This is a genomic window from Eximiradius sp. (assembly GCA_937127445.1).
Classification (GTDB): domain Bacteria; phylum Bacteroidota; class Ignavibacteria; order Kapaibacteriales; family UBA2268; genus JAKIZO01.
The window spans coordinates 1-57671 of record CAKZLY010000007.1 but is presented as its reverse complement, the minus strand read 5'-3'; the positions used below and the strand labels follow the sequence as shown (position 1 = coordinate 57671).

Genomic DNA, 57671 nt, shown 5'->3' with positions numbered 1-57671 from the left:
TGTATATAATTCATAAGAAATTGATTTTTCGTTCTTAACAGCAAATTTCACTGTTGCAAATTCATTCGCTGGATTTGGATAAATCGAAACTATCCCACAGCCATCATTTTCATAAGGAACATCAAGAATTGTTTTCTTTACTGCCCAGGCTGATTGATATACGCGTTTCGAATTCACATCTTGCACCCAAAGAACAACGGCCAAATCTTCATATTCTTCTACTGTTGAATTTGATGGAAATTCATAAGTATAATACAATTTCTGAATAGCATCTTTATTTAGCTGAGTTATAGCTGTTCCGCTTGCATTTGGTAACATCTTTTTCATTACATAATGGAATTCAGTTTCTCCGTTTGTAGCTCTGTTGTTATAAGTTTTCATTTCAATAACTGCAATATGTGCAACGATATTCGAACCAACAAATGGTTGCAATGGCTTAATATCCGCTTCTACTGTAACAGTTCTTCCATCAACTTTGTATTCTGGGTTAATAATTTCAAAGAATCCAGGCTGCTCAATCAAGTTGTTCATACCTACTGCTGATAAATTTTCCTGAGTAAAGGAATATGGTTCTCCGTTAGCAAATGCAGAAGGTACTCCATTTACTCCATAATATGTGCGGCGAACGCCACCTTCGGCCGTATAGTACGGGTCGCCATTTCCGGGCCAATTCATCTGATATTTTACAATTGCCACTTTGTCTTCAAACTGTGCAAGCAAAGGATTTAGATACTTATTAACGCTTGCACAAGGTGCGCAAGTAGAGCTTGTAAATTCCTCGAATAATGGGAAAATATTACTTGCTATTGTATTGTTCCAAACATAAACATCAATTGTTGTGGTATCATTCGCTGGATTTACATCATTTTTACTGTTCCCATTAATATTCGACACCCACAATTTTATAGTTCTATAACCTAATTTTGATGGTACCCATTGGAAAGGAAGAATGAACCTTTGATATGAGTAGTAAGGAATTGATTTACTCAGGTTCATTGTAACGGAAACTACTTCTTCGCCATCTGGCTGGAAATTTGCTACAAATGAATAAATACTATCAACTCCCACTGAACCTACGTAGAACGGTATAGAAATACCATTTTCTGGCACTTTAACGTATTTCTTCAAGTCGATCAACACTGCCGAAAGGTCGTATGCAAAAGGTTGCCATACAATAATGTCGTCTAAGCCAAGCAGATACTTATCATTCGAATTGTTGCGGAAAGCAATGTAGATGTCTTGATTTTGGTAACCCAATTTGGATAAATTCACAAAGCGTCTATTTAAAGAACCATTCGGCTCTGCTTGAATTGAAAAGATTTTTGTTGTAAAACTTGAAATCTCATTATCTGTTGTTGAAATATATACTTCATAACCATCTGGATAAGAAGAGTTAAAAGCAATTGCGCTCCATTCAAGATAAGCATTTTCTCCAATTGTAATTTTAGGCGAAATGAGCCAATCATCTGCTCGTCCAGCTGGATTATAGTATGAAGTGCTCAATGCCATATATTGATCTGGATTGCTTGATACTTTTCCAACTACCCAGGACATTTTGTTATTTTGTAAAGTTATGCCAATGCTATTTAATGCTTGGAGCATTTCTGAATGTACTGTTTTCCCATCAACATCTACTGTTTTCCAGTTGCCTATCCCATTTGCAAAATCTTCTTGGAAAAAAATTCCCTGCTCAGCCTTTGAGGAATTTAAAACTCCAATTAAAAACAATGCAAAAATTGTAATTAAGTTTTTGAATAATTTCATAATACACCTTTAATAATGAGTAATAGAAACTTTGTTTGTTAAAATTAATTAAAAAATGTTAAGAAAAAAAGAACATTTTCACAATCGATTGGTATTTCTTCTGGAAATATTCGCATTGTTATAAAATTGATCTTTATTATAAAATAAAAAAGCTACCTTAGTTGTAAGGCAGCCCTTTAATCTAATTTGTTACTTACTTTATTTCGAATTTTTCAGGCATTGCCATCAACACTTTTTCATTCTTCGACATTTCTATTAATTGATAATTATAAATTAATTCCTTTCTTAGCTGTTCTGGTAATATTGTCCACATTGAAATTAAATCTTGATATGAGATTTTCAATTCACGAGATAGTGATTTTAAATTTACGGTTTGATCTTCTTGCTTTTCAATACCAAATAATTTAAGTATTGATGAGAGTTCGTCCTGTGGACGAGGATAAATGTCGAGCAATACTTTTTTATTTGCTTCAACTCCTATTCGTTTTTTAGCAAAGTCAATAGCTTCAAGTAAACCGCCTTCTATGTCAACAAGCCCTTTTTCGAGAGCATCTTTTCCACTCCATACTCTGCCTTTGGCTAAACTACGCATTTCATCGAATGATTTGTTGCGTCTTTCTGCTGCTTTCGAAACAAATCTGTAATATACATTTCTCGAAAGACTTTCTAATTGTAATTTATCTTGGTTACTCATCGGTAAAAATGGAGAAAGAAAATTCGATGCTGGCGATGTTGAAATTGTATCCACTGAAATATCCAGTTTCCCAACAAGCTTGTTAAAGTTTGTAAGCAAGAATATCACCCCAACCGAACCTGTAATTGTTTGAGGTTGAGCAAAAATTGTATCGCAAGCCATTGCTATATAATATCCGCCCGATGCCGCAACATTTCCCATTGAAGCATATACTGGTTTAATTTTTCTTGTTTTTATAATTTCATTATATATCTCATCCGATGCTATTACCGAACCTCCCGGGCTATCAATTCTAATAATTATCGCCTTCACTTTTTTATTCTCACGAGCTTTTTTCAAGTAGTTAATAAATTCGCTCGAACGTACACTCGCTTCATTGCTCCACCCTTCTTCCGGCTGATGATTAATTGCACCAACTGCATAAATAATTGCAATTTGTTTGTTTATATCTGCCATTTTTTCTTTCGGGACATTCTCTTCGCTTGCTGCATACCTATTAATGTTTATCAAATTTAATTTTTTATCCTTGCTCTTCTCTCCAAACACTTTTTTCTTGATAATGTTTTTTACTTCTTCTTCGAATGCTATTTCATCAATAAATCCGTATTTTTGCAACTCATCAGCAGTATAAAGGCCATTTTTCAGAGCTTCCAACACTTTTTCTTTACTTATTTTCCTATACTTTACCACCTCGTTGATAAAATTATCATTAATCTGGTCAAGTAATACTCTTAATTGATAACGTGCAGAGTCGCTAAATTTTGTGCGGCTTAAGTTTTCACCAGCCGACTTAAAATCTTCGTATTGCTGCACATACACATCAACTCCAATTTTATCCAGTGCGTTCTTAAAAAACAGGGATGTTGCACCAAATCCGTTCATTTCGAGCAAACCCTCGCGTAACATAAATATTTTGTCTGATGGCAAGGCATTATAGTAATTTCTTTCTGTTCCTGTTTCTATGTATGAATAGATAAATTTTCCACTTGATTTAAATTCTTCTAAGATTTTCTGAAACTCCTCTGCTTTTGCACCCGATAACCCACTTTCACCTTTGACTAAATATAATATTCCTTTAATTTTAGAGTCATCTTTTGCTCTTCGAACTGACGTAAGTAATTCAATAAAATCAATTTGTTGCTTGATACCTGAAAACAAGGAAAATGGGTCGCTTGGTGTATATTCTGGATTATTACTAAGCCGAATTACAAGAACGCTATTGTCTTTTACTTCAACTTGTTCTTTTTCGAATGCCGATCCTATCACCCCAACAATAGTTGCGAAAATTCCAAAGCCAACTACTAATATTATACCTATTACAAGTAGAACAATCCACCAATTTGAACGACGTTTTTGACGCCCATAATATGGCGGATACGGATAATTCCCTTGATTTGGTAATTGTGTTTGAGACATAAATACTCCAAAAATGTTAATTCGTTGTTCTTTTATACGTATAAATTATGAAATTTGTTTCTAATAGAATTAATTTTTTAGATGCTATTTCTAAATTCATTAATTTTGCATTTATTTATAGTCTCGGTGAAAAAATGCAAATTGGAATTATTGGATTGCCCTATTCAGGAAAAACCACTCTATTTCAAACTATTACCCAAACGCAAATTGATCAGTTCTCATTCAGAAAAGAAACAAATCAAGCAATTGTAAAAGTGCCCGATAGTCGTCTCGATAAACTTACCTCAATTTTCAATCCCAAAAAGAAAGTAAATGCTACAATTGAATTTGTCGACCTTGTAGGTGTGCAGAAAACTGATAAAACCAGCTCTATGTTTAATAGCCAGTTCATCTCAAAAGTTCGAACAAATGATGCTTTTCTACACGTTGTGCGTGCCTTCGACGACCCTGCTGTGCCTCATCCAAATTTGAGCATAGACGTCGAGCGCGATATTCGCCTGATCGAAGATGAATTTTTCCTAAACGATATGGCATTTCTTGAATCCAGATTTGAAAAACTCGAAAAAGATATGATGAAACAAAAAAATAAAGATGAAGTAAAAAAAGAACTTGAAATAATGAAAAAATGGCATTCTACTTTGGAAAGTGGTTTGCCTCTGAGAGAAATTGAACTTACCGATGATGATTTAAAATATATCAAAAACTACCAGCCTCTTACTGCTAAACCTCTTATGATTGCAGTTAATTTTTCCGAAAATGAAATTAAAAATTCCGACAGTATTATTTCGAAGATTCGTAATACATTCAAAGGAAATAAAATTCGTATTGAACCATTTTTTGCGAAAATTGAACTTGAACTGTCCTCTTTATCCGACGATGAAAGAGCAATTTTTATGGAAGAATACGGACTTACTGAATCCCCATTAGAAAAAATGATTCGTAACGCTTATGAATTACTTGGACTGCAAAGTTTCTTCACTGTTGGTGAGGACGAATGCCGAGCTTGGACAATTAAAAAAGGTTATACTGCTCAAGAAGCTGCTGGAGTAATTCATACTGATTTCTACAATAAGTTTATTCGTGCCGAAGTTGTTAGCTACGAAGACTTTATTCGCGAAGGTTCATTTGCTAAATGTAAGGAAAAAGGCTTATTCCGCCTCGAAGGTAAGGAATATATCGTTCAGGATGGTGATATTATTAATGTTAGACACGGTTAGTTGCTATCAATATGAAAAACCCCCTGATATTATTGAAATATCAGGGGGGTTGTTGAAATTATCTAACCATTAATCAATATCAATATGCACATTCCAGCCATGAACATCTTCCAACTCACCGTATTGAATACCAGTTATTGTATCATACATCTTTTGAGCTATCGGACCAATTTCCATATTATTTATTATCATTGACTTATCATTGTATTGAATAAGTCCAACAGGAGAAATTACAGCAGCAGTGCCAGTTCCAAATACTTCTTGAAGCTTGCCTGTTTCGTATGCTTCTATTAATTCATCGATAGTAATTTGACGTTCAGACACTTTCATTCCCCATTCACGTGCAAGAGTCAATACGCTATCGCGAGTTACACCTGCTAAAATTGTTCCTTGTTCTAATGATGGCGTTATTAATTCATCGTTTATTACAAACATAATATTCATTGCACCAACTTCATCAATAAAATGACGTGTAACTCCATCAAGCCACAATACTTGTGAAAATCCATTCTTCTTGGCAAGTGTTCCTGCTAATATTGATGCTGCATAATTTGCAGCTGTCTTTGCTGAACCTAATCCACCGCGAACAGCACGCACATACTCGCTCGATACAAGTATTTTAACAGGATTTAGCCCTTCCGGATAATATGATGCAACTGGTGATGTCATAATTATTAAACGATATGTAGAAGATGCATGCACACCTAAAAAGTTCCCAGTTCCAAACTCTACTGGCCTAATATACAACGATTGACCACGTTTTTGGGGCACCCAGTTAATATCAATTTTTACAAGCTCTTTAATTGCTTCTACAAATGTCTTTTCATCGAATGGTGGAATGCAAACCCTTGAACCCGAGTGATTTAAACGAGCTGCATTTTTGTCTGGACGAAATATATTTATACCACCTTTTACATCTCGAAATGCTTTCAAGCCTTCGAAAATTGACTGACCATAATGCAATGTGCACATAGCTGGTTCTATTGGCATAGGCCCATATGGAATAATCTTTCCCTCGTCCCATTTCCCATCCTCATAGTCCGAAACAAAAATATGGTCAGAAAAAAATACTCCAAAACCTAAATTATCCCAGTCTACATTGTTAATTCTTGTCGTTGTTGCTTTTTCAATCTTGAAATTTCCCATATCAAACCTCAATAAAATCAATAATATCTAATAATTAAAATTTATATGTTGTATTTATGTCTCTTGGAATGTCTTTCAATCTTTCAACAGTTGAACGTATTTCATCATTTACCTTGCCATATTTTTCAATTATTTCACCTGCTTTATTGTAATCACCTTGTGCTTGTGTTGTTAATATCAAGTTAGCAAGTCCCGCAACTCCATCGAAAAACTTTTGCTCGTCGTAGCTAAATGTGCCATCTTGATTTCTCACAATTGCACCTTTTTCTCGTAAATAATTCAACTGAATTAAGTTTGCTTGCCCGTGAGCAGAGTTCGTCCCGAAACGCAATGAACGGTATAAACCTGCAATATAAGTAACTATTGCTTTCCTTATGTACTCGTTATCTAATTTCCCAAGCTTCAGCAATGTTTGGTGATTATACATACTCAAAATATCTGCTTTAGTTTCTTCTATCGCAGAATATCTCTCTTTTAATGCTTTGCGAACAGTTAATTCTTTACTTCCATACACAAAACCACGCCCTAATGTGTGTGAAACTTCGTGTAAAGTAACAAAGCTTGTAAATGCCTTGCTATCAACATATTTTCTGAATTCTGGTGAAATAATTTCATTAGCAATTGGCACTACTATTGTCTTGAATTTTGCTTCCATCATATTTTTGAACATCGACTTTTTGCCGCCCTTTGTCTCGTGTACCCTCGGATCGTTTGGCAATGCTGCTGCAATAGTTTTTGTCCCTTTTTGGCAATCGCCACCAAAATACACTACATTTACAATCTGCAAAATTTCCTTTTCAGTTTTTACTGGTTCAATATACTTTTTGTCGTAAGGCAGGTTGTTCTGAAAGTCTGGTATATGCTTCTGGAACATTTCAAGTTCTTTCGAAGCTTCAATGTCTTTGACCATTACCACTGCTTCATATGCAGTTTTATAATTATAGAGTGCATCTTGATAATTCTCAATTGGACCAATAATAACGTCGATATTGCTGTTTTCAATATCCATCCAAGCCATATCGCTTTCATAATAATCATCTGTGCGAATTGCTTTCGCTCTCAAAAGTAAATAATTCTTCAAAGTAGCATTGTCCGCTAATTCTGCAGCTTCTTCAAGAAGCTTTGCTAATTTTTCAGTCTCTGGATAATATTGATGATATGGGATTGCCTTTAATCCACCGTTTTCTCTAACTATTACATTATATTGGCTTTCAAAAGCTTCCTTATCTTGTGGATTATTTTTTATATGGTTCTCAAATTCCTCTTTTGTCATATCTTCTGGATAGAAACCGCCACAAGGTGGTCTTTTCTCAGGTCCTATACCCACAAAACGTACGTTTTCATTCAACACATCATATGGCCCATAGTTTATATTTACATATTCAAGATAAATCTTTGCCTCTTCTGTGTTGAGCTTGATTAAAGAATCTCTTACTGCTATTGCATCGTGTGAAGATTGCTTCCAGAAAATTGCATCACATAATTTGCCTGCCTCAATTAACTTTTCAAGCAATGCCTGTTCTCTTTGCGACAAATGAGAAACATCTGCTGTTATCTCAATTTTTGCAAACTGCTCGCTCAATTGCTTTATCTTTTTTGCTTGTTCGGATAGTTCTGGCTGGGGTCCCATCTTTTTCTCGCACGAAGTAATTAAAATGGTTATTATGACTAACAAAAAACTTTTTAAATATTTCATTTTTCACCTATAAATAATTCAAAATTTTACTGAAAAATTATTCAAAGTTAAAATAATTTTATTATTTTACAAATCGAATTTGTCAAATCAATTGAGTTTGGCAAGATGAATTCAATCAGCGTTCTTCTTGTTGATGATGACGAAGATAGCCGTGAAGTAATGAAAGATTTCCTAAAAGGAATTATGCAGTTCGAAGTCGAGGCTTTTCCAAATGGGGAAGAGGCTCTTCGTGCTTTCAACGATGGTAAATTCGATTTAATCCTCGCCGATATTAAAATGCCTAAAATGAACGGTATTGAACTGCTCAAAAATGTTCGTCAATCAGAGAAAGGGAAAAACTGTCCGTTTATTCTTATGACTGCTTTCGCCGATGTTAAAACTGCTATAGACGCACTTAAATACCACGCAACCGATTATCTCATTAAACCTGTTGATATATCTCAATTAAACGAAATAATTGGTAAACTGTTTGGCAATAATAATGAAAATCAATCAGATAAAATTGAAAATAATAGCAACCAAATTGGCAATTTTATTTACGTCCCAAAAATCGGGAAAATAGGTGTTTTCTCTGAAAGTTTCAGACAAGCAATCAAATTTGCTAACATCTATCATGAAGATAGAAGCGTTAATGTGCTTATCGAAGGTGAAAGTGGAACTGGAAAGGAAATTATCGCTAACCTCATTCATGGTATAGACAATACAAAGCCGCTTGTTACGATTAATTGCTCTGCGATTTCCCAAAATTTGTTCGAAAGTGAGCTTTTTGGATATGTTGGAGGTGCTTTCACTGGTGCTCGCTCCTCTGGTCTTGCTGGCAAATTTGAATTAGCCAACGGAGGTACTCTATTTTTGGACGAAATTGGCGAAATGCCACTCGAAATGCAACCTAAGCTTCTTCGCTCTATTCAAGAACGTGAAATTTATCGTATTGGTGGGCAAAAGCCTATAAGTATTGATGTTCGCATTATCTGTGCAACAAACCGTAATTTAGATGAATTGGTCAGTCAAGGAAAATTCCGAGCTGACCTTTATCATAGAATTAAAGTTGGTTATATTCAACTCAAACCTCTAAATCAGCAAAAAGAAGCAATCATACCATTAGCTAAAATGTTTTTAGAAGAATTTTCTCTCAAACGCAGTAAACATTTTCAAAAAATTTCACCCGCTGCAATTGATTTGCTGCTCAATTATGAATGGGAAGGCAATGTGCGCGAACTTGCCAATGCTATCGATAGAGCAGTTCTTCATAATAACGATACTGAACTTACAGTTCGTCATTTAAGTTTTCTTGATGAGAACTACTATTTAAATTCTTCATTTGTGCTCACCCCAACCGCAGATTTCCAGCTTCCAGAAGATGGGCTTAATCTTGAAGAACTCGAACGTGAAATCGTTCGCCGAACACTAAAAAAATTTAGAGGCAACAAAACAAAAACTGCTGAATTTCTGGGGCTTACGCGTAGTGCTTTAAGAAGTAGAATGTAGCATTTTAACTATTCTTTTGATTTGAGCCAACATTTTAATCTCGATAGTTAAATAAAAACGCTATTTGTGCGTTAAAAACACTTGCAAAAACATACTTTTTAAAGAGTTTTGAGGATAATTGTGAAAAAAAATGAAATTTCAGAAAGCCAATTAGTAAATCGAATTACAGAAATTATCAAACAGAAGAAAGGCAAAATTAATCCCTACGAAATTGCTTTAGAAACAGGCTATTCCATTGATGATATAAACGATACTCTTAAACGATTGCTCGAAATCTATGAGTCCAAAATTCAGGCAGATTTGCAAACAGGTTCGGTCGAGTTCGTTTTTACCTACCCCCTTGTCAAACGTGGTAAAAAAACTTTCAAAGAAGTTTTAGCTGTTATTGCTGATAAATCCTACCAAATTTTCAAGAAAATCTATAAAATTTCTATTGGTGTTATTCTGATTGTCTATACAATCATTTTTGCATTGCTTGTCTTAGCTGCAATGGTGGCTGCTTCCTCGGGCGATAGAGATCGTCGTAGCAACATTAACCTTGGATTTATTGTTGACATAATATATGCTATTATCCGTGGTATGCAAATTTCTTATATTACAAGTGAAATGGCTGGCTATTATGAAGATAGCTCGGGGTTATACTACAGGAGCCAGAGAAGAGAACCTAAAAAAAGTTTTATAAATTCAGTTTACGACTTCGTTTTTGGTCCTGAACGTGTTAAAACCGACGACTTATCAGATGCTCGCGAAGTAATGGCATATTTGCAAAAAGTTTCAAATGGCAGACTTACAGCTGGTTCTATATCGCTTTTGTCGGGCGTTTCTATGGATTTGGCTGAAAGCAAATTAGCTGAATATGTCGGGAAATTCAAAGGCGATTTGTATATCAATAGCGATGGTTCAGTCTATGCTGAATTCCCTAACTTACAAAAAGTTAGCAAAGAACTTCTTGAAGGAAAAATTATTTACTATTTTGATGAAATCGAAGAACCATATGTCCTCAATGGAAATACCACGGGAAAAAATATCGCTATATTCTTTATGAACTTATTTAATTTATTCGTTTCTTTTGCAGTATTAAACGCCCATATTGATAGTATTGCTATTCTTATATCTTTAGGTGTATTCCCGTTCGCTTTCTCTCTCTTGTTTTTCTTGATACCTCTTATTAGAATTCCGGTTAATTACGCATTAAATAAAAAACGAGAGAAAAATATTATTCGAAAAAAATTATTCCGTGCTATTCTCAAAATCAACAAACCTGCGACTGAAAATGAAATATTAAATGATGCTCGACTTGACAAAAACGAATCAGAAGAAGCTAAGAGTATATTAAACGATATGCTTATCGATTATCGCGGTGAAATCGAAATGAACGAAAATGGCGTGGTTCTCTATAAATTCGATAAACTTTTGCAAGATATTAATTTAGTTCTGAATAAAAGTTAAAAATATATTTTGAATATTTAAATTTTTAATTAAATTAGTAACAATACTGTTCATTGTTTATATCTTCAAAATAGGAACATTTTATGAGATTAATTTTTTTAGGGCCTCCTGGTTCTGGAAAAGGAACGCAATCGCAGAATATTTGCAAAGACTACGGAATTAAGCAAATTTCCACGGGTGATATTTTGCGGAAAAATGTTAAAGACCAAACTGATCTTGGCAAAATTGCTGCTGAATATATGAACAAAGGTGAACTTGTTCCAGATAAAATTATGATAGATATTATTGCAAGTGAGCTCAAAAAAACTGACTATATCAAAGGCTTTTTGCTTGATGGTTTTCCAAGAACTATTCCACAAGCCGAAGCGCTTGACGGGATGATGTCTAAAATGGGGCTCAAACTTAATTGCGTTCTTGTTCTTGAAGTGCCACACGAGGAAATTATTCAGAGAATTAGTCTTCGCCGTGTTGACAAAAAAACAGGTAAAATTTACCACCTTTTGTTTAATCCACCTCTTCCGGAAGAAAACGTTGAATTATACCAGCGAGAAGATGATAAAGAGGAAACAATTCGCAGAAGACTTATGGTTTACGAATCTCAGACTAAACCACTGATAAAGTATTATTCCTCTATGGGACTAGCATTTAAAATCAATGGTGTAGGCGATTTCAAAGAAGTGTATGAACGCATTGTAAAAGTTCTTGATAGTAGGTTAGAAATATAACTTTTTTATTATTTTCCCTAATAATAACGTTGGAGTTGACTATGTCAATTCCAATGTTATTTTATTGCATATCTGATGAATATCTTCCAATTTCATATTAACAATTTTGGGGAAACCTATTTCTTTGAGCAGAATATAATCTATTGTGTTTTTTCTTCTTTTTTTATCTAAACTAATTTCGTGAGATAATTTACAAATTTCTAACTTTGGCTTGTAATATAGATATTTACCAAGTGTTTTATAAATTCTGTTATAAACGTCTTCATTTAGTTCATTCATTTCTATAGATATTTTCATTGCTATTAGCATACCCAAAATCACGGACTGTCCGTGGGGTAATTGATATTGACGTTCTATTACGTGTCCGAATGTATGACCAAAGTTCAGAAGATGCCTTATTCCTCTATCTTCTTCGTCGCGAATTACTATTTCAGATTTTTTCCGTAATGATTCGAACATAATATTATAATTTATATTTTTCCTATCTGTTAAATCAGTATTTTCCAACACATCAAAAAATTTTTCATCAGTAATTATTGCAATTTTTATTAGTTCTCCAATACCCGAAAGATAATCTCGGTCGCTTAATGTATCCAAAAAAGATATGTCGATAACGACAAATTCTGGATGCTTGAATGTCCCAACTAAATTCTTAATTTTATTAAAATTTATGGCAGTTTTACCACCTATGCTTGCGTCAACCATCGATAACAACGTCGTTGGCACAAACGAGTGGCGCAATCCCCTCATATATACACTTGCAACAAACCCTGCTAAATCACAAACGGAACCTCCGCCAACTCCAATTAATGCTGTATCTCTATCTGCTTTGTATTTTAATAATTGATTAATGACATTAACAACAATTTCAAGATTTTTGCATTTTTCACCTTCGGGAACAACAACTGTATTGCACTGCTCAAATTTATTTCTATAAAGGGAATATACTTTTTCATCTGTTAGCAGCACTACATTTGTATTTGGATAAATTTGAGCAACATCGTCGAATGGCTCGAAAAAAATAGTAGATTTCTGACTTTTAAAATATATCTCAATTAAGCGTTTCATCAATTATCACCTTTAAATCTTTGGGAAATATTGCTTGAAAACCATCAATCAAGGCTTCTTCTGGATTATAGTGTGTTTCCACCATAAGCCCATCAGCACCAGCAGCAAGTGCAGCCCTTGCAATTGGAATAACGTATCTTGAAACACCCGTCGAATGAGATGGATCGAAAATTACCGGCATATCTGTTCGCTCTTTCAAATCCATAATTGTTCCAATATCAGGTGTGAACCTCAGTTTTGAGTCAATTTGTTCGAACGTCCTTATACCACGCAAGCATAATATTACATTTGGATTGCCTTCCTGCCTTATATATTCAGCGGCATTGACGAATTCTTCAATTGTAGCAGCAAATCCTCTCTTTAATATTACAGGTTTCCCATCCTGCGAGGATAACTTCCCTACTTGCTTTAAAAAACCATAACTTGACATACTTCTGCTACCAATTTGAATAATATCAATTTTCTCATAATTCCTTTCCAGCTGCTCACTATCTAAAATTTCGGTTACAGTATACATCTGGTATTTACAAGCAGCATCAAGCAAATAATCCAGTCCTTCGTCACCAAGTCCCTGAAAACTATTTGGGCGTGTTCGCGGTTTGAACGCTCCACCACGCAGTAATTTTACACCAATTCCTGACAATTCCTCAGCAATTGTAAATATTTGCTCCCGCGATTCTACTACGCAAGGTCCTGCAATAATAATAGGTCTTAATTTTAGCAGTTCTATTGCTGTTAAATTTTGGTGTTCGTTTTTGAAGCTTTCTTTGGAGATAGAAAAAATTGTTTTGTATAATCTCTCGATTGTATATTTAGAAATTTTATCTCCAAATTCCTTGTGTAACCTGTCAATAATATCGTTCTCTCTTTTGAAATCATCAGCGTTAAGCTGGTTATTTACCTTTAAACTCAATATTTCTTTTGCCGTTTTCAGTCTTTCGGCAAAAATACTTATTAATTGCCTATCAAATTCATCGATTTTTGCTCTCAGTTCGTTTATCTTATCCATACTATTCAACTAAATTTAAAAAAAGATAAACGAACAAAGTAGAAAAATATGATTTTGTTTTTAGAAAAGATGATGAAACAATGCAGAAATTCTTTCTATTGGCTCTAACTTAACAGAAAATTTCCTCAAAATTTTGCTTGTGCTTCCCATAGGAAAAAATACTCTTTCAAAACCAAGCTTATCAGCTTCGGCTATTCTTTGTTCAATCGAAGTAACTGAACGAACCTCTCCTGTCAGACCAATTTCACCAATAAACACTGTTTTTGTATCTATTGCAATGTCTTTGAACGAACTTACCAGTGCAATTGCCACAGCTAAATCAGCTGACGCATCATTTAAATATACTCCACCCGCAATATTGACAAACACATCATTATGGCTGAATGGAATACCTAATCTTTTTTCCAGTACTGCAAGTATCATTTGCAATCGGCGATTATCAAACCCATTTAATACACGCTGTGGCATACCGTAGCTTGTAGGTGTTACAAGCGACTGCACTTCAAGCAAAATAGGACGACTCCCTTCCATTATCGAGGCAATTGTTATCCCAGATGCGAGGTCATTTCGTCCTGTAAGAAATACTTCCGACGGATTGCTTACCTCTATTAGCCCATTTTCGCTCATCTCAAAAATGCCAATTTCATTTGTAGAACCATAGCGATTTTTTAATGCTCGCAAAATCCTGTACGAATATGTTTTTTCACCCTCGAACTGAATTACTGTATCTACAAGATGTTCCAATATTTTCGGCCCTGCAATGGCACCATCTTTATTTACGTGTCCAATTAATAAAATCGCTTTGTTGTATTTTTTGGCAACTTGTTGCAAATGAGCTGCACATTCCCTTACCTGAGTAATCGAACCTGGCGTCGCATCTATCAATTCTGAAAATATAGACTGAATCGAATCAATAACGATAACATTCGTATCAGATAATTTAATCGCATTAACAATTGTTTCTAAATTCGTTTCTGCAAGAATAGCTAATTCTTCATAAATATCTTTAATTCGCAGAGCTCTATATTTAATTTGTTGCAATGATTCTTCTCCTGTTATATAAAGCGGATTTTGTCCTGCTATGCCAAAACACATTTGCAACATAAGTGTGCTTTTGCCTATTCCGGGGTCGCCACCTACAAGCACAATTGAGCCCGGAACTATTCCTCCACCCAGCACTCTATCAAGTTCTTTAATAGTTGTGTGTATGCGATATTGCTTATCTGTTGAAATTTCACTTAATTTCACAACAGACGCCAAATTAATAGACTTGCCGGTGCTACCTTTGCGGACACCGGCATCGTCTATTGTTTCATCGAATGAATTCCAAGCATTGCAATTAGGGCATTTGCCAAGCCATCGCGGCGATTTATAACTACACTCTCTGCAAATATAAACTACTTTTTTTTTCATCAAAACTTATAATTAATCTTTGCTGTTGCTATTCGCGGTATGAAAGTTCCGCCAAATATTTGATAATGCTTTTTGTTTAACAAATTATAAACGTTTATACCAAGACTTAAATTGTTTGTTAATTCATATCCAGCATTCAAATTCAAAATTGTGTAGCTTGGCACTTTACCCTGAAACGTCCCTGCAAGCCAATCGAATTTGTGAGAATAATATACATCCAATGTTACATCATATGAATTCGGTTGGATGTAATTTAAAGATAGATTTGCTTTATGTGGTGCTGTATTCGGTAGCAAAGGCTGGGCTGATTTATTTTCAACTACGTCATACCCAAAGTAACTGTAATCAATCTTTGCACTTAAATTATTGGTTATTTTGTAAAATGCAGTTATTTCTACACCATATTCATCAACTTTGCCTATATTTGTGTTGGATACAATAAACGTAGGCTGACCATTGAATATTGATAATCTTGCTCTATCTCTTGCAGAAAGCTCAGAATATATAATATTTTTTACTAATTCAGCATACTGACTTAAACTATCTGGTAATTGAGGTACCCATTTTTGAATATTTGGATTGACCCCAGGCAGAAAATTTGTAATAAAATCTGTAAGTCTATTATAAAATAAATCTACTGAGACATAGAAATTATCCGAAATTGTATTTTTATATCCAAATTCAAACGAAGTGATTTTCTCTACTTCGAGTTTGTCGTTCCCAACTGCAAACGCACGTGTTGGACTTAAATTTAAGTTTATTTCTGGACGCGACCCACTCAATATTGCTATACTATCTGCAATTATCTTCTCAATATTTTTGAAGTTGACAGGTGCATTTGTTTTAGTTGAAAATGCTGGTGCATCAGGTGTTAAGCGATATAATTCAGAATAATTAGGTCTTTGGAAACCTTTATTTATCGACACTCTAAATTGGTTGCCTGCTATTGGCGAATATACAACTGAAAATCTTGGTGAAAAATATGATGGATGAATACTTGCATAATCGTATCTTGCTGAACCCACAAATTTCAAATTTTCTTGTGCCTGCCATTCAATCTGTGAATACACACCTGTGAAATCGGCATCTACATTATTAGGTATGCTTGTCCCGTATGTTCTAATGTATTGAAGTTGTTCGGTTACACCCCAAATAAAATGTAAATTGTTTCTCAAATAAAAATTGTGCTGCACATCAAACATTACATCTTTCGAATTATCTAATAGCGGTGCATTTGGCACAAGCAACCACATCGTGTCGGGTGTAAATCTACTCATATAATGAGAATGAATATTTATTCGTTCCGAGTTATATACCAACCGAAAATATGGACGTTCTGTTTCTTTAACAAACGTTCTTCCAAGTCCAAATACAAATGCTTCATTACCATTGTGAGAGTAGCCAAATTCACCCGTGATTGATTTAGTATCGTCAAAATAATAATCCAAACGCAAAGCCCCATAATTCGAATAAGTGTTTCTATCCTCAGGACGAAGAGCTCGCTTCTCTAACGGCAGTCCAGAATATTCTAAAAATCTCACGGAATCGCGTCGGTTCGCAAAATTCAACGTATGCGAACGCCCCGCGTTTACTTTGAAAAATAGATTATCGAAGCCTCCCGCGTAACGCAAGTCAAATTTATACGTGTTGTAGTCTCCGCCCAAAATAGAAATTTTGCCACCTTGATTGTAACGAGGTGACTGACTTTTCAAAAGCAATACTCCATTATAAGCATTCGCTCCATATAGTGCTGCCGATGGCCCTCTTACAAATTCAACGCTTTCGAATTCTTCCATCGGAACAGAAAAAGAGTTCCATTCCAATGCACCTAGCAGTGGCATCGCGACATCGCGCCCATCTTGCAACACTAAAACTCTACGATTTAATCCAGAATTGAAACCACGTGCATTTACAATAAAATCATTTGCTCCATTTCGCAAAACATCTATCCCGGCATTTCCTGCAACTGAATAAGCTACTTGTCCCTGGCGGGATTTCCTTTCCAATTCCTCGCTGAAAACCACAGATACTGCAGATGGCGAATACATTATCTTTTCGGCTCTTCGAGATGCGCCATATACCACAACTTCACCTAAATTGTAATTTTTCGATAATATCTCGATGTTGAGAAGTATCTCGTTTTCATTCCCTACTTTTACTTTTTTTGTGAGTTGGCTGCCTGTTGGAGAAGTGAAAACAATTCGGTATTCTCCGCTTTTGGGTATATTAATTTGATAATCGCCCTGACTGTCTGTCGATGTTTTTATTAATCCATCGCTTGTTTCGATAGTTACATTTTCTATAGGTTGCTTTGTGTCGAAATTTACAACTTTGCCTTTTATCAATGTTTCAGATTTCGCAATTAAAATTGTTGCAAATAAAATAATTATTGCGAATAAAGCATTTTTCATTTTTTGTCCCCTTAATATTAAACTAAAATCATACAAAAATAGATTTATTAAGCAATCATTGCTAATATTCAATGAATAAAACTTATATTTTATGAATTCATCACAATTATTTATTAACTTTGTAACATTTCTACTATTGAAACGTCTTTATTTTATTGAAGTATATTAGTAAGATATTATACAATATGTTTAATGTAAATATAAAACTTATTCTTTTATCGATAATATTAGTATTATCAACCAATTTATTCGTGCTTTCACAGGAAAAAAGTGCATTCAAAATTGCACGTGTCAAATATTCCGGTGGGGGAGACTGGTACAACGACCAATCCGCAGAGATAAATTTGCTTAAATTTATTCGTGAAAATACTAACATAAACGTTGAACCTACTTTCTTTTACGTTGACTTAGCTAATGACAATTTGTTTCTTTATCCTGTGATGTTTATCACTGGTCACGGTAACGTTAATTTTACAGAGCGAGAAGTAAAAAATTTACGGTCATATTTAGAAAATGGTGGTTTTCTCTATATTGATGATGATTACGGTTTAGACGAACATATTCGCAGAGAAATGAAAAAAGTGTTTCCCGATAAAGATTTTGTCGAACTGCCTTTTAATCATAAAATATATAACTGTCATTTTGTTTTTCCAAACGGTCTTCCCAAAATTCACGAACACGATAATAAAGCTTCGCAAGGATTTGGTATGTTCCATAATGGACGGATGTGTGTTTTCTATACTTATGAATCCAATCCAGGAGACGGCTGGGCTGACCCAGAAGTTCATAACAACCCGCCTGAAAAAAGGGAGGCTGCCTTGAAAATTGGTACTAATATTATTGTTTATGCACTAACTAATTAATTGATATGAAAAAAGATACATATAAAGCGATAATTCAGAAACTTCGCATTACTCGCAGAAAAGAAAGCTTCATCATCCTATTTTCAGGGCTTTTCAATGCCCTCACTTTTATCATTTCGGTTCTTTTTGGGGTTACCTTAATTGAATTTTTTGCCCAGGGAGATGTTTTCTTCCGTGGCATTTTGTTTGGTTTTATAGTCTTTTCATCAATAATGCTATTGTCCTTCTTTTTGAAAGATGGCTTAGCCCGGTTTCTGTTACCAAAAAGTCGTCCTCCACTGCACCTAATAGCGCTTAGGGTTGGCGATCAATACCCAGATGTTAAAGATAGATTAAGCAATGCAGTTCAGATTTATCAGGAACGTAATAAGCCCAATGGTATGTCTGCCGAACTCATCGAAGCAGCCTTCGACCAAATTACTTCCTATTCGAAAGACAAAGATTACAACGTAATTTTAGATACAAAAAAACTCAAAAATTCTATTATTAGCTTCACTATTTCTTTGATGATTTTCTTATTGTCATTCTTTATCTTTCAATCCTCATTTGGTTTTGCTTTCGAACGTGTTATTAACTGGAATAAGTCTTATCTGCCACCTCCACCATTTAGTTTGACATTAGTCAATGAGCAGCAAATAATTCTCCGTGGAAAACCTGCTCAAATAGTATTTAAAGCCACCGGAAAAGCACCTGAAACTATTAAATTACTTATTAAAGAAGAAAAACAAAAGAATTATGATGAGTACATCCTTCGTCTTGATACGGGAGACATCTATATTTACTCTATTACTGCTGTTAAATCTAATCTTCAATTTTATGCTTCTGCTGAATGGCTGACAACCAACATCATTACAAAATTAGGCTCGATTAAAGTTGTTGATTTGCCCCAAATTCGTTCTTTAAGTGGTAGGGTTGTCTATCCAGCTTATACAGGTCTCGCTCCAAAAGATTTCGATGAGCAAAATGCTGATATCTCTGCTCTTAACGGTTCTTCCGTAAATATCTCTGTGCTTTCCAACAAACAAATCAAATCTGCTCAGTTAGTAATTGAAAAAAATCGGTTTAACGATAGAGATACAATCGCTTATTTCGACACAACTTTCGTTCCAATGTCAGTTAAAGATAACATAGCAACAGGGAGATTTATCTGCAATTTTAACGGTTTCTATCATATTAAAATTATCGACACCGATGGCCAAACTAATCACGAACCTATTCGCTATTCTGTGGTCTCTGGAAAAGATGAATATCCAACAATCTCTCTCCAATCTCCAACTATGAATGTGGAACTCGATAAAAATGCTATTCTTCCTATAAGAATTGCAATTAGCGATGATTATGGCTTTAGTTCTGTCAAATTGCATTATAAACTAATCGAATCAAAATATTCATCGCCCGAAAAAAATTACAAGCAGATTTCAATTCCATTGTCCGCAAGCAACTCCACAATTCAGGATTTGCCATATGTCTGGGACTTGAAAAAAGTCAATATTACTCCCGAAGATAAATACGAATTCTTTGTTGAAGTTTTCGATAACGACATAGTCAATGGTCCCAAATCTGCACGTACTCAAACGATTACCGTAAGGCTCCCTTCTGCTGAAGAATTAATGAAACGCAACGATTTTGTTCACGAAAAAGTCGAAAAAGAACTACAAAAAATTGCTAAGGAATCTGATAATTTAAAAAAAGAAATGGAAGCAATTAACCGTGAATTGCTGAAAAAAGACAAAAAAGAACTTACCTGGGAAGAAAAGAAAAAAGTCGAAGATATACTGAAAAAACAATCAGAATTACAAAAGAAAGTTGAAAATTTATCGCAAGAATTGTTTCAAACAACTGATAAACTCCAACAAAATAATTTGTTGTCGCCCGAAACTTTGCAAAAATATCTTGAACTCCAAAAATTAATGCAAGAAGTTCGCTCGCCCGAACTCGAACGTTTGCAACGCCAGATGGAAAATGCTCTCCAGAATATGACTCCCGAGCAATTACAAAAAGCTATGCAGTCAATTCAATTTGATGAGGAAAAATTCCGACGCAGTATAGAACGCACTATGAAAATTCTTAAACGTGTTCAAGCTGAACAAAAAGCCGATGCTATTGCAAAACGTGCCGAGGAACTTAAAAATCAACAAAATCAACTTGAAAATCAACTGAAAAATACTAATCCAAACGACGAGGACAAAAGAAAAGAACTTGCTCGCAAACAACAGGAACTTCTCAACGAGCTCAAATCTATCAATAAAGAACTCGACGAACTCCGTAATCTTATGAAAGAAATCGGCGAAAACGAAATGCCTTTAAGCGAACTTAACGAAGCCGCTGATGAACTCAATTATGAAGAAACTTCGCAGGATATGCAGGAAGCATCTTCTTCAATAGAAAAAGGTGATTTCAAAAAGTCTGCTTCGAAACAGCAAACAGCCTCTCAAAAAATTAAAAATTTCTCCCAGAAAATGAATGAATTAAAAGATAAAATGAATGATAAAGTTAGTCGCGAAGCTCAACGAAAAATGCAAAAAGCACTTCAAGATTTGCTCACAACATCTAATAAACAAGAAAAATTGAAAGATAAGACTCAAAAAGCAGATTTTAACTCTACCAAAATTCCCGAATATGCCAAAGAGCAAGCTGATTTATTTGAAAGTGTTTCCAATGTGGCCAATTCTATGGCTCAACTTGCTGAAAAATCATTCGCAGTTACACCACAAATGGGCAATGAAATGACAAATGCTCTGATACAGATGCGGGCAACTGTCGAATATCTTGCTAATCGTCAAATGTCTCAGGCTGCGAAATCACAAATTGAAGCTATGAAATCGCTGAACTCTACAATCGGACAAATGCAATCTATGCTTAGCCAAATGCAAAACAAGCAAAGTTCTTGCGACGCTGGTGGCGGTATGGGACAGGGACAAAGCAAAAGTGGTGGTCAGGGGATGGCTTTCCAGCAACGCTTACAACAATTAGCTGCCGAACAGCAAGCAATTAATCAAGCAATGCAGCAACTCGGCGAAGGAAACAACCCCGGAAGCCTTTCCCAGGAACAACGAGCTCAAATGGCACGTCTTGCTGACCGCCAAGGTAAAGCGCAAAAATCTCTTCAAGAACTTGCAGAAGAACAAAGAAATACTCCCGATGGAAATAAATTAGCTTTAGGTGATTTAAATAGAATCGCTCGTGAAATGGAAGAAGTTGCTCGCGATATTCAAAGCGGAAATGTTTCTCCCGAAACACGTCGCAAACAAGAAAGAATTCTTTCGCGTCTGCTCGATGCTACTAAATCTATTTATGATAGGGACTTCGAAGAACGCCGTCAAGGGCACACCGCTCAGGACATCTTCCGTGATAGTCCTAATTCTGCCGATTTCGAGCAATTTATCCGTCAGAACCAATACATCCAGGAAATGATAAATAATGCTCGTCGCACTTATACAAAAGATTATGAGCAACTTATAAGAAAATACTTTGAAAACTTAAAAGAAATTAAAAACTAATTACCTATAACTGAGTGTATTCTCTCTATTATCTCTCTTGTATTTTCTTTCGAAAACAAGAGAGATAATTGTTTATTTATCCCAAATTGTATATAATCTATTTGATAGCTTTCTATTTTCTTTATTAGTTTAGCTAATAATTCTTTGTCAAGCAAAATATTATTCCCAACTAAGCAAATCAAATCTCCTTTGATTGCTTCGACTTGAAAATCTGTATATGTTGCTATTATATTATTAATTTGCTGATTTTCCAATTTTGCAAACAATACAAATGAGGTTTCTGATTGCGAAGAAGATAAGATCTTTATATTCCTTCTGATTAAATAATTCAATATATCGACTATTTGCAAATTATTGTTTCGTTTTGCATCAAGATGGAAATGCAGTTTTGTAACTTCGCTCAATACACTTATCGAATGCAATTTGGGTTCTGAGGCTTGGTTGTTTTCTTTGATTATTGTTCCTTGTTCCAGTGGTGAAAAAGTGTTTAATACTTTGATAGGAATACCTGCTTCGATAGCTGGTTTTATAGTGTCGGGGTGCAGAACTTTTGCTCCATAAAATGAAAGCTCGCGAATTTCATCAATTGTCATTTCATCTAGTGTAATTGCTTGCTCGACAAGCCTCGGGTCTGCCGATTTTATCCCGGAAACATCTGTCCATATTTGAATTTCCTTTGCATCAAGAGCTAGCCCATAAATCGATGCACTAAAATCCGAACCACCCCTTCCTAATGTAGTTGTTCTACATTCTAAATCTGAGCCTATGAACCCCTGTGCTATTATCGTATCGTGTGCATCAAATTGTGGTTTCAACTCTTTTTGAACTTTCGATTGTATAATTGGGTAATTAGGTTCTGCTTCGCCGAATTTACTATTTGTTATTATATAATTTTCTGAGTTAATTAAAGCAGCATTAATCTTATTTTCAAGCAATATATAATAAAAAACTGTAGTTGATAATTTCTCTCCAAATGACACATAATAATCGAGCATCTTTGGTGTTAACTCTTGTAATAAAAAGATTCCTTCGCTATACTCTCTGATTTGTCTGATAAGCTTCCCAATCTCATCCATTGCGTTCCATCTTAGTTCAGTTTTTATTGCGTTTTCAATAATTTGCTTATGATGTTCAGAAATGATATTAATAATTTCAATCGATTTCGCAAGACTTTGCAAAGATAAGTTGGCCGCTTCAATTAATAAGTCGGTTACACCTTTGCAAGCAGATAAAACAACCAATTTTTTACACTTTTGTGAAGAAATTATTTGATATACATTTAGCATTGCGGAAGCATTTGCTACTGAGCTCCCGCCAAATTTCATTACAATGATATTACTCATAAATTATAGCGGAACCAAGATTGTTACTTTCGAAGGTATCATTTCTGTGCTTTCGAGTTGTTTTATATTTTTTATCGTAGCCTCATCAAGGATTGTTTCATTTTTCACTACAAGCATACTGTTTTTAGTAAATAAAGTCTGTCCCATCATCATTCCAGGTTCGAGCTGTGAGACAAAAACACTTTTTTCTCGCATTTTTTGTCCACTCGAGGTTTCAATTGCTTCGATTGGTTCATCAACTTCTTCTTTTGCTTCCTCTTTTGAGTTCCTTTTTGGTTGAATTAAATCAGCAATAGAATCATCAATATTTACAATGCGCAGTTCTCCTTGTTCTGGAACTAATGTTGGTATTGATTTTTTTCTTATTATATCTTGAAAATGGTGAAAGAGATCATAATCGAACCACGTTGCATGACGATATAGTGATTTTATTGCTTCTTCGTGTCTTTTTTTTGTGCGTTCCGGTCCTTGCAGTACATATCCTACTTCATAAAAATGAGATAATTCGTGTAGTTGCATTCTATAAACATTATTATGGTAGAAGTTTACTATTGAAATTATCTGAGATTCATAAGATACAGCCGGTCCCGAAAGCATCGCAGGGAAACCACTTCCATCATGGTGTTCCCATATATTTGCGATAATATCTGCATATTTTTTTATTTTTTTTACTTTTACAACTGTGTCAAGAGCAGTTCTGAAATATTTCAAATACTCCATTTTCTTATCGTCAGCCAAATCGTGAGGGTCTGTTAATATGAAATTAATTGGCATCCCGTTCAATATGCTGGAATGAAGTAAAGATGCTAAAACAATGTTATTTATTCTCTCTTTTGATAATCCCAATTCTTCTGCAAATAGTTTTGCTGTAACTGCTACAAATTTAGTGTGGTTCGTAAAGTAAAATCTTTCGGCGTAACTTGCTATTCCTGAAATTGCTTGTATTGTTTGATTAAGTATTTCTGTATTTTCGCTAATAGAACGCTGAAGCTCTTCATTCTTTTCTTTCAGCTGTTCGATTGTTTTCTTCAGTTCGATTGCTTGTTTTTTTACTTTTTTGCTTTTGTTGTAGTTATCAAATGCAATTTTTATCGATTGAACCAATGCTAATTCATCAGCTGGCTTTATCAAATACATATAGGCGTGTGCCTGGTTTATAGCTGGTATTATATCTTTGGGGGTTGTATATCCTGTAAGTATTACCCGCGTTGCGTCCGGAACCATGCTCATACTCTTTTCTAAAAATTCTGCTCCACTCATCCCGGGCATCCTTTGGTCGGATAATATTACCTCTGCTTTAAAGCCATTCTTCAATATTTCCAAAGCTTCTTCGCCACTTTCTGCTATCCTTACATCATAATACTTGGAAAACATTATACTCAGTATTTTTAAAAATGCTGTTTCGTCGTCAACTATTAATAATTTTCCCTTGTTTTCCATATCTCTTATACACCAAATTCAGTATTTATTCTTTTAATTTAATAATTATTATCTATTTTAGAAAGTTTATTTTCGGCTATTCTGTAATTAATGTAAGATGATATTGCCTCTGCTGTTAGCAATGACGATTTGTTTATCTTTATTCTCAACTCAGCGTTCTCATCAATAAATGGAAGATCAATTAAGTTTCTAAGTGATTTTATACGAATAATTAAAAAGAATCTTTTATAAAACTTTTTCTTTATCTCTGTATTGATAATTTCAGAGTAATTTATTTTTACTCTCTTAATGTTCGATTTTAACACTCCAATTATGCTATCCTTGACAAAATACTCTATCGTGAGAGAGTTCTCATCTATAAGTAAATTCCCGTGACATTCAGCAAATCCGTGATACATATCCTTATAAGTAAAATTCAATATTTCATCTGGAACAATCATTCTTTTGCCAGAATATTTAACCTAATTTACTAATTATCTTAATTACTAACCTGGTTAATTTAGGCTCGGCAACTTGTGCGGCTTTGATTATTTCATCCAAAGATACAGGTTTTAGTGCATCAGGGTAGCATTCATCTGTTACAATAGAAAATCCAAGCACTTTTATTCCCATTTGATTGGCAACAATGCATTCAGGAATGGTGCTCATTCCAATCAAATCCGCCCCAATCAACCGTAAAAAGCGATATTCGGCACGCGTTTCCAGGCTTGGGCCGCTCATTGCAGCATATACCCCTTTGTGTAGTCTTATCCCTAATTCCAGTGCTAATTCTTCTGCCAATTTAATCATTTGTTTGCTGTATGGTTCGCTCATGTCAACAAAGCGAACCCCAAATCTTGGGTCGTATTCACCAATTAGTGGATTATCGCCTATCAAATTAATGTGGTCATCAATTACAACAATACTTGTTATTGGAATATAAGGGTTCAATGAACCACAAGCATTAGTTATTATCAATCTTTCTACACCCAAATATTTCATTACTCTAACTGGAAACGTTATTTGTTCCATCGAGTAGCCTTCGTAATAATGAAAACGTCCTTGCATTGCAACGACTTCTTTGCCCTCCAGCTTCCCAAAAATTAATTTTCCTTTATGGCTTTCCACCGTAGAAGTAGGGAAGTGGGGTATATCTATATAATCAAAAACTCTATTGATTTGAATTTTAGTGGCTAATTCGCCCAAGCCTGTGCCTAATATTATCCCTGTTTTCGGGGTTATTTCTAATCTTTGCTTTAAGTAGCTAATGCTTTCTTGAACTTTGTCAAATAATTGTTGTTTTTTCTCCATATTATATTTCTCATTTTTGAACATTACTTATACTTTCTTGCAATTGTAATTATTGATAACCCAAATGGGAAAATAATCTTCCCTAACAAATATTTTTCTAATAAAAATACGCCTTTAAATAGTTTATTTACTAATGGTGGAACATTTTCAACTGGTTCATTGTTCTTTTTCTCCGCACCAGTGAGCTTATCCACGTATCTTTTCAGCACTGCAGGAACAAAAAGCAATGTATTAAAGTAAGAAGAATATACAATATTGAACCCTGCTTGTCTAAGTAAGTTATTAAAATCGAACCTGTTATATCGGCGATAGTGCTGGTGAATTTCATCGTGTCGGCTCCAAAGCGACTGATATGCTGGAACAGTTGTAATAAACCACGCCCCATTTGGTAATTTATCATACACTTGCTTCACTATTTCAAGATCATTTTCAATATGCTCTATTACGTCCAGCATGATTGCTGCTTTTATTGGAAATTGCTCGAAATCAAATTCTTCCACAGTCGATTGAAAAATATACTTCAACCCACGCTTCTGACAATATTCAATAGCCAAATTCGAGGTGTCCAGGCAAACTGGATTATACAAATGCGATATTTTTTCTGAAAAACCACCAGTCCCGCAGCCAATATCTAACACGTAGCTTCCTTGTGGTATGTCGGTTTTTTGTAATATTAGCGTTTTTACTATTTCATTTCTGGCAACAAACCACCAATATTTATTCTCTAATTTATAATTTATATGATATACTATTGCTTCCATTTATATTACTTTTTCAGCTTGTTTCACTTTTTCTCAAAATAAAAATATGAAAAATTTATGAACATTTATTATATTAAATTTCTGATACTATATATTTTATAATTTTTTGATGGTGCTTTATGACTAAACTTGAAAATTTTGCTTTAAGTAATCCTATTTCTGTTATTTTAGGTAAGGAACCAAAAGATTTTACTCGTGATGATTTAGTTAGAATTATTAAAGAAAAAGAGTTAGAACGCATTACATTCCATTATACCGGTATTGATGGAAAAATTAAAGAGCTTAGAATTCCAATTTGTAGCACACGGCAGGCTGAGATGATACTTACCGAAGGTGAACGTGTAGACGGCTCGTCCCTTTTCAAAGGTATTGTTGATGCAGGTTCTTCTGATATGTATGTTCTTCCGGTTTATAAAAGTGCTTTTCTTAATCCTTTTGATAATAAGAGTATTGATTTTGTTTGCCGCTTCTTGAACAAGAATGGCGAACGTGCCGCATTTGCTCCCGACAATATTCTCCATAAAGCTCATTCTTTGCTTAAAGAACGAACTGGTTTAGAACTTTGGGCCTTAGGTGAATTAGAATTCTACCTTATCGGACATACTAACAATCAACTTTTCCCGATGCCTAAGCAACGTGGCTATCACGCTTCCGAGCCGTTCGTCAAAAGTGCCTCCGTGCTGAGCGAAATGGTCCGCTATATCACTCAAATTTCTGGCAATGTAAAATATGCTCACTTCGAAGTGGGTTACCTTGAACGTATCGAAAGTGACTATCCTGAACTGAATGGAAAAAGTGCCGAACAAGTTGAAGTTGAATTTTTGCCAACACCAATTGAAGATACGGGTGATATTATTGTCCTATCGCGCTGGATTATTAGAAATGTTGCATATAGAAATAATTTTACTGCCACTTTTGTCCCAAAATTGGAAATCGGACACGCTGGAAATGGAATGCACTTCCATCTTCAACTTATGAAAGATGGCAAAAATATTATGACCGACGAAAACGGTGTTCTTACCGACCACGCTAAAATGCTAATAGGCGGACTATGCAATTACGCCCCAAGCCTAACTGGTTTCGGTAATATGGTTACTGCATCTTATCTAAGGTTAGTCCCTCATCAGGAAGCACCTACTCGTGTTTGTTGGAGCGAAATGAACCGAAGTGCTTTAATCCGTGTCCCACTCGGCTGGAATAACCTTTCAAATCTTGCTTCTGTTGTTAATGATTGCCCTGTCGAACCGCTTGAAAAGCGTCTCTATCGCCAAACAGTTGAAATTCGCAGTCCTGATGGAAGTGCAAATGCTCATCTATTGCTTTCAGGGATTACTATGGCTGCTGAATGGGGACTTTCGAACAAAGAAAAATCACTCGATATTGCTAAAAATAGCTACGTCAGCACTAATATCCATAAGTCTTCCATCGAGAATGAACTTTCTGAACTTGCTACAAGCTGCGTCGAATCAAGTGAAAAATTGCTCCAACATCGTGAACTTTATGAACGCGACGATGTTTTCCCACCGCAGGTTATTTCGTTTGTTGCTTCACAACTCCAAAATGAAAATGACAAAGACCTCAACCAACGTTTGTTGTCTCTTCCCGACGACGAGAAACTCAAAGAATCACGCCGTATTATGCATAGAGATATTCACAAAAACTAATAAAAATGGCGGGTTTGCTACCCGCCATCTCTTTATCATTTTACATTATTTCTGCTCAATATCTCTATACAAAAACCACCAATCGTAGTTTTCGTAGCGGTCTTTCTTATACATCGCTGCTTTATAGTCAGTTGCAGGTGGAATAATTACTTTATTGCCAATTAATTCATTGTTTGGCCAATTTGCAGGTATTGCTACTTTTTCTGTGTCAGATACCTGGAATGCTTTTATCATTCTCAATAATTCATCAAAATTGCGTCCCAGCTCTTGCGGATAATACAATATTGCTCTAATTGTTCCTGTTGGATCTACGAAAAATACTGCACGAACTGTATTCTTCCCTTTCCCCGGATGAAGCATGCCAAGCATTTTTGCAATTGTCCCATCATCTGCAATGATCGGGAATTGAATTTCTACTTGCAAATTGTCTTTTATCCATTCTACCCATTTAATATGAGAGAATACTTGATCAATCGAGAGCCCTACTAACTCGCAATTTAATTTTTTAAATTCCTCGTATCTTTTCTGGAATGCAACAAATTCAGTTGTGCACACAGGTGTAAAATCTGCCGGATGGCTAAAAAGAATAAACCACTTGCCTTCCAGATCTTTTGGTAAATTCATTTTTCCCAAAGTTGTTTGCACTTCGATCTCGGGGAATTTCTCTCCAATTGATGGAAATTTGTAATCTGACATTTGAACCTCCATTAAATATTAAAAATAGTTGATATAAATTAATTATTTAAATATGCTGAATACATCCAGACTAACTTTTCTTGTTCGCGAATATAATCGCTCATTAGTGTATTTGTTCCTTCATCACCGACTTCGTCAGAAAGGTCTAAGATATAGCGTTGTTTTAGAAGCAATATCCTAAAACTATCAAGTATCGAAGCAACAGTATCTTTCGCCGAAGATAAATTCTTTGCTTCTTTGATTTCCGATTTTGCCAAATAATCGCTAAATGTATGCAATGGCGTGCTTCCAATTGTTAAAATGCGTTCAGCTATTTCGTCAATTTTCAAAATTAAGTTGTCGTATAATTCCTCGAATTTTAAATGCAATTCAAAAAACTTCTCGCCGCGAATGTTCCAATGAAATCCACGAACATTCATATAAAAAACGTGATAATTAGCTAACAGATCATTTAATTTTTCTGCTAATTCTGCTGACTTTTGAGCGTCGAGCCCAATTTGATTAAGGTTACTCATTGTTTGTTTCCTTTTCTTTGGTTGAACAAATAATTTGAAGGCGTATTTCTTTTATTTCATAATCATTTATTTTTTTCTTCGAAAAATAGTCGTTAAGTAGTTGAACAAGCTCTTCATCGTAATAATCCGCTAGTATTTCTCCATTCTCAGAATATATATGATGATGTGTTTCTACAAAAGCGTCATATCGAGATATTCCATATTCGCTTTGAAACTTATTGACGAGCTTATGCTCAACAAACGTTTCAAGTGTGTTATATATTGTACTTAACGAAACGCTCGGCAGTACTTTTGATACTTTTCGATAAACTTCTTCTGCAGTTGGATGCTGGCGACTGTTAAGTAGCACTTCGTAAACATAGAGTCTCTGAACGGTTGTTTTTAATCCTCTGCTTGCTAATCTTTCTTTTAATTTATCCATTAATTTATAATTATTCTTATTTAATAATAATTTCTATTTTATAGTCGTATGTAAATAATAATTATTGTAAATTATTTTAAAAATTTTTTAAAATAATTTAAATTTTTGAAATTTGTTAAGAAATAGACAATTACTTCATCAAAGTTTATTGAAGTAATATGTTATCAGGTATTGATAATAATTGAACTATCTTAGCCTGAAATTGATAGGAATAAGGCCTTTTAGGAATTGAAATGTTTAATAATGATTACAAATTTATCTCATTACGATAATACTTTTCATAAAGGTTAACTTCGTCTATGCTTCCAATAATTAGTGGTGTTGTTTGATGAATAGAAGTAGGTTTGATCTCTAAAATTCTTTGCTTGCCATCGGTTGCTTTGCCACCTGCTTGCTCGGCAATCATTGCAAGAGCATTTGCCTCATAAACAAGCCTGAATTTCCCAGTTGGATGCGATGTGTCTTCGGGATATAGATAAATTCCGCCATATAGTAAAGTTCGATGTATATCTGCTACTCCGCTTGCAATGTACCGCAACATATATGAACGCTCATTTCCATTTGCTCCTTTAAGGTAATCAACGAATTTTCGCACATTAGGCTTCCAATTGTAGTAATTTCCTTCGTTACAACTATAAATATTGCCTGATGAAGGAATTTTCAAGTTCTTTTGTGTAAGAAAGAATTCACCCAAAGTTGGATCGTAAGTAAATACATTTACTCCATTTCCAGTTGTATATACAAAAATAGTAGAAGAACCGTAGAGAGCATATCCTGCGGCAACTTGTTTCATCCCACACTGCAAAACATCATTATTAATATTTACCGGAATAGTGTCATCGAGCCTGCGATAAATTGAGAAAATACTGCCAATAGTGACATTCACATCAATATTTGTCGAGCCATCGAGCGGGTCGTATACTAAAATATATTTTGCATTTTCGCCGTTTATTGCATAGACTAAATCTTTTTCTTCTTCGCTTGCTATGCAACATACATTTCCATTTTGCAGAATTAAGTTCTTAATTATTTCATTTGCAAATTTATCCAGTTTTCTTACTTTATCACCGTTCGGATTTTCTTCTCCTGTTAGTCCAAACATTTCATTAAGCCCAGCACGACGCACTTCCCGCGAAATAATCCTAATAGCAAGAGCAATATCGTGAAGCAAAGCTGAAAATTCTCCCGTGGAATAGGGATGTAAAGACTTTTCGTTTGCTATATGGTGGTCAATTGTAACTAATTTACTCGTTTTCATATCTTATCTTTTTTATACACGCACTTGCCCGTGTATTTCTATGTCAGTATCTGCAGGAAGCTCGGTGAAACTGACAACACTTACAAGTGGATAAGTATTGTGAATCATTCTATAAAGATAAGGACGTATTTGTGCAGAACAAATTATTAACGGCAAATATCCCGCAAGAGAAATTTCCTCGATTGCCTCATTTAAACTATTTTTCATTGCTTCGATAAAATCGGGTGGTAATCCCATCGATGGTGCTATTGCAGTTGTCCCATGCATTTGAAGTGCATTCGTGATTTTCTCTTCGATTTGCGGATCTAATGCAATTGCGTGAATTACTCCGAATCTATCTTGATATAATTTTTTTATGGTTTCAGATAAATTATGACGTACGTATTCTGTCAAAACATCAGTATTTTTTGTTACTTTTGAATATTCAAGAATTGATTCCAGAACTATAGGCAAATCTCTAATTGGTATTCCCTCAGAAAGTAGATTTTGTAACACTTTCTGAACAAGTACAAGTGGTAATTGTTCCTGTTGTATTTCTTCTAAAAGTGCGGGATAATCGTCTTTCAAGTTGTCAATTAATCGCTTCACCTCTTGACGCGTTAGAAGTTTATCGGCATTTCGCCGCAGCAATTCTGTCAAATGTGTTGTTAGTACAGTAGCTGCTTCGACAACTGTATAGCCCATTACTTCTGCATTTTCTCGTAAGTTTTGATTTATCCAAACAGCTGGCAATCCGAATACCGGTTCTGTTACATTAATTCCGTCAAGAGTGCCCTCGGCATTTCCAGGATTCATTGCAAGCAACATATTAGGATACAACTTGTTTCTTGCAATCTCGTTATTGCGAATTTTTACAACGTATTCTTCTGGTTCAAGTTGCAAATTATCTCTTACTCTTACTGGTGGTAGAATTATACCGAGTTCCTGAGCTAATTGACGCCGAACATTTGTTATTCTTTTGAATACATCGCCTCCCTGTGTTTCGTCAACTAATTGTATCAAGGCATAGCCTAATTCTATTTCTACCGGATCTATTTTAAGTAGTTCCTCTACCGGCTGTTCAGGCGGGGCACTAATTTCTTCTGCTTTTTCAATTTCTTCTTTCAGTTTCTTTTCTGATTCTTGTCTCATTTGTTTGTGCCGGTAATAAGCAAATGCTCCGGTTATAACCGAGAGAATAAAAAATGGGATAAATGGGAAACCTGGTATGGTTCCCATTACTAATAATACTATTGAAGTAATCGCGAGAGGTTTAGGACGACTACCTATTTGAAACGATAGCTCCGTATCCAGGTAATCTGAGCCGCTCGAACGTGTAACAACCAAGCCACCCGAAACAGAAATAAGAAGCGAAGGTATCTGTGCTACAAGTCCATCACCAATTGTCAAAATTGTATATGTAGAAGCAGCAGTTGCAAAATCCATATCGAATTGCAACATCCCTACGGCAAGTCCTCCAAGAATATTAACTCCCGTTATTACAAGTCCTGCTATCGCATCTCCTTTGATAAACTTTGCAGCACCGTCCATTGCACCAAAGAAGTCTGCCTCGCGAGTTAGGTCTTCGCGTCGTTTTTTTGCAGTTGCCTCATCTATATATCCTGCATTCAAATCTGCATCAATACTCATCTGCTTGCCGGGTAATGCATCCAAAGTAAAACGAGCACTTACTTCTGCAATACGTGTAGAACCCTTGATTACTACAATAAAATTGATTACAAGTAAGATAAGAAATATTATAACGCCAACTACATAATTTCCCTTGATTACAAATGATCCAAATGCTTGAATAATATCCCCTGCCGAAGCCTCGCCTAAAATTAAACGCGTAGTTGCCACATTCAATCCTAATCGAAACAATGTTGTCATAAGCAACACTGCTGGAAACGAAGAAAATTCCAGCGGCGTTCTTATGTAAATCGCAATCATCAAGATTAACACAGACAAAGTAATATTTGTCGCTAAAAATATATCTAATAGTTTTGGTGGCAATGGTATAATTAATAACCCCAATATGAGCAAAACGCCCATCGCTAATAATAAATCCCTGTTCCTGCTCAATTGCGGAAGTACATTATTGCGAATTTTGCTCATAGCAGGTGAATTTAATACATCTATTTGTGTATTTTTAGCCATTTTTTTTCTTCATCATTCAAAAAACATAGTATTTATGCTATTTCTATTATATCATTCTGATTATCGTCAATTTCCTTGCCATTTATTGAACAATAAATTTTTTTCATTCAAATTTTTTTTATTTTTCATTATTAAGTAAATTGTTTTTTATGAGAGTATATCTAAAGATAATAACCTTGCTGTTTGCTTCTTGCCTGATTGCAGAGATTAATAAAAATCAGATTATCAGTCACGTTAATTTTCTTGCAAGTGATTTTTTGGCAGGTCGACTAACGGGTTCGTTCGGTAGTGAAATTGCTGCTAAATATTTAGCCTCAGAATTACATAAATACGGCGTGAAACCTCTTGGCAACGAAGGCACTTTCTATCAATATATTCCTATGCACTCCACTAAACTACTCCCTGAAACAAAACTAACTATTTATTCCGAAAACAATTTTCGCGAGTACTCTCTAAACGATGACTATTTAGTTTACAAAATTTCTCACCAGATTTTTCTTTCTCGCCGCACAGAAATGGTATTTGCAGGATTTGGCATCGTTGCTCCCGAATTTGATTACAACGATTACTTAAATATTGATGTTCGTGGAAAAGTTATTGTAGTTTTGGATGGCGAACCACATTCTTCTTCACCCGATTTTTTTGCAGGCGAACGACCTACTACTTATTCAAGCTTCGAAACTAAACAAATCATTGCTCTCTCTCGTGGTGCTGCTGCATTAATAATCGTCTCAACCAAAAGCATTTCAAATCAGAATCATTGGGATAAAATGAAACTTAATTACCAATTCGATGATTTCTCACTCGCTTACAATTTAAATAAAAATTTGTGTATTGTTCTTAACCCAATCGCTTCTGATTTTATCTTTGCCCAATCTGGTTACTCTCTAAATCAGATTTTGGAGCTTGCTAATAATAATAAATTATCAAGTTTCCCGCTAAACACTTTTTTTGAATTCAAACCTCAAGTTGAACGTCACGATTTCCTCGCTGTTAATGTTGTTGGCCTTATTCAAGGCTCTGATGAAAAATTACGCGACAGCTACGTCTTAGTTTCTGCCCATTATGACCATCTTGGTATTGGTATCCCTTTTGGCAACGACAGTATTTACAATGGGCTTACCGATAATGCTCTCGGATGTGCTGCCACACTTGAAATTGCTCGCACAATTATGGGAGCCAATCGCAAACCCAAACGTTCTATTATTTTCCTTTTCACAACGGCAGAAGAACAAGGCTTGCTCGGTTCAGCCTATTATTGTGATTATCCCGCACGCCCGCTCTACAAAACTATTCTGAATATTAATATCGACGGAATTGCTTTTTTGGATAAATTTAAATCAGTGGTTGCAATTGGTGCAGAGTTTTTAGATAGTTTAAATGTTTTAGATAGTATCTTAAAAACAAATAATCTATATTTATCGGAACTGCCTTCCTTTGCATTGGATAATTCCTTTGTTTATTCAGATAATTATTCTTTTGCAAGAAATGGCGTACCTGCTTTGCTTGTTATGGATGGGCTTGATTTAGAAAATTATACTTCAGAGGAAGCTTCCGAAAAATACTATCATTATGCCCATCATATTTACCATACACCCAACGACGACTTTAAGTTTTCAGTTAATTATGATGCTGCATTGCAACACGCTAATTTACTATTCGATATTGTGTTTGCCTTCGCCAATAGTTCTAATCAACCAAAATGGAAAGAATCTTTACCTTTTTACGATGCTTGGTTACGAATTAACGCACAAAAAAAATAATTTTTTGATTTACTTATTTTAGTTTCTTATTTTTATTTTCTGAGTGATGATTATTTTTTTGCAAAATGAATAACAATTCTATATCAATTAGTATATTCGAACAGCTCTTCGAACTATCTAAAGAAGCACTTCTGATTGTTGACAAAGAGTGCAATATTATCTACTGCAATAATTTTGCTGAAAATATCTTTGAAATACCTATTGATACTATTAAAAGCTTAAAAATCAATGAACTTTTTGTCAAATATGTTAATCAAAGTAGCAAGGATTATCTGAACGAAAACTTTATAGAAAGCCTATATAAAAACTTATATAACATTGCTTACACAAACGAAAAACCCTCAACATCTGAATATACTTTATTCTTTGGAGATAACAAAACGAAGAATATTTATGTCATTTATTATCCTGTTATTGAAGATGAGAACCAATATATTGGCATTATTATCAAAGAAGACAAGAGCAATAAACTTCTTCGATTAAACCTTGAATATAGAAAAAATTTCGAAAAGCTTCTCAGCGAAATAGCCCAAGATTTCACAAGTTTAGAAACTTATGAACTTGAAGACAAGACTCTAAATGCACTCAAAAGATTCTGTTACTTTGCTAACGCTGATGGAATTGTTCTTTACATGGTTAGCGATGGGATTGTCACCCCCGAATATGCATTTTTCGCTAACACATTGCAAGTAAATGTCAATAAATTCAAAGAAAGAATCGACAATATTCATCAGTGGATTTATTCATTCTTTAAAAAGAGTAACTATGTTTCAGATAATTTTTTAATTGAAATTGAAAATACTTTTCCTGAAGTGCGGAAGTATATGAAATTACTGGGATTATCAAACATTTTCATCGTTCCTGTAATCTATGATAATGATTTGTACGGAGGCATTGCAATTTTTAATGCTATGCTCGACAACTCTTGGCGAAATGAGGATTCAGCTTTACTAAGAACCTTTTCTAATATATTAGTATCTGCAATTGATAGAGTTAGCAAAGAAATTCAGCTCCAAAGTGAAGTGAATATAAATGTTAATGTCGCTACAATTTCAAATTATGTTATCAACGAAACTGAACTTCATAAAATTTGTCAACTGATGCTTTACTCTTTTACTAATTTATTCGCTAATCATTTTAGTTTCCTTACAATAAACAATATCGGTGAACACATTAATATTATTCATAGCTCTATTTTTGAATTTGATAATAATGCAATTTCAATATTAGATAATTTTATTAGAGAGCAATTTGCAAAAGATAATTATCTCTATGAAAATTTCAATAAACCCGTTCAAATCAAATTAAACGACAATATCTTAGCGATAGAAAATTACCTTTATGCACCCATAGATATTGAAGGAAAAAATTTTGGATATATTTTCCTCGCCAACAAAGATTCAAAGTTTAACAAGGGAGATATTAAAATCCTTTTAAGGATTCTTAATGTTTTATCACTTGCATTGAATAGACATGTAATTCAGACCAAACTAATTGAAAGTGAAAAAAAATATTATTCTCTGCTGGAAAATGCTACCGATCCTATGTTTATTATGAAGGACCATAAATTCCTTTATATCAATCCAAAATTTTGTGAGTTCTCTGGATACACAAAAGACGAACTTTTATCTCCTGCATTCGACTACTTTAATTTAATCGAGGAAAACTCCCGCTCAATCATTCGCAAACGTGCTCTTGAATCGCTTGAAGGAAAAAAACTCCCAACAAGTTTTGAGCTAACTGTCCGTAGAAAAAATGGTGAAATTCGTAATATTTTACTGAGCGAAGTATCAATTAATGAACCTTGTGAGTTTCATTATTTTATTGGAATTGTTGATGATTTAACCACAACAAAACGTCTGCATAAAATTATTTCAAGAAAAGACGAAATATTAGAAACCATAAGTCACGCAGCCGAACAATTCCTTATTGAACCAAATTGGCGTAATAAAATTAAAGTAAGCCTCGATAGACTTCTTTCGATCACCGATTCGTCTATAGTGTATTTATTCGAGCATATCAGCGAAAACGATGATACGTTTGATTTGAAATGTTTGAATTACTCTTCTTTAATTGACATTACTAACGAACAATTATGCACCAGTCCTGAATTCAAATTTATACTAACAGCAAACCGCAACATTAAAAATAAACTGCTTGCCGGTGAAATTGTTGTCATTCATTATGATGAACTACCTACTAACGATTTGAATTTCCCCGCAAATTTTCAATTTACTTCTCTTACTTTTATTCCAATTACTCCATACAACAAATTCTGGGGATTTTTCTTAATAAGAAACGTTGAAACTAAACAACAATGGATCCGACAAGAAATTGATGCTCTCGAAATTGCTTCTCGCATCTTTGCCGCTGCAATTATTAATGAACAAAATGAAAAAGCACTCAAATCAATGAATGTCGAACTCGAGGAACGCGTCCGACTGCGGACTGCTGAACTCGAAGATGCTCTTGAAGAGCTTCGCTCTGCAAAAGATGAGCTCCAATCTGCCTATCTTAAAGAAAAAGAATTTAGCGAACTTCGCGCGCGTTTCCTAAAAATGATTTCGGAAGAATATCGTTCTCCTCTCACCGTTATGCTTACATCGCTTTTCCTTATGGAACTTGCAATTGTTAAAAACGACTTAGGCACTCTTTCTAAGCACGTAGATAGAATTCGTATAGCTGCTCGCCAAATGACTCATTTGCTCGATAACGTTCTTGTTACTGGTCATCTAAGCGAAGAAGATGTCCTCAGCGAAATCCATTTTTCTCCATTTAATGTTGCTAACTTAATAGAAAATGTGGTTGATGAAATCAAAGCAATAGACCAATATCACCATAATTTCCAAATATCTGTGGAGCTTCAAAATCCAATGATTGTTACAGAAGAAAACTTATTTAAAACTATTATGATGAATTTGGTTACAAACGCTGTCCAATATTCTCCAATGAATACAGATGTCAATATTTCTGTCGGGCTTGTCGAAGATAATGTTATTTATGTTCAAGTTAAAGACCAAGGATTTGGAATTCCTGAAAATGATAAAAAACATATTTTCGAACAATTCTATCGTGGTGAAAATTCCGAATCAATTCAAGGCACCGGACTTGGATTATATATTGTTAAAAATGCTGTCGAAAAATTAGGTGGAGAAATTAGCTTTCACTCCGAACTTGGTGTTGGAACTTCATTTACTTTTTCTTTACCAGTTCATTTTATTCACACTTAAAAATGAATTAAGCTTCCCAAAAAAATTACTTTTTTTAAATTAATTTTATTATTTTAGGTAAAATTGATTATTAAATATGAGTTTAGTTATGAAGAAAAAATATTTAATCGGAATTATTGCTGGGATTATCCTAATTATTTTAGCAATTTATTCATTCGATGCGAGTAAAATTGAATATTCTGATTTTGCAACTGCTCGCCAAGAACTCAAAACTGTTCAAATTATTGGTTCTTGGGTTAAAGAACTTCCCTCGAACTACGATAACAAAAAAAACCAATTTAAGTTTCATTTGAAAGATGAAAAAAATGGAATAGCAGAAGTTATCTACAATGGTGGTAAACCAAATAATTTCGATATTGCGCCGATGGTTGTTGTTAAAGGGAAGTTTGAAGGAGATATTTTTATTGCTTCGGAAGTTCTTACTAAATGCCCCAGCAAATATGAAGGCAAAATGCAAAAATAATTCACAAATGATTATCAACATTTTTTAGGTTATTTATGATCGGTAAATTATCCATATACGTTTCTCTAATTTTCTCTTTATTATCTACTCTTTTTTACTTTTTAGCCTTAAAGAACAGAAAGAATATAAAAATTGCAGAATATTCCTATTGGGGACTTTTTGCTGCAATTGTTTTTGCTTCTGCGTTTCTTTTGTCGAATATTCTCTCATATAATTTTCAATACTACTACATCTGGTCTTATTCTTCAAGAGAATTGCCACTTGGATTGCTAATTACCTCTTTCTATTCCGGGCAAGAAGGCTCTATTTTGCTTTGGGCACTGATGATGGTGCTTATTGGCTTCTTTTTGCAACCTTATGCCAAAAAACACGGTTACCAGGAATTAGTAATGGGGTTTTATTCTCTAATACTGGTATTCCTGACTTTGATGCTCGTTTCAAAGAGCCCATTTCAGTACATTTGGGAAGCATTCACTGATAGCGGAACTCCCGTTGGATTTACTCCTCCAAACGGTCGTGGTCTAAATCCAATTTTGCAAAATTACTGGAACGCTATTCATCCACCAATTGTTTTTGCTGGATATGCAATGATGAGCGTCCCTTTTGTATTTGCAGTAGCAGGATTAATCAAGAGGGAATATCATAACTGGATCGAGATCTCTTTACCTTGGACACTTGCGGCTACAGGTATTCTTGGACTTGGGATTATGCTCGGTGGCTTTTGGGCATATGAGGTGCTTGGTTGGGGTGGCTTTTGGGGGTGGGACCCAGTCGAAAACGCATCGCTTCTTCCTTGGCTCGTCGCTGTTGCTCTTGTTCATACCATGCTTGTTCAGAGACGTACAAAAGGACTTGTCCGAACTAATTTTGTAATTGCTATTATTTCTTTCACTTTGGTGCTTTATGCAACATTTTTAACTCGTAGTGGTGTTTTAGGCGATATTTCTGTTCATTCTTTTGGTGAGCCTGGCAAGTTTATTTATTCTTTATTGGTGGTCTCGCTTGCTGTTTTCTTTTTAATTGGCATAATTTCGCTAATTATCCGTTCAAATGAAATTTCTACTATTTCCGGAGCAATTGATTTCAAAGGAAGTTCGCGTGAATTTTTCCTGTCTCTTGGTTCGATTATTCTTTTTGCTATTGCAATAATTGTTTTTATTGGAACTAACTGGCCTCTTTTTACAGAAATTTTGGGTTCTCAAAAGTCTAGTGTTGATATTTCTTTCTACGATAAATGGAATTTGCCTTTTGCTATCTTGATGTTATTAACAAGTGCTTTTTCTCTTTACTTACACTGGCATTCTACGGATTTTAAAAGCAAAATAAACAGAATTTCTATTTCATTATCTATTTCAATTGTTTTGTCATTGATTGTTTTTTGGTTAGGTATCAATTCTGTTACTTACCTCATGCTTGCTTTTGCTGCAATTTACACTATTATTGTTAATCTTGAATTTATTATTCGCAACTGGAAATCTTACAAATATAGCTTCGGGATTTATATTTCTCATATGGGGGTGGCTTTCCTTCTGCTTGGTGCATTGATTTCTGGTGCATATTCTTCCACTCAGCACGTTACTCTTGCTCTCGGCGATAAAACCAATGTGTTTGGTTACGACATCACTTTCGAAAAAATCAACCAAATCGAAAAGCATTTTCAGGATAGAGAAAAATATGAATTTATCATTACTGCAAAAAAAGGTGAAAACACGCATACTTTAAAACCAATCTTCTATTGGAGCGATTTCAACGACCGTATGGCGCCTTTTCTCGAGCCCGGTATTATTGAAAAACCTTGTTATGATATTTACATTTCACCTAAATCAACAGAAAGAAAGTCAAATTTACCAATGGTTTTGCTTGCTCGCGAAGAAGTGTCAAAAGTGCCACTCGATACTTCTTTGCAAATCAAGATGCTCGGGTTTGATATGAACCACGCAATGGAAATGTCGGCGGATAATAGAGTAAGATTAGGCGTTGCTGTTGAAATTACTTTGTCAAACGAAAAATATGTCGATACTCTATATTCAGCAATAGACATTAATTCTAAGGAAGGCATCCCAGAAATGAGGCAAATCCCAGGAACAAATATTATGGTTGGTTTTTCAGAACTTATTGCGATGATGCAAGGTGGCTCGCAAGCTGCATTTGTTTTTCAACGTGAGGGTGAACCAATTGCTGAGCCTGTTCAACTTTTCTCTTTTGACTTCGCTATCAAACCATTTATCAATTTTGTATGGCTCGGCACTATTTTAATAGTAGTTGGATTTTTCTGGGCTATTTTTCGTCATAAAAAAGAAAGAAAGCAAGTAAATTCCTAATCTTTCTTATTTATTGATATTTAGCAGTTCTTTGAAAATAAAAGGGGCTCAACAAATGCAGCCCCTTTATTATTTAAAAGATGTTTGATAAAAACGACTTATTTACAATTTATTCTTCTAAACTACCAATTTCAGCTTCAACTGCATCCAAAATTTCACCAGATTTTACCAATTCCTTCATCTTATTATGGTCGTTGTAAAGTGGTCTATCAACATCAAGGAAATCGACATATTTACGAATTACTTTGCGAGCAACTTCGACACCTCGACCATTCTTGAAATTACGGAAGTCCAGTGCTTGGGCAGCAGCCATAAACTCAATGCCAAGAATACCATAAGCATTGTCCAAAATTTGATGATTTTTGAGTGCAGTATTCATTCCCATCGAAACAAAGTCTTCTTGGTCGGCAGCAGCTGGGATTGATTGAATCGATGCAGGGTTTGAGAGTATTCTTTGTTCAACAATTAACATATCCGCAGTGTATTGGCTCAACATCATTCCTGAGAACATACCTGCTCCCTTTGTCAAAAATGCTGGCAATCCCTGGCTCAAAGCGGGATTGAGCAATCTGTTTAATCGGCGTTCTGATAATACGCATACCATTGTAATAGACGCACCTGCCATATCCATTGGAAGCGATACAGGTGTTCCCTGAAAATTAGCGCCGGTTAATGTTAAATTATCCTCTGGAATGAAAATAGGATTATCGCCAACTCCGTTCAGCTCAGTTTCAACTTGCTTGCGAGCATAAGCCAGTGCATCGTGTGCCGCTCCAATCACTTGCGGTGTTGAACGCATTGAATAAGCATCTTGAACCTTAGTTTTTACTTTTCCAGAAAGCAAATCGCTACCTTCTAAACATTTTTTTATTGCTTTGGCACTTCTTATTGCTCCGGGAAAGCCACGTAATTCATGCAAACGCTTGTCGTAAGGCTTCATATTAGCAAGCAAAGCTTCGAGCGACATTGCAGCCGCAATTTCTGCCATTTTCAAAATGCGATTGAATTCCCAGATGTGAATTGCACTCATTGCTGTTAATACATTTGAGCCATTAATTGTTGCAAGTCCGTCGCGTGCTTTAAGTCCCGGTATCGGTATGCCGGCACGCTCGAACGCTATTTTGCCAGGCAGGCGTTCGCTCTGGTAAAAAGCTTCGCCTTCACCCATCATCAGCAATGCTATCTGAGACATAGGTGATAGGTCGCCACAAGCACCTACTGAACCTTTGTTACAAACGACAGGTGTTACGCCTTTATTTAGCATTTCGACAAGCGTTTGAGTTATTTCAGGACGGCATCCCGAATTTCCATGCGCGTGCACATTTACTCGCCCAAGCATTGCACCACGCACATATTCAATCGGCAACGGCTCGCCAATTCCTGCTGAGTGATTATATATTAAATACTTTTGAAATTCCTTGATCTGTTCATCAGTCAATACTATTTCTGAAAACTCACCAATACCAGTGTTAACGCCATACATTATTTCTCGTGCTTCAATCTTTTTCTCCAACATCTGACGGCATATTTTAATTCTTTCAATTGCTTTTTCGTCTAATGTGATTTTGGCACCTTTGCGGGCTACTTTAACAACTTGTTCAATTGTCAAACTATGACCATCAATAACAAACGACATAATTCCCTCATTTTTAATAAATAAATCTTTAAATATTTATCAAAAATACTATAAATGACTTTAAAAAGCAATATGTATAAGAAACTACTTATTATAATTTCATTACGCTTTATTGATAATTTTTGATAATTTTGTTTTTTTTAAATAAGGTATTGAAAAATGAATATTGCAATTGTTGGCGTTGGTAGTATCGGGTATCAACTCGCAAAACGCTTCACTTTATTCGAAGGAGACATTGTAATTATCGAACAAAATCCTGAACGAGCTGAATATGCTCGCGAACACTTAGATGCAATGGTTATCGAAGGCAATGCTACTGATTACGAAGTTCTTAAATCTGCTCAGATCGACAAAATGGATGCTTTTGTTGCTCTTACCAGAAATGATGAGATTAATCTTCTTGCTTGCAAATTAGCAAGAAAAATGGGTGTCCAGACAACTATTGCTCGTATTAAAAATGCTCAATACCTCAATCCTAATTTTATCGTACCAAAAGAGGAATTTGGTGTCGATCTTATGGTTCATCCCGAACAAGAAACTGCCAAAGCAATTGTACGCTTAATTAATCTGGCTTCCTCTACTGATTCTATTGAATTCGAAAATGGAAAAGTTCATTTTACAGGTATCAGAATTGACTCACATTTGGATATTCTTAGAATACCACTTGCTGAACTCGGGACTAAATATGAGCATATCCCAATGAGAATTGTCGCGATCAAACGTAATTTGCGAACTATTATTCCCCGTGGGAGCGATTTCCTAATGAAAGGAGATCAAATTTTCTTCACTTGCGATCCTAATTATTTCGAAGAACTTCTTGAAATTTTTGGCAAGAAAAACGTTAAAATAGAAGATGTGATGATCATCGGAGGCGGACAAATTGCTTACTTCATTTCTGAAAGATTACAAAACGACTTGAATATTAAAATTATTGAAAAAGACGAGAAAAAAGCAACTGAAATAGCTAACCAATTGAGAGATACTCTAATTATTCATGGCGACGGGGGTGATCTCGACTTGCTTACATTAGAGGGACTACCTGATATGGACGAGTTCATTGCTATTACTGGCGACGACGAAACAAATATTATTACAAGCATTATCGCAAAACATCTAAAAGTGCCACGAGCTATTACTCTGATAAACAAAAACGAATACTTGCCACTTTCCGGTACTCTCGGACTCGATGCTGTTGTAAGCAAGCAACAAATTACAGTTAATGTTATTGAGAGCTTCATCAAACGCCAATCTATTGCTAATGTAGTTGAATTGCCGGGTATTGAAGCGGAGATAACAATGTATATAGCTAAACCAAAGTCCAAAATTACCACTAAACCTCTTAAAAATTTAGATTTCCCGCGTGGTGCTATTGTTGGAGCAATTATTGACCGCAATGATAACTTAATAATTCCAACTGGTGATACTCATATCAACGAAGGCGACAAAGTACTTATTCTATGCACAACTGAACAAATTAAAATTGTTGAAAAATTATTCAACTAAACTCTATGAATTTTAAAATTGTTACAAAGATCCTTGGCTTGATACTAATTTTTCTCAGCTTTACAATGCTACTTCCTTTACCATTCTCGTATTTCTACAATAGCCAGGATCAAGCAAGTTTTATCTTTTCTTTTAGTATCACCTTTTTAGTTGGAATTTTAGCATTTTTTTCTTCGAAAAGGAATCTTGGTGTAAGCCAAAAAGATATCCATCCCAAAGAAGGCTTTGCTATTGTAGGATTTGGTTGGGTGGTATTGTCTGTGTTCGGTGCTTTGCCTTTTTATATTTCGGGTGCGATACCGTCTTACACAGATGCGTTTTTTGAAACAATGTCTGGTTTTACTACTACGGGTGCTTCAATTCTCTCAAACATAGAGGCTTTGCCAAAAGGTATTCTTTTTTGGAGAAGTTTTACTCACTGGATAGGTGGTATGGGTATTATTCTATTCTCAATAGCCATTCTACCTTTCCTTGGTGTTGCAGGTATGCAATTGTTCAAAGCCGAAGTTCCAGGCCCAACTGCCGACAAACTAACCCCTCGAATTACTGAAACAGCTAAAATTTTATGGGGCGTTTATTTCCTTTTTACAATTATCGAAACAGTTCTATTAATATTTGCAGGTATGAACCTTTTTGATGCCTTATGCCATACTTTTGGCACTATGGCGACAGGTGGTTTCTCTACAAAAAATGCTAGTATTGCTGCATATAATAATCCTATGATCGATTATATCATTATTGTGTTTATGATTATTGCCGGTGCAAATTTTGCTTTGCATTATAGAACTTTATCAGGAAACTTTCGTGAATTGTTCAAAAACGAGGAATTAAAATATTATTTTCTTGTTATTATTTTTGCCTCTGCTTTTGTTGCTTTCGATATTTTTAAAACTAATTATGCAAATTTATCAGATTCAATCAGATATGGATTATTTCAGGTAGTTTCTATAATGACTACTACCGGATATGGGACTTTCGATTACGAAAAACTCAGTGCTACAACGCATTTTATATTATTAATACTTATGTTTATTGGGGGGTGCGCTGGTTCGACAGGGGGAGGTTTGAAAGTTATTCGCTCTATTATCCTTACAAAATATGTTTATACTGAAATCAAAAGATTAATTCATCCAAAAGCAATTATTCCTGTTCGCTTTGGGGGGAAAGCAATCGAGAAAAATATTTTATCTAATATTTCTGCTTTTTTCATAATATACTTGCTCATTTCTATATTTTCAATATTTTTTATAACTCTACTTCGAGTAGATATGGTAACATCTATTGGTGCAGTTGCTGCTTGTATTAATAATATTGGTCCCGGACTTGCTGATGTCGGTCCCACAGATAATTATTCTCATTTTCACCCATTTGTTAAATGGTACCTTTCTTTTCTTATGTTGCTTGGACGTCTCGAAATTTTTACAATATTAGTTTTACTTACACCTGCTTTCTGGAAAAAGTAATGAAAATTAAATCCATTATTCAAATTTTATCACTTATTGTTGGATGCATAGGATTATTTATGTTGCTTCCTATGCTTTATTCTATTGTTAGCGGTGAAAAAACAACATTTAGTTTCTTCATCTCTTTTTTAGTGCTCTGCGGAACAGGTTTTTCTCTTTATTTCGTCCTGAAAACTCAACAAAAAGACAATGATAAGAAATTATCAATTCGAGATGGTTTTTTTATTGTTACTTTTGCTTGGATAGTAACGATTATTTCAGGTACTTTACCTTATCTGATAAGTGGTGCAATCCCTAATTTTACTGATGCTTTTTTTGAAAGTGCTTCTGGATTTACTACTACAGGTTCTTCCATATTAACAGATATTGAAAAATTACCGAAAAGCATTTTGCTTTGGCGAAGCCTTACTCATTGGATTGGTGGAGTTGGAATTGTTGTTATTGCTCTTTCTGTTATGCCAATATTAGGGGTTGCAGGTATGCAGCTTTTTAAAGCTGAAACTCCTGGCCCTACAACTGATAAACTTTCGCCACGCATAAAAGAAACAGCGAGAATTATCGGATTTGTTTATTTAATTATTACAGCTTTTATTCTGGTTTTGTACTTGTTTGTTGGTATGTCTTTTTATGATGCGGTTTGTCATGCTTTTGGTACTATTGCAACCGGTGGTTTCTCTCCTAAAAATGCGAGTATTGGTTATTACAATAGTCCTTTGGTAGAGTATGCCGTAATTTTTTGTATGTTTATTTCTGCTGTAAATTTTTCATTGCACTATTCTGCTTTGAAAGGTTCTTTTAAAGCTTACTTAAAAAGCGAAGAACTAAAATGGTTTGTTTTCATTATTCTATTTTCTTCACTATTAATATCAATTTTTCTCTTTTTTGACGGCAATAAAACTATTGAAAATGCATTCCGAAGTTCTCTTTTCTATGTAGTTTCATTAATTTCTACAACTGGATTTGGAACAGAAGATTATGAAAAATGGAATTACGGAGCTCAACTGTTATTAATTACTCTAATGTATTTAGGTGGTATGGCTGGTTCTACCTCCGGTGGTATCAAGCAAATTCGCTTCATTATCGTTATTAAATTAATTTACTCCGAAATTAAAAAACATATACATCCACAAGCGGTTATTCCTGTAAAAATCAATGGACAACCTGTTGAGAGAAAAATTGCAGTTAACATTTTAATTTTCACACTTTTCTATGCTTTTATTTCAGCAGCTGCCGTTATAATATTATGCCTTAACAGTGTTGATATCCCAACATCTATTGGAGCCGTTGCCGCAACAATGAATGGTGTTGGCCCAGGTATTGGTTTAGTCGGTCCAGTAGAGAACTATTCAGTACTCCCAGATTTTGCAAAATGGATTCTTTGCGGTTGTATGCTATTAGGACGTCTCGAAATTTTCACAATATTAGTTTTGTTTACGCCTACATTCTGGAAGAAGTAAGCGTTTCTTCTTACTTTTTTTTCTAACTTTTTGTAAATTGCATGCTTGTTATGTTTTAATTTATCTATTTGTGTATATGGATGCGGATAACAAGAAAATTATTTTAAGTGGAATTACACCCTCCGGAATTCTTACAATTGGTCATTTAACAGGTGCTTTAATAAATTGGGTGAAACTTCAATCAGAATACGATTGCTATTTTATGATAGCCGACCTTCACGCAATTACTGTGAGGCAAAATCCATCTGAACTTCGTCAGCGAACTCTCGATACTGCCGCTATGTTCCTTGCTTGTGGCATTTCTTCCGAAACGAGCACTCTTTTTATCCAATCTCATGTATCTGCTCATAGTCAGCTTGCCTGGGTGTTAAATACTTTTACTGGTATGGGTGAATGCTCAAAAATGACACAATTCAAAGATAAATCAAAAAAGCATTCTGAAAATGTAAATGTTGGACTCTTTGCATATCCAATTTTAATGGCTGCAGATATTCTGCTCTATCAAGCAGATTTAGTCCCAGTCGGCGAAGACCAAAAGCAACATCTCGAACTTACTCGCAATCTTGCTCAACGCTTCAATCATTATTATTCCGATACTTTCAAAATGCCCGAACCATTTATTCCAGAAGTTGGTGCGCGTATAATGAGCTTGCAAAACCCAACTGCCAAAATGTCCAAGTCTGATGAAAACAAAAATTCTACAATCTTTTTAAACGATAAGCCCGAAGAAATTCGAAATAAAATAAAACGCGCTGTTACTGATAGCGATACTGTTGTTCGTTATGATGAAGAGAACAAACCGGGAGTCTCAAATCTTATCCAACTCTATTGCATTGCTACCGGAAAATCTATTACCGAAATCGAAAAACAATTCGAAGGCGTCGGCTATGGCGACTTCAAAGCAGAGGTTGCAGATAAAGTTGCAGAATATATTCGTCCAATCAGCGAACGTTTCGCTGAAATTTCCAGTAACAAAAAGTATTTACAGGATGTTTTATCTTTCGGTGCTGAAAAAGCTAATAAAGTAGCGATGAAAACATTGCGTAAAGTCTATAAAAAAGTTGGGCTTGTGAGCTTTTAATTTATGAAATACAAATTTTTTGTTTTTCTTATTGCTTTATTGTTTCAGGTTGAGAATACATTCTCGCAAAACGGTTCGCTTCGCGATGTTACAATAATAAGTCAGAAAAACGGAAAACCTATTTCGTTTAGCTTGTATTTACCTTCCGATTACGAAAAGTCAAACAAGGCTTATCCTGTTATCTATCACTTGCATAGTTTAGGTGATAATTTTCGGAGCACATGGCGCCCACTTGTAATTAAATATATCAACTATGCTGTTAATTTAGGTATCATCGATGATTGCATTATCGTATTTCCAGATGGCTATGAAAATAGCATGTGGGGAAATAGTGCCGACGGATCAAAAACTGCAGAATCCGATCTTATTGACGAGATAATCCCATTTGTTGATTATTTTTATAGGACTGTACCTTATCGCGAGTTTCGCTTTATTCAAGGTTTTTCAATGGGTGGATTTGGTGCAGTAAAATTTCTTTCCAAATATCCTGATTTATTCGCAAAAGCCGTCTCATTAGATGGTGGGATGAGAACTTGGGCTTCATTGCTTAGCGGACGCCCTCAAATTGCAAGGGATGTCTTTTACAACAACGAAAATTTATTCTATGAGTTTGCTCCCTGGAAATATATTAGCTCTAATTCTGATATTTTAAGTCTTGATACATTATTTTACATTTCAGTTGGTGATTTCAAATCTCTCAATCAAACTTTTGCCGATAGTCTCTCTTATTATGGCATTCCTTTCGTTTATTCTCCTACCTTGTGCAAGCACGATATTGATTGCTTACTCGACCGTGAATGGCTAAATATTGCTGAATTTTATTCTAAATCCACTACAAAAACTAACGATGTTAATGCGAAAATTGTGTCGTCCCCGCTTCGCAATTCACAAAATTCGATACTAATTATTAATTACTCTCTTGAAAAAGTTGGACGCACAAAAATTGATTTGTTCGATACCGATGGCAACCTAATTATGAATATTGTCAATGAATTCGAAGTATCCGGTGAATTCAGAAAAGATATTCAACTCAACGGTAATCTTAAAAAAGATAAGTATATTTTGGTCTATGATGTCCCTAATCAAAAACGTATTCGAAAAGTTATTCTCATTAAGTAATGAACTTCAATTATTTAGATAATTTTGAATTTCTTCCAACTGAGCTGGATTTTTTCTGTAATATTTGTTTTACTCCAAAATCTCACATCAAAAACAATGTGTTTCTTACAGAGGGCATAGTTTCATTCAGAAAATTGCTCGAAAGCAATCTTGAAATAATATCGGTGCTCACAACTGATAAATATATAAATATAATTCAAGAATTCTCTTGCAGATTTTCTAATGCTAAAATTTTTATTGCCCCTGATAAAAAGTTCATAGAAAATATTATTGGCTTTTCGCCTAACGAACCAATCTACGCCATTGTCAAAATTCCACCTCTTTCAAATACAGAGGTTCTTGGGAACAAAATTGTTTTTCTCGATGGCGTCTCAAAACAGGAAAATGTTGGTTCAATAATCCGTAATGCAACCGCTTTTGATATTGATTCGCTCATATATTCAACTGAAAGTTGCTTTCCGTATCTTCGTAGAGTTGTTCGTGTTTCGCTCGGTTGTGTGTTTTCTATGAAAATTGCTCATTCTGCAAATCCATTAAAAACACTTGAAAATTTAAGAAAATTGGGCTATTCAATTATCGCAGTAGAGCAATCAGATAAGTCAAAAGATATTTCTTCGAGCAATAATTATGATAAGGCTTGTTTTATTTTCGGCAACGAAAGTAAAGGCATAAGATCTTCTATTTTAGAAATTGCTGACGAAATTATTGAAATTAAAACAAATAAAAAAGTAGGCTCGCTTAATGTCGCGACCTGCTCTGCAATAGTTTTCTGGAAGTATTCAAATTTACCTTAAATATAACAACAATTCTATCAAGTAGCTGGGAAATATTCCAAGCAAAACAGTTAAAGCTGCTGAAATAAGTAATGTAAAACCAGCTGCTCGCGGCTCGCTTGTGTCTAATATTTGCTCAGTTGCTTCGCGAAAATATATGTAAATAAGCAACCGCAAATAGAAATATACAGAAATAAGCGACGATACAATCCCAACAATCGTAAGCCAGAGATAGCCAGCGTCAATAGCCGTCTTGAAAATATAATATTTCCCGAAAAATCCTGCGAATGGTGGTATTCCAGCAAGCGACAGAAGAAATACAACCATCATTGCTGCAATAAATGGACGAGTTTTATATAATCCTGAATAATGAGAAAAATCAAGATATTCGCCATCTTTGTCTTCGAGATTTGCAACAATTGCAAATGAACCAATTTGCATAAAAACGTAAACTGCTGCATAGAACGAAGCTCCAGCCCAGCCATCAGGTGTGTTAGCAACAATTCCCATCAGCATATATCCTGCATGAGCTACCGATGAATACGCAAGCATCCTTTTTACATTGTTCTGAGCAATTGCCGTAATATTCCCAACAAGCATTGTTGCCGCGGAAAGCACCGCTAATATATTCTGTAAAGTGATAATATGATTACTATCTAAGGTCCTTATTGCAACAAACATTATGTTTTTACCAATTAAAATAAGTGCGAAAATTGCTGCTGCTTTCCCAGCTGTACTTAAAAATCCAGAAATAACTGTTGGTGCTCCGTGATAAACGTCAGGTGCCCACTGATGAAATGGGAAAGCTGCTATTTTGAACGAAAGCCCAATAAATACAAGTGTTATCCCCAAAATCAAATATAAATTATTATAATCTTGTGCTGTTATTTTTTGTGAGATTGTCTGAAAAGTCAAAGTTCCAGTTGCACCATAAATCAAGGCTATTCCATATAACAAAAATCCTGACGCAAATGCCCCAAGTAGAAAATATTTCAATGCGGCTTCTACAGAAGTTACCCTCTTGCGGAAATATCCCGCAAGCACATAGAAAGTAATAGACATAAATTCAATGCCAATGAACATTAAAAGCAAATCAGCTGAATGCGCTATCATCATCATTCCGCTTGTTGCTAAAACAACGAGCGAATAGAATTCTTTATATTCAAACTCTGCTCTTTCATTATATTCACGTGCCGCAATAATTGTCAGCAGTGCTGCAATTCCAAAAATCACGTCAAAAATATATGCATACCCATTGTATGCAAGCATTCCCATAGAAATTGGATGAATTACCAGATTATTGGCTTCATTATAATATTGACTAAATAATATCCAACCCGCTGAGCAAATTGTTATGGATAATATTGCTATCGCAAAAATATAATTAATGATCTTATTTTTTCCCGTTATTGCATCAAAAATAACCAGCAATATACCCATTGCCGATATAAAAAAAATCGGGAATCCAAGCGACAACTCTTTTATTATTTCATTTGCCATATTTTTTTACTGATTGTTTTTAATATTTGTGTTATTTGGTTTAGAAATTTCTGGAATAACCGGCAATTCATACCTTTCTTTGCCGAATTTTATTCTTTCCAATTTATTTACAAGTTTTTTTGTCGAATTTTCAGATAATTTCAAGAATGTTGAAGGATAAACACCTATCCAAACAATAAATAATACAATAGGAAGAAAAGTTGCCCACTCGCGCTTATTAATATCTTTAAGCCCGCGATTGGCTGGATTTGTAATTGTGCCAAACATTACCCGTCTGAACATCCAAAGCAAATAAACTGCTGCAAAAATTACACCTGTTGCTGCAATTACAGTAAACCAGATTGAACCAAGAAATGGCGATTTGAATGCGCCTAATAATGTTAGAAATTCCCCTACAAATCCATTAAGCCCAGGCAGACCAACAGAAGCAAGCATTGCAATCCCCAAAAATACTGTAAATGCCGGCATAATTCGGGCTATCCCGCCAAATTCTTCTATTTCGCGAGTATGCCGACGCTCATAAAGAACACCCACACAAAGGAATAACATCCCTGTCGAAAGCCCATGGTTTACCATTTGTATTATCCCACCCTGTATGCCTTCCACTGTCATTGAGAAAATTCCAAGCACAACAAATCCTAAATGGCTAACAGATGAGTATGCAACGAGACGTTTTACGTCCGATTGCACCATAGCAACCAATGCACCATATACAATTCCAAACACTGCCAGCCACGAAATTAGTGAAGTATACAAAAAACTTGCTTGTGGGAAAAGTTCCAAATTGAAACGAATTAAGCCATAAGTCCCCATTTTAAGCAATACACCAGCAAGTATAACCGAACCTGCGGTCGGTGCTTCAGTATGAGCATCAGGTAACCAGGTATGCAATGGAAAAACTGGAACTTTTATCAAAAACGAAATTGCAAATGCCCAGAATAACAATTTTTGATATTCTATTGGAATAAAGTGGCTGTATTGCCTTATTAATTCATAATTTGTTGTAAATCCATTAGGCACGTGTACAAGATGAGTGCCTATAAATTGCCCAAGCCAGATTATTCCAACCAGCATTGGCAATGAACCAAACATTGTAAATAAGAAAAACTTAACAGTTGCGTATATTCTATCTTTTCCACCCCAGATACCTATTAAAAAATACATTGGAATTAAGATGAGTTCCCAGAAAATGTAAAATAGGAACAAATCAAGAGATATAAATACACCTGTCATTGCAAATTGAAGCAATAAAAGCAGAGCATAATATGATTTTTCACGTTTTTTGATTGCATCAAACGATGAATATATCGCTATTGGCGAAATAAATGTAGTTAACAATACAAGCAAAAGCGACATACCATCTATGCCAACTCTAAATCCAATGTCAAGCGATGGTATCCATACTTTTTCATAAGTAAGTTGAAAATTTGGATTATCAGAATGAAATTTTAATAATAGGGCTATCGAAAAAATAAATGAAATTACTGAAAAACCAAATGCTACATACTTAATTAATTGCATCTGCTCTTTCTTGATGAATAATAGAGCAAATGAACCAATTAGGGGTATTAACAATGTAAGAAATAACTCAGTCATATTTATTTTTCATTAATTTTTAAACAAAACTAAAAACTTGAAACAACCCACGCAAGAATTGCTGCAATGCCTGCAATCATCAGTAATGCATAATTTTGTGCAATTCCTGTTTGTATCCTTCTCAATGTCTCTGAAATTTTCTGAACAACTGTTGCCGAACCATTAACAATTCCATCGACTACTCCTACGTCAAATTTTTTCCACAGAAAGCTACGAGAGCCATTAACTATTGGGTCAACAATCAAATAAAAATAAATTTCATCAAGATAATACTTGTTCAGCGATAAATCAAATGCAGCTTTGAACTTCTCAGCAATTCGACGAGGACGCAATAATTTATCATCACTATAATAATTTATTGCAACTTTGATACCTATCAAAGCCACAGCAATTGCAATTGCAATAAATAAATATTCAATTGCGTGCAACTCGTGTTCAAGTGGCACACCCAATATATTGTTTGATTTTGCAAAAATTGGCATTAAGAAGTTTTCGAGTGCATTCGGATGATGTGAGAACCAAAAGCCAAACACATAAGGAATACCTAAAAATCCACCGAATACAGACAAAAATGCAAGCACTGCAAGTGGGACTGTAATTACTTTAGGCGATTCGTGGGGATGCAATTTATGATGGTCAAAACGTTCTTTCCCGTGGAAAACGAGATAGACAAGACGAAACATATAAAAAGCTGTAAAAAAGGCTGCGATCGTTAGTATTAACCACCATATAAATCCACCATCATTATAGACAGCCCACAGTATAGCATCTTTCGAGAAAAATCCGCTAAATAATGGCACACCTGCAATTGCAAGCGATGCGAGTAGAAAAGTTTTATATGTAGTAGGCATATATTTTGCGAGGTTACCCATTTTCTTTATGTTTTGTTCCTCGTGCATACCGTGAATAACCGAACCCGCTCCCAGAAAGAGCAGACCTTTGAAAAATGCGTGCGTCATTACGTGAAATACACCTGCAACAAATGCCCCCGCACCAAGTGCAGCGAACATAAATCCTAACTGGCTTACAGTCGAATAAGCCAGCACTTTTTTGATATCATTTTGCGTGATACCAATTGTTGCTGCCCAAAATGCTGTAATTACACCAACAATTAAGACGACTTCCATAGTTATCGGAGCAAGCGAAAACAATACAGAGTTGCGAGCTATTAAGAAAATACCTGCTGTAACCATTGTTGCGGCGTGAATAAGTGCACTCACAGGTGTCGGACCTGCCATTGCATCAGGCAACCACACTGCCAACGGAAGCTGCGCCGATTTTCCCGTGCATCCTAAAAATAATAGCAATGTAATTGCTGTTATCAATCCCGTATCAAAATATATGCTTTTCCCTAAATAAGCTATGTCTTGAACCTCTGTGTAACTTAATGTACCGAAGTTTGCAAATATCAGAAACATTGCAATCAAAAATCCGAAATCACCTATTCGATTGACTATAAACGCCTTATTTCCCGCGTCTCCTGTCCAGGTAATCCGAACACCGGGAAATTTTCTATCATACCAAAAGCCGATAAGTAGATAAGAAGCCAAACCAACGCCTTCCCAGCCCAAAAAGGTCAATAAATAGTTGCTTGCTAATACTAAATTTAGCATCATAAAAATGAATAAATTCAAATAAGAGAAAAATCTTGCAAAACTTCTATCTCCGTGCATATAGCCAATAGAATAGACGTGTATCAAAAAACCTACGCCTGTTACAATAAGCGAAAAGAGTATAGAAAGTTGGTCAACCTGATAGGAGACCTTTACTGAAAAATCGCCCGTGGCAATCCAGGTGAATACATCTACAATATATGGTTTTGCAAGACCTGTGCTTATTATGTGAAAAAATAATATTACTGAAATTATGAAGGATATTCCAACCGTTGACGAACCAATTATTCCAATCACCTTTTCACTTTTTAAATATTTACCGAGCACCCCAATCCCAATAAACCCAAGTAATGGAAATAGTATTATTAACTGGACTAAATCAAACATAATCTATACCCGAGTTTTGTTATAATTTTATTTGTGTAACAACGAAAAAAAAATAATAATAGTTTTTAAATAAATCGATAAATTTAATTTATTCTGTATGATGAATAAATATTAATTGTTTTTTTATTTCTTATTTCTTATTTCTTATTTCTTATTTATTATTTATTATTTATTATTTATTATTTCAATTATTTCTATTCCTCTTTCTTTCAACTCTTCTATATCTAATTGCTCATCTATTTTGTAAAATCTTAATCTTTTCAACTCATTTAAATAATGTATTACCTGTTCAGTAAATTCTATGTCAAATTTTTTATTTTTCATCTTTTCCCTTATTTTATCAACAGATAACTCATCATTTTTTAATTTCAATTGCAGAACTAAAACTTCCATAATAGTCTTGAATAAAAAATCCAGAAGCAATTCACGATTAAAATTACTGAAATATCTTATTTCATCAATAATTTTTTTTCTGTTATCTTTAATATTTATTTCCTGATTAAACGCTGATTTATTACTATTTATGTTGATTTTTCTCAATAGATAAATCAGTGTCCCAAATGACAATAATCCAAGAAAAATTAAAAACCAACTTAAATAATCTTTATCTTTGCTTTCGTTGTTAGCTGTTTGTTCGATTTTTTTTATGCTTACAGTTTTTATGCTATGAGGTGGGGTGCTCAAAGAAATGAATTTTTTCTTTTGTGGGTCAAAATAGCTCAACACCTGCTCTGGAATAACAATATTGCCTTCTCTCAAAGCTTTTAATGTGTAAATAAAAGTTCTCTTGCCAAATATACCATTTTTAATTTTAATGCTATCTATTACACTTGGTTCGCCCACTATTTGCAAATAATTCGGTAATTTCAACTTTGGTGCATTAATCAAATATAGGTTCCCTGAACCAATTATTTCTATAACAAATTCAAAATTCCGATTAACGAACACTGTATCTTTTTCAATCATAGAACTTAATTGGAAATTCCCAACTGCTCCAATATAGGTTTCATCCGCTTCTAATATAGGTTTTACATTGATTTGAATTTTTTCAGATGAATATGTATTTATTTTTGAATAATATCTCTCGTCTGTTGGGAATTCAGGTGAGTATTCCAACGAAGCATTTATTTTCAAAGATAGTTCCGGAATTTCCAACACACCTTCTTTTACACTAATTACAACGTATTTTCTTATCAATGCTTTTCTGAAAACTTCGCCTCGTATGCTTTCGTATGTATATCGCAATGTCCCAATTTCTTCTTCCTCAACTAAGGCATTATTGAATTCAGGCGTTTTCTCGTTTAATACTTCTGTCAAAATTATCTTATCATTTACATACAACTCAAATTCAACAGTGAACGGTTCTCCAACGTAGCATTCTTTTTTGTTAGTTTTTGATTTAATAAAAATATTACTGGAAAAAATTCTATTTGCGTAATCATCAATTGAGATATTTCTTTGTCCGCTGCTTTGACAGGCAAATAAGCAATCTGCCGAAAGCATCCTCGCTATCGGCAGAAACAAAAGAAAAAAATATATGTAAGTATTCTTCAAACTCATTACATAGCAGGCTTATATTCCAAATTTTCGTCGAAAACCAGATTCGTTTTTGTTGCACGCTTGCCGTGAACAACATTAGGTGCAACAAAGATACGTTTTTCTTTAACTACTTTTTCGAATTCATCTCGGAACTTGATAACAAAACCTCGTACAGGCCAAGCAGCTGCATCACCAAGTGCACAAATTGTGTTACCTTCGATATTATTCGCCACATTTACCAATAAATCTAAATCGCGAACTATTCCTTCTCCGTTCGCTATTCGTTTTAATATTTTCTCCATCCAACCGCAACCTTCACGGCACGGCGTACATTGCCCACAAGATTCGTGGTGGTAGAAGTGAGCAATTCGCAAGGTAACTGCTACAATATCTGTATCTTCGTCCATAACCATTACACCAGCGGTGCCTATGTGCGTTCCCAGTTTTTTTAGCGATTCTTCGTCCATTCGAACACCTTCGATTTCATCACCTCGTAATGGTGGCATAGAAGACCCACCCGGTATCACAGCTTTAACTTTTTTCCCACCTGGGACACCACCGCAAATATCATAGATAAGTTCAGTTAGTAATATTCCAGTCGGAAGTTCATAAACACCGGGTTTATTGACGTGACCGCTTACTCCAAAAAGCAAGGTTCCAGGATGACCTTCTGCTCCAATTTTCGAATACTCTTCTGCTCCAATTTTGAAAATTGCTGGAACTGTTGCTATTGTTTCAACATTGTTAATTGTTGTTGGCATACCCCATAGCCCATTTTGAGCTGGGAATGGTGGTTTCACTCTTGGATATCCGCGTTTTCCTTCAATTGAATTCATCAGCGCTG

The 57671-nt window shown here is 34.8% G+C and carries 41 protein-coding genes (1 of these 41 running past the window's edge); 17 read left to right on the top strand and 24 right to left on the bottom strand.

The features are described 5' to 3' along the window. Together AC6QZF_RS01735 and sppA are read right to left on the bottom strand one after the other, a co-directional pair. Positions 1–1764 carry the 5' portion of a T9SS type A sorting domain-containing protein gene (locus AC6QZF_RS01735; protein ID WP_499798161.1) on the bottom strand. 159 nt of this gene lie to the left of the window's left edge, so the window shows 1764 of its 1923 coding nt (coding positions 1–1764); it begins with the start codon at positions 1762–1764; the stop codon falls past the left edge of the window. Between the two features lie 193 nt (positions 1765–1957). Then, a complete protein-coding gene (gene sppA / locus AC6QZF_RS01730; RefSeq protein ID WP_499798160.1) occupies positions 1958–3874 on the bottom strand; it encodes a signal peptide peptidase SppA in 1917 nt (638 codons plus the stop codon). Between the two features lie 134 nt (positions 3875–4008). Between sppA and ychF the strand changes: the two genes are divergently transcribed. Further along, on the top strand, positions 4009–5091 hold the full coding sequence (gene ychF / locus AC6QZF_RS01725; RefSeq protein ID WP_499798159.1) for a redox-regulated ATPase YchF: 1083 nt from the start codon (positions 4009–4011) through the stop codon (positions 5089–5091). A 69-nt stretch (positions 5092–5160) separates the two neighbouring features. Here the strand turns inward: ychF and AC6QZF_RS01720 are convergent, their stop codons facing one another. Beyond that, positions 5161–6237, bottom strand: a complete 1077-nt coding sequence (locus tag AC6QZF_RS01720; RefSeq protein WP_499798158.1) for a branched-chain amino acid aminotransferase — start codon at positions 6235–6237, stop codon at positions 5161–5163. A 34-nt stretch (positions 6238–6271) separates the two neighbouring features. Further along, the gene (locus AC6QZF_RS01715; RefSeq protein WP_499798157.1) at positions 6272–7933 is read right to left on the bottom strand and encodes a DUF8614 domain-containing protein; all 1662 of its coding nucleotides are present in this window, start codon (positions 7931–7933) and stop codon (positions 6272–6274) included. Between the two features lie 105 nt (positions 7934–8038). Here AC6QZF_RS01715 and AC6QZF_RS01710 point away from each other — a divergent pair, with 105 nt between their 5' ends. The 3 genes from AC6QZF_RS01710 to AC6QZF_RS01700 all read left to right on the top strand — a co-directional run bounded on the left by AC6QZF_RS01710 (position 8039) and on the right by AC6QZF_RS01700 (position 11595). Continuing rightward, positions 8039–9421 carry a sigma-54-dependent transcriptional regulator gene (locus tag AC6QZF_RS01710; RefSeq protein ID WP_499798156.1) on the top strand — a complete coding sequence of 461 codons (1383 nt, stop codon included), beginning with the start codon at positions 8039–8041 and terminating at the stop codon, positions 9419–9421. A 120-nt stretch (positions 9422–9541) separates the two neighbouring features. Further along, positions 9542–10870 (top strand): hypothetical protein, encoded by a 1329-nt coding sequence (locus AC6QZF_RS01705; protein ID WP_499798155.1) that lies wholly within the window; start codon positions 9542–9544, stop codon positions 10868–10870. A gap of 83 nt (positions 10871–10953) precedes the next feature. Then, positions 10954–11595 (top strand): adenylate kinase, encoded by a 642-nt coding sequence (locus AC6QZF_RS01700; protein WP_499798154.1) that lies wholly within the window; start codon positions 10954–10956, stop codon positions 11593–11595. Positions 11596–11634: 39 nt separating this feature from the next. Here AC6QZF_RS01700 and aroB read toward each other — a convergent pair whose 3' ends face one another. From aroB to AC6QZF_RS01680, 4 genes are read right to left on the bottom strand one after another with little or no spacing between them, the layout of a single operon-like run. Next, positions 11635–12663, bottom strand: a complete 1029-nt coding sequence (gene aroB / locus AC6QZF_RS01695; protein ID WP_499798153.1) for a 3-dehydroquinate synthase — start codon at positions 12661–12663, stop codon at positions 11635–11637. Then, entirely contained in the window at positions 12647–13672 is a 1026-nt protein-coding gene (locus AC6QZF_RS01690; protein ID WP_499798152.1) for a bifunctional 3-deoxy-7-phosphoheptulonate synthase/chorismate mutase, read from the bottom strand. Before AC6QZF_RS01690 ends, aroB begins: the two co-directional genes overlap by 17 nt. 60 nt (positions 13673–13732) lie before the next feature. Beyond that, on the bottom strand, positions 13733–15085 hold the full coding sequence (gene radA / locus AC6QZF_RS01685; protein ID WP_499798151.1) for a DNA repair protein RadA: 1353 nt from the start codon (positions 15083–15085) through the stop codon (positions 13733–13735). Then, positions 15085–17496 (bottom strand): TonB-dependent receptor, encoded by a 2412-nt coding sequence (locus AC6QZF_RS01680; protein ID WP_499798150.1) that lies wholly within the window; start codon positions 17494–17496, stop codon positions 15085–15087. Before AC6QZF_RS01680 ends, radA begins: the two co-directional genes overlap by 1 nt. A 185-nt stretch (positions 17497–17681) precedes the next feature. Between AC6QZF_RS01680 and AC6QZF_RS01675 the strand changes: the two genes are divergently transcribed. Continuing rightward, the gene (locus tag AC6QZF_RS01675; RefSeq protein WP_499798149.1) at positions 17682–18359 is read left to right on the top strand and encodes a DUF4159 domain-containing protein; all 678 of its coding nucleotides are present in this window, start codon (positions 17682–17684) and stop codon (positions 18357–18359) included. Positions 18360–18364: 5 nt separating this feature from the next. Continuing rightward, complete coding sequence (locus AC6QZF_RS01670; protein WP_499798148.1) at positions 18365–21859, top strand: hypothetical protein; 3495 nt, start codon at positions 18365–18367, stop codon at positions 21857–21859. Here the strand turns inward: AC6QZF_RS01670 and AC6QZF_RS01665 are convergent. From AC6QZF_RS01665 to AC6QZF_RS01645, 5 genes are read right to left on the bottom strand one after another with little or no spacing between them, the layout of a single operon-like run. After that, the gene (locus tag AC6QZF_RS01665) at positions 21856–23202 is read right to left on the bottom strand and encodes an aspartate kinase (RefSeq protein WP_499798147.1); all 1347 of its coding nucleotides are present in this window, start codon (positions 23200–23202) and stop codon (positions 21856–21858) included. The two genes, AC6QZF_RS01670 and AC6QZF_RS01665, sit on opposite strands and share 4 nt — an antisense overlap. Before the next feature lie 3 nt (positions 23203–23205). After that, positions 23206–24642, bottom strand: a complete 1437-nt coding sequence (locus AC6QZF_RS01660; RefSeq protein ID WP_499798146.1) for a response regulator — start codon at positions 24640–24642, stop codon at positions 23206–23208. Between the two features lie 38 nt (positions 24643–24680). Next, entirely contained in the window at positions 24681–25082 is a 402-nt protein-coding gene (locus tag AC6QZF_RS01655; RefSeq protein WP_499798145.1) for a hypothetical protein, read from the bottom strand. Between the two features lie 16 nt (positions 25083–25098). Then, positions 25099–25932 (bottom strand): purine-nucleoside phosphorylase, encoded by an 834-nt coding sequence (locus AC6QZF_RS01650; protein ID WP_499798144.1) that lies wholly within the window; start codon positions 25930–25932, stop codon positions 25099–25101. A 23-nt stretch (positions 25933–25955) separates the two neighbouring features. Then, a complete protein-coding gene (locus AC6QZF_RS01645; protein WP_499798143.1) occupies positions 25956–26693 on the bottom strand; it encodes a class I SAM-dependent methyltransferase in 738 nt (245 codons plus the stop codon). Between the two features lie 119 nt (positions 26694–26812). On the opposite strand from AC6QZF_RS01645, the gene AC6QZF_RS01640 reads away from it, so the two are divergent. Next, positions 26813–28357, top strand: a complete 1545-nt coding sequence (locus AC6QZF_RS01640; protein ID WP_499798142.1) for a glutamine synthetase beta-grasp domain-containing protein — start codon at positions 26813–26815, stop codon at positions 28355–28357. A 45-nt stretch (positions 28358–28402) separates the two neighbouring features. Here the strand turns inward: AC6QZF_RS01640 and AC6QZF_RS01635 are convergent, their stop codons facing one another. The 5 genes from AC6QZF_RS01635 to flhA form a co-directional block, all read right to left on the bottom strand. Then, positions 28403–29053: a peroxiredoxin gene (locus tag AC6QZF_RS01635; RefSeq protein ID WP_499798141.1), complete on the bottom strand. Its 651-nt coding sequence runs from the start codon at positions 29051–29053 to the stop codon at positions 28403–28405. A gap of 38 nt (positions 29054–29091) precedes the next feature. After that, complete coding sequence (locus tag AC6QZF_RS01630; protein ID WP_499798140.1) at positions 29092–29568, bottom strand: Dps family protein; 477 nt, start codon at positions 29566–29568, stop codon at positions 29092–29094. Next, a complete protein-coding gene (locus AC6QZF_RS01625; RefSeq protein ID WP_499798139.1) occupies positions 29561–29989 on the bottom strand; it encodes a Fur family transcriptional regulator in 429 nt (142 codons plus the stop codon). Before AC6QZF_RS01625 ends, AC6QZF_RS01630 begins: the two co-directional genes overlap by 8 nt. A 247-nt stretch (positions 29990–30236) precedes the next feature. Beyond that, the gene (gene fbp, locus AC6QZF_RS01620) at positions 30237–31247 is read right to left on the bottom strand and encodes a class 1 fructose-bisphosphatase (protein ID WP_499798138.1); all 1011 of its coding nucleotides are present in this window, start codon (positions 31245–31247) and stop codon (positions 30237–30239) included. A 12-nt stretch (positions 31248–31259) separates the two neighbouring features. Beyond that, entirely contained in the window at positions 31260–33383 is a 2124-nt protein-coding gene (gene flhA / locus AC6QZF_RS01615; protein ID WP_499798137.1) for a flagellar biosynthesis protein FlhA, read from the bottom strand. 149 nt (positions 33384–33532) lie between these two features. On the opposite strand from flhA, the gene AC6QZF_RS01610 reads away from it, so the two are divergent. The 4 genes from AC6QZF_RS01610 (at position 33533) to AC6QZF_RS01595 (ending at position 41160) form a co-directional block, all read left to right on the top strand. Beyond that, a complete protein-coding gene (locus AC6QZF_RS01610; RefSeq protein ID WP_499798136.1) occupies positions 33533–35146 on the top strand; it encodes a M20/M25/M40 family metallo-hydrolase in 1614 nt (537 codons plus the stop codon). 65 nt (positions 35147–35211) lie between these two features. Then, entirely contained in the window at positions 35212–38376 is a 3165-nt protein-coding gene (locus AC6QZF_RS01605; protein WP_499798135.1) for a sensor histidine kinase, read from the top strand. Positions 38377–38464: 88 nt separating this feature from the next. Then, the gene (locus tag AC6QZF_RS01600; protein ID WP_499798134.1) at positions 38465–38839 is read left to right on the top strand and encodes a cytochrome c maturation protein CcmE domain-containing protein; all 375 of its coding nucleotides are present in this window, start codon (positions 38465–38467) and stop codon (positions 38837–38839) included. Positions 38840–38874: 35 nt separating this feature from the next. Next, complete coding sequence (locus tag AC6QZF_RS01595; protein WP_499798133.1) at positions 38875–41160, top strand: heme lyase CcmF/NrfE family subunit; 2286 nt, start codon at positions 38875–38877, stop codon at positions 41158–41160. A 109-nt stretch (positions 41161–41269) separates the two neighbouring features. On the opposite strand, the gene AC6QZF_RS01590 is transcribed toward AC6QZF_RS01595, so the two are convergent. Continuing rightward, the gene (locus tag AC6QZF_RS01590) at positions 41270–42796 is read right to left on the bottom strand and encodes an HAL/PAL/TAL family ammonia-lyase (protein WP_499798132.1); all 1527 of its coding nucleotides are present in this window, start codon (positions 42794–42796) and stop codon (positions 41270–41272) included. Positions 42797–42955: 159 nt separating this feature from the next. Between AC6QZF_RS01590 and trkA the strand changes: the two genes are divergently transcribed. The 6 genes from trkA to AC6QZF_RS01560 all read left to right on the top strand — a co-directional run bounded on the left by trkA (position 42956) and on the right by AC6QZF_RS01560 (position 50213). Beyond that, a complete protein-coding gene (gene trkA / locus AC6QZF_RS01585) occupies positions 42956–44299 on the top strand; it encodes a Trk system potassium transporter TrkA (protein WP_499798131.1) in 1344 nt (447 codons plus the stop codon). 5 nt (positions 44300–44304) lie between these two features. Beyond that, positions 44305–45762 carry a TrkH family potassium uptake protein gene (locus tag AC6QZF_RS01580; protein ID WP_499798130.1) on the top strand — a complete coding sequence of 486 codons (1458 nt, stop codon included), beginning with the start codon at positions 44305–44307 and terminating at the stop codon, positions 45760–45762. Beyond that, entirely contained in the window at positions 45762–47219 is a 1458-nt protein-coding gene (locus tag AC6QZF_RS01575; protein WP_499798129.1) for a TrkH family potassium uptake protein, read from the top strand. The genes AC6QZF_RS01580 and AC6QZF_RS01575 overlap by 1 nt, the downstream gene beginning before the upstream one ends. A gap of 76 nt (positions 47220–47295) precedes the next feature. Further along, positions 47296–48300: a tryptophan--tRNA ligase gene (trpS, locus tag AC6QZF_RS01570; RefSeq protein ID WP_499798128.1), complete on the top strand. Its 1005-nt coding sequence runs from the start codon at positions 47296–47298 to the stop codon at positions 48298–48300. A 3-nt stretch (positions 48301–48303) separates the two neighbouring features. Further along, on the top strand, positions 48304–49419 hold the full coding sequence (locus tag AC6QZF_RS01565) for an alpha/beta hydrolase (protein WP_499798127.1): 1116 nt from the start codon (positions 48304–48306) through the stop codon (positions 49417–49419). After that, the gene (locus AC6QZF_RS01560) at positions 49419–50213 is read left to right on the top strand and encodes a TrmH family RNA methyltransferase (RefSeq protein ID WP_499798126.1); all 795 of its coding nucleotides are present in this window, start codon (positions 49419–49421) and stop codon (positions 50211–50213) included. Before AC6QZF_RS01565 ends, AC6QZF_RS01560 begins: the two co-directional genes overlap by 1 nt. On the opposite strand, the gene AC6QZF_RS01555 is transcribed toward AC6QZF_RS01560, so the two are convergent. From AC6QZF_RS01555 to AC6QZF_RS01535, 5 genes are all read right to left on the bottom strand, one after another. After that, positions 50205–51692, bottom strand: a complete 1488-nt coding sequence (locus AC6QZF_RS01555) for an NADH-quinone oxidoreductase subunit N (protein ID WP_499798125.1) — start codon at positions 51690–51692, stop codon at positions 50205–50207. The two genes, AC6QZF_RS01560 and AC6QZF_RS01555, sit on opposite strands and share 9 nt — an antisense overlap. 6 nt (positions 51693–51698) lie before the next feature. Next, positions 51699–53288, bottom strand: coding sequence for a complex I subunit 4 family protein (locus tag AC6QZF_RS01550; protein ID WP_499798124.1), 1590 nt, complete (start codon positions 53286–53288; stop codon positions 51699–51701). Positions 53289–53317: 29 nt separating this feature from the next. Beyond that, positions 53318–55288, bottom strand: a complete 1971-nt coding sequence (nuoL, locus tag AC6QZF_RS01545) for an NADH-quinone oxidoreductase subunit L (protein ID WP_499798123.1) — start codon at positions 55286–55288, stop codon at positions 53318–53320. Between the two features lie 165 nt (positions 55289–55453). Next, entirely contained in the window at positions 55454–56848 is a 1395-nt protein-coding gene (locus AC6QZF_RS01540; protein WP_499798122.1) for a BatD family protein, read from the bottom strand. Beyond that, positions 56848–57671: NADH-ubiquinone oxidoreductase-F iron-sulfur binding region domain-containing protein (locus tag AC6QZF_RS01535; protein ID WP_499798121.1), on the bottom strand; the 824-nt coding region annotated here is incomplete at its 5' end. The genes AC6QZF_RS01540 and AC6QZF_RS01535, both read right to left, overlap by 1 nt.

Excerpts from the sequence above, each read along its gene's own strand:
- sppA (WP_499798160.1), bottom strand. The coding sequence starts at position 3,874 with ATGTCTCAAACACAATTACCAAATCAAGGGAATTATCCGTATCCGCCA.
- ychF (WP_499798159.1), top strand. The coding sequence starts at position 4,009 with ATGCAAATTGGAATTATTGGATTGCCCTATTCAGGAAAAACCACTCTA.
- AC6QZF_RS01720 (WP_499798158.1), bottom strand. The coding sequence starts at position 6,237 with ATGGGAAATTTCAAGATTGAAAAAGCAACAACGACAAGAATTAACAAT.
- AC6QZF_RS01715 (WP_499798157.1), bottom strand. The coding sequence starts at position 7,933 with ATGAAATATTTAAAAAGTTTTTTGTTAGTCATAATAACCATTTTAATT.
- AC6QZF_RS01710 (WP_499798156.1), top strand. The coding sequence starts at position 8,039 with ATGAATTCAATCAGCGTTCTTCTTGTTGATGATGACGAAGATAGCCGT.
- AC6QZF_RS01700 (WP_499798154.1), top strand. The coding sequence starts at position 10,954 with ATGAGATTAATTTTTTTAGGGCCTCCTGGTTCTGGAAAAGGAACGCAA.
- aroB (WP_499798153.1), bottom strand. The coding sequence starts at position 12,663 with ATGAAACGCTTAATTGAGATATATTTTAAAAGTCAGAAATCTACTATT.
- AC6QZF_RS01690 (WP_499798152.1), bottom strand. The coding sequence starts at position 13,672 with ATGGATAAGATAAACGAACTGAGAGCAAAAATCGATGAATTTGATAGG.
- radA (WP_499798151.1), bottom strand. The coding sequence starts at position 15,085 with ATGAAAAAAAAAGTAGTTTATATTTGCAGAGAGTGTAGTTATAAATCG.
- AC6QZF_RS01680 (WP_499798150.1), bottom strand. The coding sequence starts at position 17,496 with ATGAAAAATGCTTTATTCGCAATAATTATTTTATTTGCAACAATTTTA.
- AC6QZF_RS01675 (WP_499798149.1), top strand. The coding sequence starts at position 17,682 with ATGTTTAATGTAAATATAAAACTTATTCTTTTATCGATAATATTAGTA.
- AC6QZF_RS01670 (WP_499798148.1), top strand. The coding sequence starts at position 18,365 with ATGAAAAAAGATACATATAAAGCGATAATTCAGAAACTTCGCATTACT.
- AC6QZF_RS01665 (WP_499798147.1), bottom strand. The coding sequence starts at position 23,202 with ATGAGTAATATCATTGTAATGAAATTTGGCGGGAGCTCAGTAGCAAAT.
- AC6QZF_RS01660 (WP_499798146.1), bottom strand. The coding sequence starts at position 24,642 with ATGGAAAACAAGGGAAAATTATTAATAGTTGACGACGAAACAGCATTT.
- AC6QZF_RS01655 (WP_499798145.1), bottom strand. The coding sequence starts at position 25,082 with ATGATTGTTCCAGATGAAATATTGAATTTTACTTATAAGGATATGTAT.
- AC6QZF_RS01650 (WP_499798144.1), bottom strand. The coding sequence starts at position 25,932 with ATGGAGAAAAAACAACAATTATTTGACAAAGTTCAAGAAAGCATTAGC.
- AC6QZF_RS01645 (WP_499798143.1), bottom strand. The coding sequence starts at position 26,693 with ATGGAAGCAATAGTATATCATATAAATTATAAATTAGAGAATAAATAT.
- AC6QZF_RS01640 (WP_499798142.1), top strand. The coding sequence starts at position 26,813 with ATGACTAAACTTGAAAATTTTGCTTTAAGTAATCCTATTTCTGTTATT.
- AC6QZF_RS01635 (WP_499798141.1), bottom strand. The coding sequence starts at position 29,053 with ATGTCAGATTACAAATTTCCATCAATTGGAGAGAAATTCCCCGAGATC.
- AC6QZF_RS01630 (WP_499798140.1), bottom strand. The coding sequence starts at position 29,568 with ATGAGTAACCTTAATCAAATTGGGCTCGACGCTCAAAAGTCAGCAGAA.
- AC6QZF_RS01625 (WP_499798139.1), bottom strand. The coding sequence starts at position 29,989 with ATGGATAAATTAAAAGAAAGATTAGCAAGCAGAGGATTAAAAACAACC.
- fbp (WP_499798138.1), bottom strand. The coding sequence starts at position 31,247 with ATGAAAACGAGTAAATTAGTTACAATTGACCACCATATAGCAAACGAA.
- flhA (WP_499798137.1), bottom strand. The coding sequence starts at position 33,383 with ATGGCTAAAAATACACAAATAGATGTATTAAATTCACCTGCTATGAGC.
- AC6QZF_RS01610 (WP_499798136.1), top strand. The coding sequence starts at position 33,533 with ATGAGAGTATATCTAAAGATAATAACCTTGCTGTTTGCTTCTTGCCTG.
- AC6QZF_RS01605 (WP_499798135.1), top strand. The coding sequence starts at position 35,212 with ATGAATAACAATTCTATATCAATTAGTATATTCGAACAGCTCTTCGAA.
- AC6QZF_RS01600 (WP_499798134.1), top strand. The coding sequence starts at position 38,465 with ATGAAGAAAAAATATTTAATCGGAATTATTGCTGGGATTATCCTAATT.
- AC6QZF_RS01595 (WP_499798133.1), top strand. The coding sequence starts at position 38,875 with ATGATCGGTAAATTATCCATATACGTTTCTCTAATTTTCTCTTTATTA.
- AC6QZF_RS01590 (WP_499798132.1), bottom strand. The coding sequence starts at position 42,796 with ATGTCGTTTGTTATTGATGGTCATAGTTTGACAATTGAACAAGTTGTT.
- trkA (WP_499798131.1), top strand. The coding sequence starts at position 42,956 with ATGAATATTGCAATTGTTGGCGTTGGTAGTATCGGGTATCAACTCGCA.
- AC6QZF_RS01580 (WP_499798130.1), top strand. The coding sequence starts at position 44,305 with ATGAATTTTAAAATTGTTACAAAGATCCTTGGCTTGATACTAATTTTT.
- AC6QZF_RS01575 (WP_499798129.1), top strand. The coding sequence starts at position 45,762 with ATGAAAATTAAATCCATTATTCAAATTTTATCACTTATTGTTGGATGC.
- trpS (WP_499798128.1), top strand. The coding sequence starts at position 47,296 with ATGGATGCGGATAACAAGAAAATTATTTTAAGTGGAATTACACCCTCC.
- AC6QZF_RS01565 (WP_499798127.1), top strand. The coding sequence starts at position 48,304 with ATGAAATACAAATTTTTTGTTTTTCTTATTGCTTTATTGTTTCAGGTT.
- AC6QZF_RS01560 (WP_499798126.1), top strand. The coding sequence starts at position 49,419 with ATGAACTTCAATTATTTAGATAATTTTGAATTTCTTCCAACTGAGCTG.
- AC6QZF_RS01555 (WP_499798125.1), bottom strand. The coding sequence starts at position 51,692 with ATGGCAAATGAAATAATAAAAGAGTTGTCGCTTGGATTCCCGATTTTT.
- AC6QZF_RS01550 (WP_499798124.1), bottom strand. The coding sequence starts at position 53,288 with ATGACTGAGTTATTTCTTACATTGTTAATACCCCTAATTGGTTCATTT.
- nuoL (WP_499798123.1), bottom strand. The coding sequence starts at position 55,288 with ATGTTTGATTTAGTCCAGTTAATAATACTATTTCCATTACTTGGGTTT.
- AC6QZF_RS01540 (WP_499798122.1), bottom strand. The coding sequence starts at position 56,848 with ATGAGTTTGAAGAATACTTACATATATTTTTTTCTTTTGTTTCTGCCG.